This is a genomic window from Bradyrhizobium erythrophlei (genome assembly GCF_900129425.1).
Taxonomy (GTDB): domain Bacteria; phylum Pseudomonadota; class Alphaproteobacteria; order Rhizobiales; family Xanthobacteraceae; genus Bradyrhizobium; species Bradyrhizobium erythrophlei_C.
Genome location: NZ_LT670817.1, coordinates 6905239 through 6961796 on the forward strand (window position 1 = coordinate 6905239; position 56558 = coordinate 6961796).

Genomic DNA, 56558 nt, shown 5'->3' on the forward strand with positions numbered 1-56558 from the left:
TGCGTCATTGCGAGCGAAGCAATCCATGCAGCGGCAAAAAGAAAGAATCGGGATCGCCGGCCATCAGAAAGGTGATGAAGGCCGAGCGGCCTTGTTTTTTAGTTCGGCGAAGCGGCCGTCGATGCGAGTGATCATGATGCGGCGCCAGCTGCGTTGTGCTTCGCCTCGAAGCGTGTGCCCGCGGAGAGACCCCCACCCCGGCCCTCCCCCGCAAGCGGGAGAGGGAGCAGATCTTGCCTCATGGATAATCCGTTCGTAATCGATGACAGTCCATTCGCGATCGATTCTCGCGCCGCAATCCCGGTCGGTCCCCTCTCCCGCTTGCGGGGGAGGGTTAGGGTGGGGGCTCTCTCCACGGACTCAACGCCGATATTCACTTCTTCCTCCCCGCAATATATCCGCCACCTGCGGGATGTCCTTGTCGCCGCGGCCGGAGAGATTGACCACCATCAGATGATCTTTCGGCCGCTTCGGCGCGAGCACTCGAAATGCCCGCCGACTTCACCCCAGCGGAAACTCGACCATGGCTTCGCCGGTGGCGACCTTCTCGTCGTTCTGGTTCTTCACCATGACGTCGATCAGAACCCAGCGCGAATTCGCCGTGGCCTGTTTCGACTTCACGATACCGGTCGGCTGGATGGTGTCGCCGGGCCGCACCGGCTTGACCCATCTGGTTTCGAGGCGGCGGTGAATGGCCCCGGCCCGATAGGCCCAGTCGGTGATCATCCGCGAGATCAGCCCGAAATTGTTCATCCCGTGCATGATGATCCGCCGAAATTGGTCTTGCCGAAATTGCCCTTCATGTAGTCGTCGTCGAGATGCAGCGGGTTGTAGTCGAGCGAAGCGTCGCAAAACAAACGAATGGATTCGCGGCTGACCGCGAATTGCGGCCCCTCGATGGTGTCGCCGGCGCGAAGGCTTTCGAACGTCACGGTCATGATTCCGCTCCCTCGCGTGTCACTGCGGCCGGATGGTCCAGCCGCGGCCCGAACAGATCACCGCGCCATGCTGGTTGAAGAAGACATTGTCGTGCACCACGAACAGCCGTTCGCGCTTGATGAACTTGTCGAGCGCGCGGGCTTCGAGCCGGATGGTGTCGTTCGGCCGCGCCGGGATATGGTAGCTCCAGGACTGCCCGGCATTGACGGTGCCGGGGCTGCGCATCCAGTCATCGGCCGGCGTACAGGCAAACATCAAGAGGATGTGAATCGACGGCGGCGCGATCAGCCCGCCATAGCGGGTGGTTTTGGCGTAGGCTTCATCGAAATAAACAGGATGATCTTCGCCGACCGACTTGCAGTACAAGGCGATCGCCTCCTGCGTCAGCGTGTAGGGGATGGTCTTGCGCGGCTCGCCCGGGACGATGTCGTCCCAGAGCTTTCGCAGGTTGGCGTCTTTCCAGAAATCGGTCTCGAAGGCTTCCGCCTGCGCCATGATGTCCTCCCGTTTTCGTGGTCTTGTTCCGGCTATCTTGCCAATTTTGTTATATGGTATAATCAATTCGCAGCGCTGTACAATCGAGCGGCCGCCGGGAAATCGAAATGTCCAAATTGAAGCTGCCCAATCTTGAAGACGTCGTCGCGATCGACATCCACACCCATGCCGAAGAGCCCTGCGGCATGCATGGCGATGACGGCTACGATGATTTCCAGGCCCAGATGGCCGACTATTTCAAATCGCCCAACAAGCATCCGCCGACGGTGCCGGAAACCGCGGCCTATTACCGCGCCAAGAAGATCGCCGCGGTGATCTTTCCGGTCGACGCCGAGCGCGAGACCGGATTCCGCCGCTACAACAATTACGAGATGCTGGAAGTCGCCGCCGAGAATTCCGACGTGCTGATCCCGTTCGTCAGCATCGATCCGCACAAGGGCAAGCTCGGCGTTCGCGAGGCGCGCAAGCTGATCGAGGAATTCGGCGTCAAGGGCTTCAAATTCCATCCGACCATGCAGGGCTTTTATCCGAACGACCGCATGGCCTATCCGCTGTACGAAGCGATCAACGACGGCGGCGCGATCGCGCTGTTTCACACCGGCCAGACCGGCGTCGGCTCCGGCATGCCCGGCGGCATGGGGATGCGGCTGAAATATTCCAATCCGATGTACATGGACGATGTGGCGGCGGATTTTCCCGACCTCAAGATCATTCTCGCCCACCCCTCGTTCCCTTGGCAGGAAGAGGCGCTGTCGGTCGCGACCCACAAGCCCAACGTCTACATCGACCTCTCCGGCTGGTCACCGAAATATTTCCCGCCGATCCTGGTGCGCTATATCAACTCCATTTTGCAGGATAAGATGCTGTTCGGCTCGGACTGGCCGGTGATCACGCCCGACCGCTGGCTGTCGGACTTTTCGAAACTCGAGATCCGCGACGAGATCAGGCCGAAAGTGTTGAAGGCCAACGCGCGCAGGCTGTTGGGTATCTGAAACGACATTCGATCATTCTGCGGATGTAGTACCGTCATTTGAAATGGTGATCCTTGGCGAAGCTCTGCAAAGCCGCTGCGTTCGTCACCGCGCTCTTGATCGGAAATGCGGTCGAATGCTTTGCGGCTCAGCCCGAGCCGTCCGGGACCGTCGTTGAATTCGAGAACCCGCTGGCCAGCCGGTTGCCGCTGCAGGGCTACCTGAGACAGCCAAATATGGCAGGTCCCTTTCCCGCCGTGGTGCTGCTGCATGGATGCAATGGCAATTGGCGGCGGCTCGACGAGCGTTGGGGAAAGAGGATCGCAGCCTGGGGCTATGTGACGCTCACGGTCGACAGCTTTGGTCCGCGCGGCCTGAAAAACACCTGCGGCGGCGGCGCTCCTGTCGATCTGGCCTTCGATGCGTACCGGGCCTTGAACTTTCTGGTGCGCCAGCCATTCGTCGATCCCGCTCGCGTCGTGGCGCTGGGTTTTTCGCAGGGCGGATGGCTGGCTCTCACCTCGGTCGAACATGGCGCGGTCGAGCAAATATCCCAAAACAAGTTCCGTGCGGCGATCGCTTTCTATCCGCCATGCCTTGGCTTCAAGGGCAACATGACCGTTCCCACATTGATCCTGATCGGTGAACTCGATGACTGGACCCCGGCGCTGGAGTGCCGCAACATGGTGGATGGCCGGGACGATTGGGGAATATCCAGGCACAAGGGTGAAGGCGCTCCGGTGCAGCTCGTCGTCTATCCCGGCGCCTACCATGCCTTCGATGCCGTCACCCTCCAGACGCCCATTCAATATTTCGGACATCACCTCGAATTCAACCAGCCGGCAACGGATCGATCGATCGACGCGGTTCGCGAGTTTCTTGACGCGACCATCGGCGGAAAGGAGCAGGCCAGATGACCATCAAAGCCGTCGTGTTCGACGCCTATGGCACACTCTACGACGTTCAGTCGGTCGCCGCCGTCACAGAGGAGGCTTTTCCCGGCTATGGCGAGATGATCACGCAGGTCTGGCGCATCAAGCAGCTCGAATACACCTGGCTGCGTTCGCTGATGCGGCGCTATCAGGATTTTTCGGTCATCACGGCGGATTCGCTGGCCTACACGCTCAGGGTGCTCGGACTGAAACACGACGCCGGCGTATTCGAGCGCATCATGGAGAAATATCTGCATCTCGATCTTTATCCGGATGCGGCGGCGGCACTTGCGGCGATGCGAGGCCGCAAGCTGGCTATTCTTTCCAACGGCAGCCCCGGCATGCTCAATGCGCTGGTCCATAACAGCGGTCTCGACCGCGTGCTGGACGCCACCATCAGCATCGACTCCCGGAAAATCTTCAAGCCTGCGCCCGACGCCTACACCCTGATCGAATCCGTCCTCCGCGTGCCGCCCGCGGAAGTTCTGTTCGTGTCGTCGAACCCATGGGACGCCTGCGGCGCCAAGGCCTTCGGCCTCAACGTCGCCTGGATCGAACGGGTGACGCCGGAAGCGATGGCGCTGGCTTGCGTCAAAAACGATTCCGTTGCCCCGCTGACGATGTTCAAGGCGATCCGGACCCAGATGGACGAGTTGGGGCTCGAGCCCGATTATCGCATCCACGCGCTCGCAGAACTGCCCGCCCTGGTCGCGGCTCATGAGTCTTGAATATGAGTCTTGAATCGGTGCGCGCGTTCTTCGCCGCAAAGGCGCCCGACATCGCCGTGATCGAATCGCCGATGAGTTCGGCGACGGTGTCGCTGGCCGCCGAAGCCCATGGCGTCGAGCCCGGCCGGATTGCGAAAACGCTGAGCCTGCGGATCGGCGAGCGCGTGGTGCTGATCGTGGCTGCTGGAACGTCGCGGATGGACAACAAGAAAGTGAAGGCGCGCTTCGGCGGCAAGCCGAAGATGCTGGGCCTTCACGAGGTCGCCGAAATCACCGGCCATGAAGTCGGCGGCGTCTGTCCGTTCGGACTGAAAACGCCGCTGCCGATCTATTGCGACGTGTCGCTGAAGGCATTCGACGAGGTAGTGCCGGCTGCGGGATCGACCCACAGCGCGGTGCGCATTGCACCGTCGCGAATGGCCGAACTGACCGCCGCCGAATGGGTCGACATCTGCCAGGATCCGTCGTAGTGCCCGGCGGTTCTATTGGTCGTCGTAGTCGGGTCTCGGCCGACCGTTGGGCACCGGCTGAGCGTAACGCCGGCGAGGCGCGGCCTGCTCCGGCGCGCTGGCATTCGATTCGAATACCGCCCGGCACGGTCCGCTCAGCTGTGCGGTATTTTGCCGAAGGCACGCGACGATCCGGTTGGTGTCCGGTATCTGTTCGCCGCAGAGCCGGAAAACGTCGGGGGTGCAGGCCAGCTGTTGTTCCAGCGTTCCCCGGTTTTCCTGCGAAAAAGCCGCATCTTGAACGGCGATGCCGCCGGCCACGCCTATCGCAAGACTCAGAACAATTCGGTGCGCTCTCATGTCCGACCCTTCTTTCGGATTCACCGGCGGGCATGTTCGCTGTGACAAACTGCTCCACCCGAGGATTGAAAATAAACGGGGCAGGCGAAGGTTCACACCGGACAACAAAATGTGAAGGCGGACCGCTTCTTTGCGCTGCCCTATTCCACCTTGCCGATCTTCTTCACCGCCGCGATCAGGCGCGCGCTGTCTTCAGTCATAAATTTTGTAAACTCCGGCGCGTCCATGTAGGCGACCGGACTACCCGCGGTCTCGAAGGTTTTTGTCACTTCAGGACTTTTCACCGCTTGCGCCATCGCTTCGCGCAGCCGCGTCATGATCGGCGCCGGCAGCGCGCTTTGCGCGAACAGCCCGGCCCAGATATAGAATTCGACGTCCTTGTAGCCGAGTTCCCTGAAGGTCGGCAGATCGGGGAAACTCGCGATCCGCTCCGCGCCCCAGTTCGCGAGCACGCGCATCTTGCCGTCGTCGACCTGCTGCTTCAGCGTGCCCGGCGCCGACGCCAGCGCCTGTACCGTTCCGCTCATCAACGCGTTGAGCGCGGGGCCGGCACCGCGAAACGGAATGTGCAGCAATTTGATGCCGGCACTGGCCGCGAACATTTCCATCGCCACGTGCAGCGTGCCGTAGGGGCCCGACGAGCCGTACGGAATCTGGCCGGGACGCTTTTTGGCGTCGTCGACGAAATCCTGCAGGGTCTTCCACGGCGCCGAGGCCGGCACCGCAAGCAAAGTGGGATCGGCGAGCACGCGCGCGACCGGTGCGAATTGCGAGACTTCATAGAGAGGGGGACGGTCGAACAATCGGTCGGCCTCGGGCAACACCGCAAGCGACGACAGCGTCATCAGCAGGGTGTAGCCATCGGGTTCGGCGCGTGCCGCGGCCGCATTGCCGATCGATCCGCCGGCGCCGCCGGCGCGATTGTCGACGACGACCGACTTGCCGAGAATTCGCTCCAGCGACTGCGCCACCGGTCGCGCCGCCAGATCGGCCTGCCCGCCAGCCGGGAACGGCACGATCATGGTGACGGTGTGCGACGGCCAGGCGTCAGCATGCGCGGAATTCGAGAGCGCGACCTGCACCATCGGCAGCGCCGCGGCGGCTTTGAGAAGTTCACGTCGGTTCATCGGCAGTTTCTCCCCGGAAGGTTTTTGGTTGGTTGTTGGATGTAGCCTTATCGAAGAACGGTTGCGTCGGCAAAGGCGCTTTTGCGCCGTGCCCGCCTACGGAGGCTTTCGCTTCGTCTTCGCAAAATGTTTCGCCAGAAACTCCGCCAGCACCTCGACCCGCGCCGGGCGCGGGCCGCCTGGCGGCATCACCAGATGCACCGAGCCTTCGGTCTGCTTCCAGTCTTTCAGGATGACTTCCGCCTCGCCCGACGCGATGGCGTCGCCGACGATGAATTCCGGCAGATCGGCGATGCCGAGCCCGGCCAGCAGCGCCGGCATCAGCGCCTCGCCGTTATTGACGCGCAGCGGGCCCGCGGGGCGCACGCTGGCCTGTTCGCCGGCGGCGTTGGTGTAGTGCCAGACATCGGGCGTGGAGAGATAGGCATAGCCGAGACATCGATGCTGGGCGAGGTGCATCGGATGGGTCGGGCGGCCGTGGCGATCGAGATAGGCGGGCGAAGCCACGGTGTAGCGCGGCATCGCGCACAGCCGCCGTGCGATCAGCGATGAATCCGGCAGGCTCGCGATCCGCAGGCCCGCGTCGAACCCCTCCCCGACCAGGTCCACCATGGCATCGCCGAGGTGAAGGTCGATCGTGACGTCGGGATACTGCTTTAGAAATTCCGGCAGGATCGGCGCTACCGCCATCACCCCGAACGTCATGGGCACGGCGAGCCGCACCAGTCCGCGCGGCATCACCGATTGCGCCAGCGCCTCGTTCTCGGCCGCCTCGCCATCAGCCAGCAGGCGCGCGGCCCGCTCCGACAGTTTTTGCCCGGCATCGGTCAAGGCGAGCCGACGCGAGGTGCGGTTGAACAGCCGCGCGCCGAGCCGCTCCTCCAGCCGGCTGACCGCCTTGGACACTGTCGCCTTGGACAGCGCCAGCTCGGTCGCAGTAGCGGCAAACGACCGTAATTCCACGACTTTTGCAAAGATCGCGAGGCCTTCGAAATCGGGGAGTTTTGCCATTCGGCACCCATTCTATTGGAGCAAATATAGAAACAATGGATTTCAATAGTTTCTATTTATACCCTCAAGGCGAGCGCATATCCAGACTTCAACGGAAATTCAATCCAAGGAAACATCCCATGATCGAACTCAGACCTTTTGCAAAACTCGGCAGCGCCGACCACGGCTGGCTCAAAGCCAGGCATCACTTCTCATTCGGTAGCCACTATGACCCCGGCAACACGGGCCACGGCTCGCTGCGGGTGTGGAACGACGACGAGATCGCGCCCAACACCGGCTTTCCCGCGCACCCCCATGCCAACATGGAAATCATCACCTATGTCCGCGAAGGCGCGATCACCCATCAAGACAGTCTCGGCAACAAGGGCCGTACTGAAGCCGGCGACGTTCAAGTGATGAGCGCCGGGACCGGCGTGCGTCACTCCGAATACAATCTGGAGCCGACCAAGACAAAAATCTTCCAGATCTGGATCGAGCCGACCACGCAAGGCGGCCAGCCGACCTGGGGCGCCAAGCCGTTTCCGAAGTCGGATCGCTCCGGCAATTTCGTCACCATCGCCAGCGGATTTAAGTGCGATAACGACGCGCTGCCGATCCGCGCCGATGCACGCGTGCTCGCCACCACGCTGAAGGCTGGCGAGAGCGCGGAGTACGCGCCGGGCAAGACCCGCAACCTCTATCTGGTGCCGGCGGCCGGCAGCGTCGACGTCAACGGCGTGCGGGTCAAAGCCCGGGACGGCGTGGCGATCCGCGACGAGGCACGGCTCAGGATCACCGCACTGGAAGATTCCGAACTGGTGCTCGTCGACGCGGCGTGACCTCACGTTTTCGTCATGGCCGGAGCAAATCCGGCCATGACGACCGAATTAGTTTGCAACCCCTCTCCCACCCCAACCTGCTCCCTGGAGACCAACCATGACAAAAGTTCTTGTGCTGTATTATTCCGCCTACGGTCACATCGAGACGATGGCGAATGCCGTCGCCGAGGGTGCCCGCGAAGCCGGCGCTACCGTCGACGTCAAGCGGGTGCCCGAATTGGTGCCGCCGGAAGTCGCAAAGGCGTCGTACTACAAGCTCGACCAGGCGGCGCCTGTGGCCAAGGTCGAAGACCTCGCCAATTACGACGCCGTCATTGTCGGTACCGGCACCCGCTTTGGCCGCATGGCCTCGCAAATGGCGAATTTTCTCGACCAGGCCGGCGGTCTCTGGCTCAAGGGCGCGCTGCACGGCAAGGTCGGCGGCGCCTTCACCTCGACCGCGAGCCAACACGGCGGCCAGGAGACCACGCTGTTCTCCATCATCACCAATCTCCTGCATTTCGGCATGACCATCGTCGGCCTGAATTACGGTTTTTCGGGCCAGTTGGAACTCAATGACGTCACCGGCGGTTCGCCCTACGGCGCCACCACGATTGCGGGCGGCGATGGCAGCCGCAAGCCAACCGAAAACGAACTCGCCGGCGCGCGCTATCAAGGACGCGTGATCGCGGAGACGGCGAAAAAACTGCATGGCTGATGCGAAGCGGGCGGCATTCTCTTTCGCGAGTGCCGCCCCATCTAGATCATGGGATGAAGGACTTCGCCATGATCGAACTTCTCTTTATCTATGAGATGGCCCGCAACCCGGTACGGGCCGTCACGCGGCGCTGGTGGTGCCGCAGCCTGTTCCGCGCCTCGCGCGGCAAGCGCCGCTGTCCGGAAGGCCCCGGTTCATGACCCGTTGCCGCGTCCGGACCATCGCTGCCTGAAGGCGGCGGAACCAGACGGCGTTGGCGCAGTTGGGTCACGCGCATCCGCGCCTGGAGATTCGCAATGTCCAACAAAACAGCTCCCAAAGACACTGAGCAAAAATCCGCCACGCCGCATCCCGGCATGATGGGCGACGGAACCGAGGAGCAAAACCTCGATCAGCCTGGAAATCCCGCCGCCCGCATCAAGAAAGACGAAGTCGACGCCGCCTTCAGCAAGGACACGGCCAAGACAAAATAACGCAGGCATCCCCAACTGCCGTGAGTTCGCATATAAAGGCCGGGCCGGATCGCGCCCGGCCTTGTCATGTCGGGAATGCCGATGACCGAATGTTACGGTGACGGATGAGCAACGCCCCGCAAATCTCCCCGCAACTCCCTTGGCCGGAATTGCCGACCGCGGCGTGGCGCGAGACCTATGCGACACTGCAGCTATGGACCCAGATCGCCGGCAAGATTCGGCTGGTGCGTACCCCATGGCTGAATCATTCCTGGCACGTCGCGCTGTACGTCACTGCGCGCGGCCTGACCACCTCGCCGATCCCGGACAATATCAGGACATTCCAGATCGACTTCGACTTCATCGATCATGCCTTGCGGATTTCGACCAGCGATGGCGCCACGCGTGAGTTCGCTTTGGCCGGACAATCGGTCGCGAGTTTTTACGCCGCCGTCATGGCCGCGCTGGCGGATCTCGGCATTCACATCGAAATCGACGAGATACCCAACGAGTTGCCGGAGCCGATCCGCTTCTCGCAAGACACCCAGCACGCTTCCTACGATCCGGACGCGGTGCGGCGCTTTTTCCAAATCCTTGTCAACGCTGACCGCGTGTTCAAGCAATTCCGCACCGGCTTCCTCGGCAAGGCCAGCCCGGTGCATTTCTTCTGGGGCAGTTTTGATCTTGCGGTGACGCGCTTTTCGGGGCGACGAGCGCCTCGGCATCCCGGCGGGGTACCTCACCTTTCCGATGATGTCGCCTGCGAGGCCTATTCGCACGAGGTGAGCAGCGCCGGTTTCTGGCCGGGCAGTGGCGCGATCGACTATCCCGCGTTTTATTCCTATGCCTATCCCGAACCGCCGGGCTTCCGCACCACACGGGTGCGGCCGGACGCGGCGTTCTTCAGCGAAGCGCTCGGTGAATTCATCCTGCCCTACGATGCTGTGCGTACCGCCGCGGCGCCGGACCAGGCACTGCTCGAATTCCTGCAAAGCACCTATGAGGCCGCCGCCGACGCCGCGAAATGGGATCGCGACTCGCTGGAATGCCCTCTGGGCCAGCCCGGCGTAGTACGGCAGGTTTAGTACCGTTAGGCCGCAACCCCTCACCCGCCGCTGCGCGCCGACCTCTCCCACAGGGAGAGGTGAAGCGAGGTTCGCTGTACGAATTCAATGAGAAATAAATTCAATTCTCTTCGCGCGAGGGCGGCCGGCCGAGCGCGCGAACGATCAAGGCATGGAGTCGCGGATGGCGGCGAAGTTCGCGCGCGGCGCGATCGCGCAGGACATAGGGCCATCCGCGCCAGCTCAGCGCCGCCGTGAGATCGATCAGGGCAAGCGGCGCCACGCCGAACCGGCGCTTGTAGGCATAATTGCCGATGCTGAAATCGAACTGCCTGACGCCATCCCTGTGCAGGGCGGCCATGGTGCGCCCGATGATCAGCCGGCCCGGCGAACACTTCGACCACTTCTCGCCTGCATTGCTGATACGCACCATGACGTAGCGCGAACCGCCGCGGATGCCGAGCAAGGTCGCAACGACCTCGTCGCCGACGGTCAGCGCCGACAATACGGCATACCCGCCGCCGAGGTTTTCGCCGACCAGCTGGCGGTAGAACGCGGCGCAGGTCTCGTCATTGAGAATGAAATTCAGTCCCAGGTGTTGCATCCGCGCGCTCTGCTGCATCTCCATCGTCGAAAGCACGCGCAGCGCTTGATTCCGATCGGTGACGATCTGAAATGCGGCTTCGGGATCGCGCGTAAACACCCGCCAGCTCCGCTCCAGCTCCTTGCGGACGGTTCTTCCCAGCGAATAGCGGTAGGTGTCGAAATCATCGCCTGTGGCCACGACATTGCCGTTCAGCGGACAGGGATTTGCACCGGCGAGCAGCGTCAGCGGATTGGGCTTGCCGTCGAGATCATGCGGCATCTTGCGCAGGCGAATGAGATCGGCCCCGCCGGGCATCCGCCGCAGCGCCGCCTTCAGATCGCGCCACAGGCCGCTTGCCGCCGTGGCATCGCGCGGCGCGGCGGCACCCAGCAAAGGCGCGTTGTAATCGGTAAGCGCGAGGTCGGCGAATTCGACGATCCGGATGCCGCTCTGCCGTCTGCGGATCAGCGGCAACAGCACGACCTGTTTGCCGGTCGCCACATCCGAGACGATGGCGATCAACGGCTCGACCTGATCGGTGCCGGCGAAGGCGGCATACCACGCGTCCAGCCAGCGTGGGTCCTGGAACAGCGTCGAGGGGATGGCATCGTTCCAACGCGCCACGGCCTGTTTCCAGTCGTGCACAAACTCGACCCGGAATCCGGCCGCGCGCAAGATTTCCCGCGCGCCCAGATCCCCGGCCTCTGCCCCCAACACCGTCATTTCCAGGTTCAGTTCCTTCAGGCTGCCTTCGGCAGATCGACGATCTTGCCCGACACGGCGGCGTCGAGCCGGAACTCGGTCGGACGACGTGCCTGGCGCTGGCGTTTGACCCAGCCGCTATCGCGATACAGTTTTTGCAGCACCGCCTTGGCGAAGTATGACGGGCCCCGCGGATTGCGGCTCTTCGGCTGATAGCCGAAACGAAGCCGCAACAGGCCGTTGGCGAGATTGACGATCCCGGCGCGCCGTATCGGATCGTTGGTATAGGAGACGGTCATTGAAACGCTGAAGGTGTCGAGATTTTCCACGCGATGCGGCGCGTTCAGCTGCCAGTTCAGCATCTGGCCCGGTCCGATATCGAACACTTTGGCGTGGCTGTCGTACCAGGACTCATAGGGGATATCGACCTCGACGTTATAGACGGCGACGTCTTCCAGCATCTTCGGCGTGAGGAACGGCGCCGTGTTCGGGTAGACATAAACCCGCTTGCGGCCGACGATCTGCACCAGCGCCTGCCCCGGCAGGTCGAAATGATAATACACCTGCGCATCCGGCGCCGAGATCAGGATGCTCTCCTGATGGTCCCGCGCACTGAAGCCCGGAACTTTCGCCCCGACCTCCTCGAACATGCCATCCAGCATGTTGCGGTAACGGCGATCGACCGCGCCGACGTCACGCATATTGAGCCAGAGTCCGCCGCGAGAAATCGCGTCGATGACCTGGTGACCGCTGAGATTGCCGATCTCGCCCTCGCGCCAGACGCGGGCGGACCCACGGGCGCCGGTCTGCACCAGGCTGTAATGCTCGCGCGGATAGTTCTCGATCAGCCTGGCCAGTTGGTCGGGAGAAAACAGCGGTGACTTGTGCATGTCATGCGCCAGCTGGATCGGCTGGTGGCCCCACAATGCCGAATGGGTCTCGTCCCAGTCGCTAAAAACCTTGTTCGTCGTCATCGTCGCGCTCCTGCTGACTCGCGTTTTTGTTGGTGCGGCGCCGATCAGCCCGGCGCTCTTCCAGCGCCGTCCCCGAAAAGCCTGATGCCGCCGTTTCGCGGGGTCAACCGCTGTCCCGATATGAGACGGCCGGCCGATCCTCTCCTGATATCTGGCAAGAAGGGTGCCCAGGGCGGCCCTGCCGCTTACGGTAAGATAATGTCTGGGATGTATGGCTACCACGCGAATTCTTAAAAGAGGCGCCGGCGCGGCACGATGAATTCAGAACCCGCATATCAGGCGCTTTTTCTCGGCGCGGGCCCGCAGATGCAATGCGGGGTCGGACAATTTACCCGTCGGCTGTGTGAGACAATCGAGAAACTCGACCCCGGCAGTTGCACGACATTAACCCTGACGCGATCGGAGGGAACCGTCGCCGAGATCTGGCGCGCCGTGGCATCGGCGCGGAGCCTGGTCTGCAATTTCCCCATCGTGGCCTGGAAGCGCGTGATGTTCAGGCCGCTGCTGGCGCTCGCGATCGCCCGGCTGCGCGGCCGGCGTATCATCCTGATCCAGCATGAATGGGCCGGCCTGCACTGGCTGCGCCGGATCACTTACCTTCCGGCGCTGCTGCTCGCCAACACGATCGTCATGTTCTCACCCATGGTACGGCGTGAACTTGCCCGCGATCCCCTGGTCGGCTGGACCGCGCAAAAATGCCTGCTGGCCGCTCTGCCGCCGAACATCGAAGCTCCCGCGGGGATCGCCGATAGCAAATTGCGGCAACGGCTGATCGCCGCGCGGGGACAGGGCCGGCTCGTGATCGGCCATTTCGGATCGATCTATCCGGGCAAGCAGCCCAGCGCGCTGCTCAACATATGCGCGATGTTGAAGGAGCGCGGGCGGAAGCCGCTGATTGTCTATATCGGGTCGTTCATCCGCGGCGTCGACAGGGTCGAACAGGAATTCAAAGCCCGCGCCGCTGAACTCGGCGTATCAGACGATGTCATCGTCAGCGGCTACGTCGCAACTGCCCATGAGGTGTTCGGCCTGTTCAGCCTGATCGACGCCTTCTGTTATCCGCTCGAGGAAGGCCTCACCGCGCGGCGTTCCAGCGTTCTCACCTGCGTGGAGTCCGGCCGGCCCGTCATCGTCACCGGCCCGGCCGAACCGGACGAGTTCGACCATCATCCGCGCTTCAAGGAACTGATCGGTCGCGGCGCCATCGTGCTGGTGGCACGAGGATCGGATGACGGCGTTTACGCCGACCGCATCGTTTCGGCGCTCAAATGGCCGTCGGTGCAGGCGCCGTTCGATTTCGACGGCTGGTGGCAGGATGTCGCGCAGGCGGTCCGGGCACAATTTTTAGATCAATCGCGATAAGAAACGTCATTCCCCGGATGCGGCGCACCGGGCCTCACTCCCGGATGCGGAACCGCGCCATGTAATGCAGGCCGAACATCGCCACCAGAAACGTGAACCACAGGGGATCGGCGCGATCGAGAAAAAAGCTCTCCATCGACGAGAGATAGAGTCCGAACAGCCAGATCTGCAGCAGCGCCATCGTCAGCGGCCCGTTATTTCCGCCGCGGTCGGCGGCGTGAAAATTGCGCAGCGGACCGATCACCAGCGCGGCGATCAGCAGCGCCAGTCCCGGCAGGCCCATCGCCAGGGCGGTATCGAGATAGCCGTTATGGCTATGCGACGCGTACGCCGCCCATTCCTTGCCTTCCGGCAGATTCTGAATCGCGCTGCTGCCCCAAAAGGCAGAGAAGCCGTAGCCCGTCGGCAGCCGCTCCTGAAGGGCCTGCACCGCGAAGGTCCAGATGTCGGTGCGGCCGGTGAAGCTCGAATCCAGCGGCAGCATTTTTGCGACCTCGGCGAGACTGTCGCTCAACACGGTGCCGACGCCGAGCAAATTGAGCAGGATCAACGGCGTCAGCAGCATCACCGCGCGGACCCAGAACGAACGAACGACCGTCGTCAGCAGGGTCAGCGCCAGCACCGCGAAGCACAGGGCGAGCGAGCTTTTCCCAGCGGAAAACAGCAGAAACAGGGAGGAAAGGCCGATGATGGCGATACCCGACACCCATGCGCCCGATCGAACGATATAGATGCCGAGGAACAGCAGCATCGCCATAACGGCCGCCGCCTCGTTCTTGTGGCCGAACGAACCGCGCCAGTCACCCGCAAGCTGTGGTTCCTGCACGTCGGTCGCCAGATGAATCGACAGGTTCGGCGCCAGCAATATCCCGAGATAGCAGGTCGCCAGCAAGACAAGCGCAGCGATGCTGAACCAGCGCACCAGTTCGCTCTGGGTCTTCGGCAGCAGCGGCAGCGTCGAGGCCACGGCGATGACGCAGGCTGTCAACGCGAAGCGCTTTATCGATGTACCGGGGTCGAGCGAGAGCACTATGGACGCGACGATCCAGCCCGTGAACAGGACATAGGCCGGCGTCAGCAGCGTTACCAGTCCGCGCATGTTGTCGCGCATCGACAGCCCGATCGTCAGGACCGCCACGCAGCCGAACACCAGGTAGGTCCGCGTCTCGTTGCCGGTGGTGGGATCGTTGAGCTCGGGATTGCCGAGGTCGACGAACGGCCGCAGCGACACCCAGGCCAGCAGCAAAGCTCCGATGAATGTAGCGCCACGCACCACGTCCATCACCTGCTGGCGGCGCAATTCCCCGACGACAGCGCGGACTTCCGACGTGGTGGCCAATTGGCTCACAAAACGATCTTCGAGGCTTCGTAAGGTTGCGGTTCGAAGCCGACGGTTGCCAGCGCGCTGCCGACCGCGACAATCATCGGATGCATCGCAACGACCGCCTTGCGTTCGCTTAAGAATACCCGGCCGGCCCGAAACAGCGAAAACGGCAGCATCGCAAACATTTTGACGATCAGTTGAGCCCGCGACCAGACCGTAGGCGCCGCCTTGCGCTGGATATAATAATTGATCACACCGATCCGCAGGCTCCGCCGCATCAGCCAGCCGATATTGGTCCGGCTGTTCGGCACGGTCTCGACGATGATCGCCTCCGCCGCCCAGTGAAATCGGAAGCCGGCACGACGGCACCGGGTGAAGAAATCGTAGTCGCCGCCACCGAGGAAATTGAAACCGAGGTCAAAGGCCGGATCGCCTAGTTTTGTGAACACCGGCCGCTTGATCAGACAATTGCCGCCACCATAGATGACCGGCACCGGTCCGCTACTGTCATAGGCCGGACGAAACGCCGGATGCTGGCGCAGCCCGCGCTTCATGTCGTCGTCGAAGTCAGGCCACACCGGCCCGCCGACCACATCGGCGCCGGTGGTCTCGGCCGATCGCGTCATAGTCTCGAGCCAATCCTGCGAGGCGATTTCATCATCGTCGATCATCAGCAGGCTGGAAGCGGTGGGGAACGTCGTCATCGCCGTCTCGAACGCCGCGTTGATGGCGTGGCAATTGCCCTGCCGGGGCTCGACCACGCAAAGCCCCGGAACTTTGCCAGACGCAAGGAATTGGGCAGCGACCGGCACGCTTTCGTGCTGCACGGCATCGTTCTCGACGATGACGACCGCAAAGCGCCGTTCGGTGCGCTGATTGGCGAGCGACTCCAGCGTCAGCCATAAATGCTGCGGGCGGCGAAAGCTCGGGACGCAGACCACGATATCGATCGACGAATCGAGCGAGGGCGACGTTGCCGCCACCGCACGGAAAGCGTAGCGCGTGGCGCCGGAACTTCCATCTGCGCGCAAATCGGCTGAAACCCGGTTCATGTCTGAATCAAATCCCTGGAGAAGACGGTCTTGCGCGGCCCGTTGTCCCGGAACGGGATCACGCCACGATATTGGGACAGATCGGTTTCGATATGATCAATGCCCGTCGCGGCGATTGTCACACCTACGGGAATATCACGCTGGAAATACGCCTCTATCGACATGCCTGCACTTCGATCCGCTTTTTCCATGCAAACGTACCCCGGCATGATTGCAATATCCGCTCCAGCGATGCGCATGGCCACGGCGACTTTTCGCTACGGTTAATATTACCGGGTTAATTGAAATGAATTCCTGCCGTGTGGCCACAGCTCTATTTGCAATTCATTAGGGTTAAGTGCTGGCCGCGATCGTCAACGGTGCGAATTCGTTACAAGTGGCGCGCAATTTGCTCTGCTTGCTGGAACTATCGTTCGAATCGTGACGACCGGAGTTTGAATCTTGAAAGCGCTAGACCTCGTCTCCCTGGGCACCAAGCATGTCCGCAACGCCCTGTCGGAAGAACTCTATCTGCGTACCGGTCGCGACGTTACTCGTCCGGCGTCCATATTTGCTGAAGTCATCGAGCGATGCAATTACAAGTGCCGCTACTGCGACTATTGGAGACGTCCGAACTACCGGGATGAAATGTCCATTGAAGAATGGCAGCGGGCGCTTTCCAGCCTGAAGGAATTCATCGGCGCTTACCACGTCGAATTCGCGGGCGGCGAACCCTATTTGAAGAAGGGGTTCCTGGACCTCGTCCGATTTTGCCGGGACAACGACATCCACTGGGGCGTGACAACGAACGGCGGAGCCTATCACAACAAGAAAATCGTCGCGCAAACGGTGCAGGCCAATCCTTTCAACATCAATATCTCGATCGATTCCAAGGATGCTGCGATCCACAATTATTCGCGCGGCGTGGAAAACTCCCTGACCGATATCGTGCAAGGCATCCGCAACGTTTCCGAGATGCGGCGATCCGAAGGAATGGATTTTCCCATCATCATCAAGCCCGTCGTCCACAAGCTCAACTTCCGGCAACTGCCGGAGATGGTGGACTGGGTACAGGAAATCGGCGCCACCGCGCTCAGCTTCCAGCCCGTCGAAATGGGAACGTCGGAAGTCGAAGACGAATTGTGGATTGGCGAAAACGAGATGGACGATCTCATGGCGGTTCGCGATGAAATATTGCGGCTGAAGCGCAACGGGGCGCCGATCCTGAACGGCGAAGCGGTCCTCAATGCCTGGCCCAACCATTTTCGGCGGGAGAAAGCACCGCCGGAAGTCATGCCGTGCCGGGTTGGAATGCGAAACTATTTCATTCGCTCCGACGGTCGTTTGGAAGTTTGCTGGTTCTATAAGCCCATCGGCAACGTCAAAACGCAGAACGCGCGCGAGATCTGGTATGGCGAGGAAGCCCGCGTCAGGCGCAAGGAGACCGTTGCCTGCGACAAGCTGTGTTTGTTCACCTGCCTGTCGCAACGGACGCTGAACGACAAACTGAAGATGGGCCTGACATTGCTGACAGGAAACCAGGCGGGTTAATTTTCTCGATCAAACCTGCAATGGCAGGCTGACCGGGCAAGAGTTCGCACCTCTCCGGCACAATCGGTCGGCGGTGCGTTGCTTGCCCGATCATACAGACAAGTTCAATCAGCCAAATTTAGACGTCAGCGCCTGAAAAGCCTTCTGAACAGCTTCTGCGACTTGGGGAACCGGGCGGTGTCAATTTGCGTCGGCCATAATCCATCAACGTTAAAGTAGGCCGCATAGGCAATATTCTCTGCATTGCTCACGAACCAGTCGTGCATCTGCTGAACGAAGAAGGGATTGTCGCCGAAATTGCCAACGCCCCATTCGGGGTAACTCATGGGTTTCCCGTGCCGGGCAGCAAACTCCCTGTGCCACTGCAGGCCAAACGGTGCCTTCAAATAGAAATTGTCCCATCTCTCCCGGACGGAACCGTCATATTTGAAATCGTAGACATCGAGACCGATGTAATCGACGACGTCGTCGCCGGGATAGGCGAGATCCGCGGCGCTGTCCTGAGGTCCCCATCCCGGGCACCAATCGTACTTGAAGCCGCTCGAGTATCCCCGGAAGATTCCGACCACGCGGCGGAATGCCTTGATGTAGTCGGCCTCCCGGTCCTTGGCGGACCAGGCCATGGAAACAAGGTTCATCTCCCAGCCAAGACGAATGATGGCGCGTGGCTGGGCCTCGGCAATCGCCATGGCCGCCGCTTCGAACTCGGCGTCGTGCAGGCCATCGGCGACATCCGCCAGCGACGTCCCCTTAACCGTCAGCGGAACAGACCAAACCACGTTCCGCGCCGGGTTGAGCTTGCTCCAGACGCCCGGCACCCAATTCAGCCTGAAAAAATCATCCCACGTCGATTGGGCGTAGAAGTCGACGCCCACCACCGATGACGGCGCTTGGTTCAGCCACTTTTCCCAAACCTGCAAACTACGCTCGCGGCCGTCGCCCCCCCAGTTTACGAACGCGCCGGCAAACTTTGAATTCGAAGCGGTGCGCGATGCGACATTTGCCTCACCAGAGGTCGAGACAATTCCGCAGAGAGCCACAACCGCCAAGAGGATGGCCCGCCGTTGCGTCGCGCGAATTCGATCAGTTCGAAACATCGTCTGCCCTCGCCAGTTTCCCGGCAAAGAAGGCCGACAATCTTCGCCCCACTTCGACGGACCCCTTCGCCGTGAGATGGCCGGCGTCGAACTGCAGTGGAATATCGCCCTCGGCAAATTCATCGCAACGATCGTTGCGACAGACCGCGTCGTAGACTGAAAGATAAGTGGCGCCTTTGGCTGTGACGATGCGCCTCAGCGCCCGATCGCGCTCCCGAATCCCCGGCGTGCGCGAGTCGCTGGCGATGGAAGGGCTGTTGCGCAGCATTTCCTCAACCAGAAGCCGCGGCAAGGCTGCATCATATTCCACGATCGGCCCCAGCACGGTGACGTCGAATCCCCGCGACCTCAGGGTATCGAGCGTGCCCGACAGGACAGGGATATCTTCATCTTTCCACGAAGCGGAGAGAAGGATCTTGTCGACCTTGTTGTGCACGAGAAAATCGTCGAAGACGAACTTCATCAATCTGGGACAAGCCCGTGTGTCGAGCAGCGAGACCGGCTGGACCGCTGGGCGGCAGGCGCTGGCGGTAGCCTGCATGATATTCACTTGCGGCATGGCGGAAGACAGGCCGAACCAGAGATGGGCTGCGTGGCTATCGCCAACCAGCAGATAGTTCGGCCGCTTGCCGTTCAGCTTCAGGCATGTCTCGACATCGAGCTGCTGGCGGTTGGTCGCCAGATAACAGTGACCGGACCGGAACGCGGCGGAAGGATCGTAGGCGAGGTAGGCGCCGATTGCCACCACGCGCTCGGGAAAACGGAACGGCGCCCCGCCTTCGATCAGCACGAAACCACAGAGTGCCACGACCGAAGCCATCGCGGTCGAGGCGATACCGAAAACAACGGCCTTGGAGGTAGCCCTGACCTTCGATCGGAAGGGCATTTCGACAAATTTCCATGACAGACAGGCAATACCGACCGAGGCCGCGATCAGCGTCAGCTTGGTCGCGGCGCTGGACGAGTCAGGAAAAAATAGTCCGTCCGTTCGTTGAAAGACGATCAGCGGCCAATGCCATAAATAGAGCGAATAGGATATCAGGCCGATGAAGACGATCGGCCGCAACGACAGCAACCGTCCGGCCGCCGAGGTACCCTGCTCGCTGGAAGCAATGACCAGGGCGGCCCCGATGGCGGCGAGCGAGGTCATCAACAGAAGTGGAGCCGATGACGATCCAAAAACCACGACGCCGAGCAAAAGCAGCAGGCCTGTCGTGCCGCATGCATTCTTGCCGAATTCGGTCCGCGGCGCCGGAATGAACCCGATCGACAGCAGCGCGCCGAGCGTCAGTTCCCATGCACGAAACGGCGTGAGGTAAAACACAAAGGTGGCGTTTCGAAAACTGATCGCGAAGGCCGCCGCAAAGGAAAGCACGGTTGCGATTGCAAACAGCAGTCGTATGCGCTTTGACAGCACACGATAGGCACAGAGCATCAACAGTGGAGTGATGAGGTAGAACTGCTCCTCCACCGCCAGCGACCACGTATGCAGGAGAGGCTTCGTTTCGGCCGGGGCGTCGAAATACCCCGCCGTCGCCGCGAAGTAGACGTTCGAAACCGAGCCGACCGCGCTCGCGAGACTCTTCGAATAGTCTTCGAGTTCGACCGGCAAGCAGTAGAGATAAGCCAGGACGCTTGTGACCAGGAACATGACAAACAGCGCGGGCAGGATCCGCAAGACCCGGCGCTTGTAGAAATTACCGAGCGAGAACGATCCGCTGCGAATGTCCGCGTCGATCATGCCGCAGATCAGGTATCCCGAAATCACAAAGAAGATGTCGACGCCAACGAAGCCGCCGCCGAAGCCGGGAACGCCGACATGGTAGAACAACACTGGGATGACGGCGAGCGCGCGCAGGCCGTCGATGTCGGCGCGATACTTCATCATTCAGACCTCAACCAAGACAACGATGAAATGCCGGCTTGCCTCGCCTCACGGCAGCGAGGCGTAGCGCGTGACGCGCCGTGAGGCATTAACCTTGCGGCTGGTGCTGCCGCCGGCGACGGCGTTCGCGGCGTTGCAAAAGCGGACACTTCGGACAGTCCGGCTGTGCCAAAAAGACCGGGCTCCGCGGGCTTTGCGCCACTCGCACGGAAATCACGCCGGAAATGCAACAGTATTGTCATGCGTCACGCCTTGCGCCGGGGAAACCGGCGATACGCGGCAAGCTATTGCAATACCCGGTCCAGCGTGATGCCGCGCCCGCATCGCGCAGCCACGATGGTTACCGCGAGCAAATTAACCACTCTCGAAACACGACGGGAGCTCGCGGACCTGTTCGGCACCGATCTTGCTCTTTCGCTACCCAAGGACACCCGACCCTTCGAAAGCCGATGCTTTGTATGTCACCGCCAAAGAGACTCACGAGATGAAACCTGTAGCGTTGTTAACTCCAACTTACGGGCGCGACCTCGAGTTATGCACGTTGCTCTGCGAGAGTGTCGACCGGCACGTCACTTCATTTTCGAAGCATTATCTGCTGGTCCCGGATTGCGACTTGTCCTTGTTCGCTCACTTCGGGAGCGAGCGCAGGGTAGTGCTTCCCGCATCGATGTTCCTGCCCAAATGGTTGCGGCCGCTGCCCCGCGTCGTCCAGCGCAAGCGGCGGCAATATTGGTGGTCGTTTCGAACCAAGCCGGTCAGCGGCTGGCATGTGCAGCAGTATCTCAAGATCGCCGCGACCATATCGCTGCCCCACCAGCGATTTTGCATCCTCGATTCGGACGTCGTGTTCTTTCGGAATTTCGACCTGGCGCGGTTTGAGTATCCGAATTCGATTCCGCTGCTGAACATGCCTGACGAGGTCACGGCGAATCAAATCCGCCATTCGCGCTGGGTCGACACCAGCCATCGGCTGCTCGGACTTCCCACGCCCCCGCTTCCGGCGTCCGACTTCATCGGCCACATCATATTCTGGGATCAGCGCACCACGCGCGCGATGACCTCCAGGATCGAAGCGGTCACCAGTCTCGACTGGGTCGAAGCGCTGTGCCGGACCCGGGACTTTTCCGAATACATGCTGTACGGCTATTTCGTGCAGAACGACGCACGCTCCTCCGCCAAGCACACCCTCACCTCGAGCACGCCCTGCGTCAGCTATTGGGACCAGCCGAAGCTCAGCCCGGAAGAATTGAACCGGCTGCTTCGCGGCGCCGGCAACGATGATGTCGCGTTCTCGGTCGCGTCGTTCTCGGGCACCCCGGTGCAAACCATCCGCACCGCGATCGAGGAAATGCGGACGATCCGGACGCCTCGGGCCTTGCCCAGGAAAATCAGCGGGCTCAAAGCGCTATGCTGATCGGACAAGCCAGCATCAATCTGTCCGCCAATATCCTCTCCGCGGTGCTGGGGCTATTGAGCGTGTTCGTTTTCACGAGGCTGTTTTCGCCTCATGACTACGGCATCTATCTGCTCGGCGTCGGCTTCGCGTCGGTTATCAGCGTTTTTCTCGCCGGTTGGTTCCGCAACCTTATCCTGAACGGACATGCCCGCAACGACGGCACCGACGTTCGTGGCGTAGTGATCTCGGGATACCTGATCTGCTGCCTCGCCGCGCCGATCGCTTACGGACTGGGACGCCTGGTCGGCCTCGACGCCTCGGCGGCATTGGCTGCCGTCGTGCTTTCGGTCGCGATCGGCCTGTATGAGCTGACCCAGGATCTGGTTCGCGCGCGGCTCATGGCGCTCACGGTCATGAAGGCCACGCTGGTTCGCGCCGCTTCGGTGCTTGGCCTTGGCGTTGTCATCGCCTTCCTCAGTCCGGCCGGATTCCTGCTGCTGCTGTCGTCGGCGCTGGCCTATGTAATTGCCGTTTTGGTTCAGTCGCGCGCCGCCTGGCGGGGAACGGTCGTCGCATTCGATGGTGCCGGTCTTGCGGCGGTGGCGAGGCAAGGCCTGCCCCTGACGCTGTCCCTGACGCTGCTCGCCGTTTCCAGCGTCACCGATCGGTTCATGATCGCCAACCTCGTTGGCGCCGCGGATGCCGGAAGGTATGTCGCGGGGCTCGACCTGGTTCGGCAGACCCTGATGATGCCGGCGATGAGCGCGGCCGCGGCGTTCTTTCCGCTCGCCGTGCAAATTCACGCCAAACAGGGAAATGCGGCGCTCCGATCGCACCTCGCCGAATGCGTGGAACTGTTGCTGAGTATCACGCTGCCGGCCTGCCTGGGCTTTGCCGTCATTTCATCGCACGTCGCCAATGTCGTTCTCGGTGCCGACTTCCGGGAGGTCGCCGCACAGGCCATGCCGATCGTGGCCATCGCCGTGATCTTCCAGGTCCTGACCCAGCAATACCTGCATGCCAGCTTTTTGCTGTCGGGACGTAATTCGCTCTATTTGATCAATACCGCCTCGATCATCGCGGCCAATGTGATCCTGTCCTACGTTCTCGTGAGCAGCCACGGCACCGCCGGCGCCGCATGGGCCCGGCTCGGCGCCGACGTCATTGGATTTGTCTGCGCCTTGATCCTCAGCCGCTGGGCGTTTCCCGTTCCAATGCCCCTTGGCCGGCTTGCGCTGACGCTGATCGCCGGACTGGTGATGGCGCTGGCGGTCGGAACGCTCGACAGAAGCCTGCATGTTTCGGATCTCACCGCGTGTGTCATTCTCGTTTGCGTTGGATTGGCGAGCTACGTGGCGATGTGCTGGCTGCTCGACATCTCCCGGACCCGCCGGCGTCTGAAACTCGGTCTGGCGTTTTTCAGAACCAAGCTTGCCAGCATCAACATCGGATAAAAGCCCGTGAACAAAACAGTCACCATCGATCTCGCCCGCGCGGCTCTCGCCGATGTCACCACCGATGCATCTGTGCCGGCCGGCGCATCGCCGCAGACGCCCGTGCATCCGCAGTCGCTGCTCGACCTGCCGCCCGGCGAGGCGCGCCAGAGCCTGCTCACCGTTCACAGCATTCTCGGCATCAAGCTGCCGCCGACCAGGCTTGCGATCTACGAAGCCGGCGGCGGCTCGACCAGCTTCCTGCCGCTCGACGTGCTGCGTCGCGCCCATGTCACGGTGGTCGATATCGACGAGGACCAGATCCGCAACAACGACTACGCGCACGAGACGATTCTTGGGGATGTCCAGACCTACCGGTTCGCGCCCGGCAGCTTCGACCTCGTGATCTGCTACAACGTGATCGAACATCTTGCCGATGTCGAAGCGGCGCTATCGGGCTTCTGCGAATCGCTGAAACAAGGCGGCCTGATCCTGATCGGCGCGCCGAATCCAAAATCACTGTCCGGTGTCGTCACCAAGTACTCCCCACACTGGTTTCATGTCTGGTTCTACCGCTATGTGCGCGGCGACAAGAACGCCGGTCAGCCCGGCCAGGCGCCATTCCCGACCTTCTTCCACCCGCTGGTCACGCTTTCGAATCTCGAAGCCTTCGCGAGCGCCCACGGCCTGCAGGTCATCTACCGCAAAGAATATGAGAGCCCGCGCTATCCGGAGATGCGGGCGCGCAAGCCGGCGTTCGCCGCGCTGCTCGATGCCGTTGCCGTGGTCATGAACCTTCTTCTGCCGGGGAAGGCCGACGTGCGGCACGGCGATTATCACGTGATCTTGCGAAAGCGCTGAACCATGAACGCGAGGTGGTCCACAGCCAAAATGAGAGTCAGCCATCGACTGGCGATGCATGTGCCGGTCGAACGCTGCCGGCTGAACAACGCAACCCCGATGGTCAGCTTCACATTCGACGACATTCCGAAGAGCGCCGCGACGACCGGCGCCGCGATTCTCGAGGACCATGGAGCACGCGGAACGTTCTATGTTTCCGGCGGGCTGGTCGGCACCACAGAATCGCCCGACTGGGCAGCCGTCGATGCCGAGGATGTCGTCGCCCTGCACCGCAGCGGCCACGAAATCGGCTGTCACACCTATTCCCATCGGAGGACCTGCGATCTCGACAGGGTGTCGCTGGCGGGGGAGATCGAGCAAAATCGCCGATACTTCCAGTCGCTCGAACCGTCGATCGAGCTTTCGAATTTTGCCTATCCTTTCGGTTACGGCTCATTCGCGCACAAGCGCCGGCTCAAAACCGCCTTCCAGTCCTGCCGCAGCATCGTGCCGGGCGTAAACAGCGGCACCGTGGACCCGCAATTCCTTCGCGCGGTGCCCCTGATCGACCGGCACATCGACGGCGACGGGATCGAGCGCGCGTTCGACCAGGCGCAAATCACTAACGGATGGTTAATTTTCTATAGCCACGACGTCGTCGAGCAACCCAGCCGATACGGCTGTTCGCCGGCGCTCATGAACCACGCGCTCAAGGCGGCATCGCGCCGGCAAATCCCGGTTTTGACCATGGCGGAGGCGTTGCTATGCGCAGCCGCTTAAACGCTTTTTTCGTCATTTCGGTGAATAGTCCCTCACTGAGTATGGTTAATTTTCCCTGTTGCGTTTGTTCCGCGCCGGCCCCCTTGGCGCGCGGCGTAACCCGAAGAGTAACCCCTCAGCCGGTGCGTGCGGCAGTTCGAACGGAAGCTGGGGCCCATGCTTGTCTATGATCAACCGATAAACCAGGCCACGCCGGACGATCGGCCGGCACCGCCGCGAATGTCGGCGGGCTTCAGCGTGCTGCAGCTGACCGGTTTGCTGTGGCAGCGAAAGATCGCGATCGCGATGGCTGGGCTGATTTGCGCCTGCATCGCCGTCATGATCGGCAAAAGTCTCTCGCCAAAATATTCGGCGACCGCCCAGCTTTACGTCGATCCCCGCGAATTGCAGCTGGTCGATCGCGAACTCACCCCTCGCTCCCAGGATATTTCCGGTCTGGCGATGGTGGTCGAAAGCCAGGCGCGCCTGATTACTTCGAACAACGTGCTGTTGCAGGTCATCAAGGACACCAATCTCGACAAGGATCCGGAGTTCGGCGGCGAATCCAGGGGCATCTTTGCATCGCTGCTCGGACTGTTCGGGATCGAGAGCCGGTCCGCCGCCGACGTCAACCTCGGCCAGATGGCGGCGCTGGACGCCTTGAGCCGCCACATCAATGTGAAGAAGCCCGACCGCACCTTCATCGTCGACATCGACGTCTGGTCGCGCGACCCGGCCAAGGCCGCGATGCTCGCCAACGCGCTCTCCCGGGCCTATCTGGCGGAATCGAAGAAGTCGCAGGCCACCGCCGCGCGGCGGGCGACGACCGATCTCTCGGGCCGTCTCAAGGAATTGCAGGAACGGCTTCGCAACGCCGAGAACGCGCTTGCGGTCTACAAGGCGCAGAATAATTTCGTCGGCACCCAGGACACGCTGATCAGCGACCAGCAGCTTTCGGCGAGCAACCAGCGCCTCGCCGCGGCCCGGGCGCTGACGCTCGACGCCCAGGCCAAATACGACCAGATCGAAGCCAGCCGCCGTGCCTCGACCGATGCCGGCGCCATTCCCGAGGCGCTGCAGTCTCCGACCATCGCCAATCTGCGCGCGCAATATGCCGAGGCTCGCAAGCGTTATGCGGAGATGACGAGCGAATTGGGGCCGCTGCATCCGGCGCTGCGCCAGATCGAGAAACAGGTCGAAGACCTGCGCCACACCGTCAATGAAGAAGTCGAGCGCTTCGCGCAGTCGGCAAAGAACGACCTCACTCGTGCCCGCGATTATGAAGCCTCCCTCAACAAGGCACTGGAGGCGCAAAAGCGCCAGAGCGTCCAGCTCAGCCAGGCTTCGGTCAGGCTTCGCGAACTCGAACGCGACGTCGAGGCCAGCCGCGACGTCTATCAATCCTTCCTGAAGCGCTCGCGCGAAACCGAGGAGCAGGAAAGCCTCAACACCTCGAGTGCGCGCGTGATCGGCGAAGCCACCGTGCCGCAGCGGCGCATCTTCCCGCCGGCCATGAGCCTGCTGGCGATGATCGGCTTCGCACTCGGCGCGCTCGGTGCGGCGGCGTGGACTGTCGCCGCCGACCGGCTGTCCCCTGACACCAGCGAACCGCAGCCGGCAGCTGCCGAGAAAAATTCATCGGCGCCGCCGTCGAAGCCGCTGCAAGTCAATCAATCCCGGGTGCAGCCAACGATCGCCGCGATCGAAAAGCCGCTGATCGCACGCTTGCAGGAGTCCGACGTGATGCGGACGCTGAGCGGAATCCTGACAACCGGCGGAATTCCCGACCTGACGCGATTGGGCTGGCCGACGCTGCGCCCGGGCTTCCCGCTAACCACTTTCCTCAACAGCATGCGCGAGCTGCGCGCAACCGTGGCGAAGTGTTCGCCCGCCGCCGCGACACCGGTGATGGCCGTGATCGGCACCGGTGCCGACGAAGACCGCAGCATTGCTGCGCTCAATGTCGCGCTGGCGGCGGCACGCGACGGCGCCAAGGTGCTGATGATCGACGCCGATCACGTCACCCATGCTGTTTCGAACAAGATCAATGGACTCGGCAAAAGCGAGACCAGCCGCCTCGGCTGGCTCAGCATCGGCGCCACACTTTCCCGTGCGATCCGGACCGCGAACGGAATCTCGATCCTGCCTGTCGTCAAGGGATCCGACGCCACCGTGAGCGCCGCGATCCGCAAGGCGATCGCCCAGGCGCGCTCCGCCGGCGGCTACGATCTCGTGATCCTCGACGGGCCGGCGATGCCCTGGAGCGCGGCCGATCGCAAGCTGCTCGATATCGCCGACGGCCTCGTCGCGGTTCTGCCGGTGAGCCTCGACATCAACGACTGCATGGAAGACATCATCGCAGCCCTCGGCGGCGCGGAGCGCAAGCTCGCCGGTGTCATCCTCTGCGAACTGCAAAGCGTAACCGTCGGCCGTCAACGAGACAAACAATATGCTTGAGCGCCGCACAAATCCCGTAGGAAGAGCGGCCACGGCGGGCGTGCCCAGAATCTCGCTGGGCGGGATGCGGGTCGCCGTGCTCGATATCGAGCAGACCGCCAATTTCATGATCGACATGGTTTTCCCGGAACGCCGGCTCCGCCGTCCGCTGTACCTGACTTCCGCCAACGGCGAAGTGCTGGCGCGCTGTTCGACCGAACCGATGACCGGGCGGCTGTTCCGGGCGGCCGATCTGATCAATGCCGACGGACAGCCGCTCGTCACGGTGTCGCGGCTGAAATCAAAGACGCCGCTGCCGGAACGCGTCGCGACCACCGACCTGTTTCACGTCGTAGCCCGAAAAGCGCAAGCGGCGCGACTGACCTTCTATATGTTCGGCGCCGATGAAGACGAAAATGCCGCCGCCGTCGCCAATGTCGGGAAAATGTATCCCGATCTGCAGATCGTCGGGCGTTCGCACGGCTACCTGAAGGGCGACGCCCTGCGCGACAAGGTCGACGAGATCAACGCGCTGGCGCCGGACTATCTGTGGGTGGCGCTCGGCGTCCCCTACGAGCAGGCCTTTGTCGAGGAATTCACGCCCCGCCTGTCCAATGTCGGCGTCATCAAGACATCGGGCGGATTGTTCAACTTCCTGTCGGGAAGCCGCGCACGCGCGCCACAATGGATGCAGGAACTTGGGCTCGAATGGGCGTGGCGGATCTGGCTGGAGCCGCGCCGGCTGTTCTGGCGCTATCTCACCACCAATCCCCGCGCGCTCTATCTGCTGTTCAACAAGAGCCGATCCTCAAGCACCGATCGAACACCGCGAGACTAATATGAACGATCGTCCGGCGATTCTGGTTACCGGCGGCGCGGGCTATATCGGCTCACACTGCTGCAGGGCGCTGATCGCGGCCGGTTATCACCCGGTCGCTTACGATAATCTGTCGACCGGCCATCGCGGCTTCGTCACCGGTTCGCTGGTTGTCGGCGACGTCCGGGACGAGACTGCGCTCGCTGAGACCTTCGCGCAGCACAACATCGTCGCGGTCATGCACTTCGCGGCCTCGAGCCTGGTCGGCGAGTCCGTCGCCGATCCGCAGAAATATTACTGGAACAATGTCGTCGGCACGCTGTCGCTGCTCAAGGGGATGCGCGAGGCCGGGTGCAATCGCCTGGTGTTTTCCTCTACCGGCGCGGTCTATGGCAACGCCGACAGCAGCGCCCTGCCCGAGAGCTATGCTTGCGCGCCGATCAACCCTTACGGCACCTCGAAATGGATTATCGAGCGCATCCTCGCCGATTATCGCATTGCCTACGGGCTGGGATCGTTCTGCCTGCGCTATTTCAACGCCAGCGGCGCCGACGCCTCCGGCGGCATCGGCGAACTCCGCGACAACGAAACTCATCTCATTCCCCGCGCCATGATGGCGCTGCAGGGCCATGTCGGGGATTTCGCGGTGTTCGGCACCGATTACGACACCCCCGACGGCACCGCGATCCGCGATTACATCCATGTCAGCGATCTGGCGGCGGCGCACGTGCTTGCGCTGCGATTGCTGATGCAGGGGCATTCCGGCGGCGCCTTCAATCTCGGCACCGGCACCGGCTTTTCGGTGCGCGAGATCCTCGCGGCGATCGCGGCCGAGACCGGCCGCGAGGTACCCCATGTCGTCATGCCGCGGCGACCGGGCGATCCGGCCTACCTGGTCGCCGACCCGACCGCAGCGCGCGAGACCCTGAAGTTTCGCCCCGTCCATTCGGATCTTGCCACCATCATCCGGACCGCATGGGCATGGCACCGGACGGCCCATCCGCTGAAGACGGGGGAGACTCCTTGCAGCGAAGCAGGCCTTTCTCCGGCTGCAGCGGCTCGATCGCGCACCTAACACCCTTTCCATGCTGCACTAGCGTTGTGTGCGGTCTCGGCTGTCATGCACACGCACGGCTTGCACGGCGAGAATGAGACCGGCTAGCATCAGTGCAACAACCAAGGGATGAGCTCGCGGCGTTTCGGCTCACCGAATTCAAACGGAGGAAACATGAAGGCCACCAACCGGTTTTGGCGCTACCTCGCAATCCCGATCTCTCTGGCCGGCATGTTGAGCATCAGCTCCGCGGCCGAACTCAACCCCGCCGCCGTCATCTACAAGCTGCCGGACCAGATTCCGTGGGGTCCGGTCGATGCCCGCGGCGGGCAAAGCGCCGTCGTTGTCGGCGATCCGACCAAACCGGGGTTTTACGCCGTCTATACCAAATGGACCAAGGGCAACCATTTCAGCCGGCCGCACTTTCATCCCAATGACCGCTACATCGTCGTGCTGCAGGGTACCTGGTGGGTAGGCTCCGGCCCCAAATTCGATCCGGCCAACACTACCCCGATGCCTGCCGGAAGCTTTGTCACGCATTTCGGCAAACAGGTGCACTGGGACGGCGCCAAGGACGAGGACGCCGTTCTTTTGATCATGGGTGAAGGTCCGGCGACTTCAACCGCGGCGGAAGAGAAATAAAGAGATAACTACCTCATCTTGAGGAGCCGCGCGAAGCGCGGCCTCTCGAAGGATGGGACCAGCTCATGGTTCGAGACGCGCGAAGACGCTCCTCTCCATGAGGGACATCTTGCATTGGTTGCTCATCAACCCGGAGCGCCGCGGCAATGTGGGGGCAAGCGCGGTGCACAGCACCTCCACCCGCTATGCGCTGACTTAGCCGCGCTCGACCGAGGCTCACATGGTTGGTTCAATACAGGCGCCCTGCGACGCCAATATCATCCGGGCCACGCCGGCCTTTCCCGTTGCACTGACACAGAAGCGCAAGCGCCTGACCTTGGCGGCAACGATCCTCGGATCGAGCATGGCATTTATCGATGGCTCGGTGGTGAACATCGCCCTCCCCGCCATCCAGCAGGCGCTGCATGCGGACGCGGCGTCGACGCAGTGGATTGTCAACGGCTATCTGCTGCTGCTCGGCGCCCTGGTGTTGGTCGGGGGTTCGGCCGCCGATCTCTATGGACGCCGGCGGATCTTTCTTGTGGGCGTCGGGCTGTTTACGGCCGCCTCGATCGCCTGCGCGCTCTCGCCGGACATTACCGTGCTCGTCGTCAGCCGCGCGGTTCAAGGTGTCGGCGCCGCACTGCTGACGCCGGCCAGTCTGGCGATGCTGGGGGCGACTTTCGACGAACACGAGCGCAGCCACGCGATTGGGATATGGGCGGGTGCCGGCGCGCTGACGATGGCGGCCGGTCCGCTACTCGGCGGCTGGCTCGTCGATCAGGTGTCGTGGCGGGCGATCTTCCTGCTCAATGTGCCGCTGGCTGTGGCCGCGGCCGGACTTGCGGCCGGTTTTGCCTGCGAAAGCCGCGACCCCGAGGCAAAGTCGCTCGACTTGAGCGGCGCGGTCACGATCGCCATCGGACTCGCGGCCCTCACCCGGGGGCTGGGCGCCATTCCCGCGTCGGGATTTCATGACAAAACCGTGCTCGGCGCACTCGGAGTGGGAGTTGCATTCCTTGCAGCGTTCGTTGCGATCGAGGCCCGATCTGGTGAGCGGGCGATGATGCCATTGTCGTTCTACAGGTCGCGCAATTTTTCGGGAACCAACACGCTCACGCTGCTGCTGTACTTCGCGTTTGGCGGCGCACTGTATTATCTGCCATTCGGCCTGATCCGGCTCGGCGGTTATTCCGCGACCGAGGCCGGCGCGGCGCTTTTGCCTTTGGCTCTGATCCTGGGTTTCGGGGCCTCCTTCGCGGGCAGGTTTGCCGACCGTTTCGGGCCGCGGCTGCCGCTCACCATCGGGCCCATCATCCTGGCCGGCGGACTGGCGATGCTCGCCTTTGTCGATCTCAGGGAATCGTACTGGATCGGCGTGTTTCCGGCGATCTGCGTGATGGCCGTCGGCATGACCATGACGGTTCCACCGTTGACGTCGACGGTGATGGCGTCTGTCGGCGAGGCTCGCGCCGGCATCGCGTCCGGTGTCAACAACGCGATCGCCCGGGTGGCTGGCCTGCTTGCGGTCGCAGCGTTTGGCGCGGTGCTGTTCGCCAGCTTTTCACAGCATCTTGTCGGGCTGCCGCCCGCACGCGCCAATGAGGCATTGAATATGGTTCTGGCGGGACAGGCCGGCGTCGCTGAGGGCGTCAGGGTTGCATTCGACCGCGCATTGCAGACGGTAATGATGGTGGCAGCGTTCTGCGCGATGCTCGGCGGCATCGCGGGCGCGCTATCGATCCGGCCAATCAGCCCGGAATCGGCGCGCTCAAACACGTGACGCAACTTATCCGTCGATGGCGCGTTTCTTTTTCCCATCTGTTTACGGGAGTACGGACATGGCCGATACCTCGCTGATTAGGGAGCATATGGACGTCATTTCCTCGGATCGAAAAACGGTCGGAAAGGTCGACCACCTGCAGGGTCCCGACAAGATCAAGCTGACCAAACAGAGTTCGCCCGACGGCCAGCAACACCACTTCATTCCGGTGTCGTGGATTGATCATATCGATCAGCACGTGCACCTGAACAGATCGGGCGCGGACGTGACAACACACTGGGAGCACTGCCGACAGTAGGTGGCCGGCACGCATTGCTCGCGCTGCGAATACGCGTATCACCGGAGATCACGGGGAATTCGATGCCTCAGGCTGCAAACGTGCAATTCGAACGCACCGTGCGCGAATTCGCGCGATGGCGCGCAGTCCCAGAGCACGAGAGATCGTCCGCCCCGGGCTGGTGGTGGGGACCGGCGTTCGAGGCGCGGCACGTGATGCAACCGATGCCGGCCGACTGGTGCGTCCGCCTGGAATTGCCTTATGGCGCGAGTTACGCCGATGGCGCCAATGTGTTCCTCAAATCGCTCGCCGACCAGACGTCGCTGCCGTGGCCCGACGATTTTCCGCGCCGGACGTGGCAGCCGGATCCGGCTTAGGCCCGCGTGGCTATACCGCGGCTTTCTTCCGTCTCGGACGCCGGCCCGGCTTGCTGAAAAGATAGCCCTGCATTTCGTTGCGTCCATCGGGCCGGAACGGGTTCGGACCAGGGCGAAATTTCCGGCGCCAAGTCATTGCCATCGGGCCATCGCTTTGAGACCATGAGCCCAGGAAGAGAAGCAAGCGACAACAAGCAAGACCCGCTGTTCGCGCGGGCTTTGAGCAAGGAAATCCCATGCCGATGGTGCAGGCCGACCGTCTCACGCGCATTGGCGCGGCATTACTCAGGGCCGCCGGCGCGTCGGAAGAGGAAGCCAGGGCCGTTGCGGTCGGCTGCGTCAACGCCAATCTCGCCGGCCATGATTCGCACGGGATCATTGCGATCCCGACCTATATTGACCGTATCAAAGTGGGTCATATCGTTCCGGGTGCGCCGTGGACGATCGTGCAGGAATCGCCGACCACCACCGTGATCGACGGCCACTGGGGTTTTGGCTTTCATGTCAACGCCAAGGCGATGGCGCTGACAATCGAGAAGGCGAAGACCGCCAACCTCGCGGCCTGCACCGTGTTCCGGCAAAGCCACGTCGGACGGCTTGCCGCCTATCCCATGATGGCGATGCGCGAAGGCATGATCGGGCTTGCCACCGCCGATTCCGGGCGCTCTCCCAAAGCGGTGGCGCCGTTCGGGGGCCGCGAGGCGCGGCTCGGCACCAATCCAATTTCGATCGCGGTGCCGTCAGACCTCGAGGCGCCGTTCTATCTGGACATGGCGACCTCGGCGGTCGCGGCCGGAAAGATCCAGCTCGCCGCCGCGCGAGGCGAGGAAATCCCGACCGGCTGGATCGTCGACAGCGACGGACGGCAAACCACCGATCCCAAACAATTCCGCAAGGGTGGTGCGCTGCTGCCGCTCGGCGGCAGCGAAGGCTACAAGGGCTCAGGCCTGGCTGCGATGGTCGAGGTACTGTGCGGGCTGCTTACGGGCCTCGGCTTCGGGGTCGAGCCGACCGGCCGCCACAATGACGGATGCTTCATGGCGGTGTTCAACGTCGCCGCGTTCCGCCCCTTGAAGGACTTCAAGAAGGAGGTCGCCGAATTCGCGCGCTATCTCAAGGCCACGCCGCCGTCCGAAGGTTCACCCGGCGTGTTCTATCCCGGCGAGGTCGAATATATCCGGGAGCAGCAGCGCAGGGCCGCAGGCATCGAAATCGAGGACGCCACCTGGGACAAGTTGCGCGCGCTCGCCGGCGAATACAAATTGGCCGCTGAACTCGATCTCGCGTGAACTCGCGTTCGGCCGCCACAGGGAGAGCAGCATGACACGGCAGATGGTGATGGTGGGCTTCCTGCAGGCGCAGAACTGCACCAACCTGCCGAGCTCGTGGCGGCATCCGGAATCGCACGACGATTCGATGTCCGCCGATTATTACCAGGAGATCGGCCGGATTCTCGAATCCGGAAAATTCCACATGGCGTTTTTCGACGATCGCCTGGCGATGCCGGACCGCTACGGCAACGATCACGCCCATACCGTCGAATACGGAATCCGCTGCGTCAAGATGGATCCCATCGTGGTGCTGACGGCAATGGGCATGGCGACGGAAAGGCTCGGCCTCGCCTCGACCGGCTCGACCACATATTTCGAACCGTTCGACATCGCCCGCCGCTTCGCCACCCTCGACCTCATGACCGGCGGCCGCGCCGCCTGGAACGTGGTCACCTCGGTCAATGACGGCGAGGCCCACAATATGGGAAAGGACGCCCATCTCGATCACGATTTCCGTTACGACCGCGCCGACGAATTCATGGAAGTGGTGCTCGGCCACTGGGATTCCTGGGAAGACGGATCGCTGTTGATCGACAAGAAAAGCGGCCGCTTCGCCGACCCGGACAAGGTCAAACGGCTCGACCACAACGGAAAATTCTTCAAGTCGCGCGGGCCGTTCACAGTGCCGCGTTCGAGCCAGGGTCATCCCGTCATCATCCAGGCCGGCGCCAGCGGCCGCGGCCAGCGTTTTGCCGGCCGATGGGGCGAAGTGATCTTCACGGCGGCGCGCAATCTGGCCGCTGCCAAACAGGGCTACGACGCGATCAGGACCGAGGCCGCGAAAGCGGGCCGCGATCCCGATCAGATGTTCCTCTGCAATCTCGTCACCCCGGTCGCCGGCGCGACAAAATCCGAGGCCGAAGACAAGATGGCGCTGATCGAGAAGCTGCCGCTGGAAATCGACGCCTTGTCGCTGTTGTCGGAAGGACTGAACTACGACTTTGCCTCCAAGGGCATCGACGAACCGCTGACCACGGCGGAGCTGCAGGGCATGCAGGGCATCCTCGGCATTCGCGACGGCGTGCTTAAGACCTCGGGCAAGACCAACCCGAGCGCGCGGGATTTTGTGACTTTCAGCGGACGCGGCCAGACCGCGGACGCGATCGTCGGCGGGCCGAAGGAGATCGCCGACCGGCTGGAGGAGATGTTCGCCGGCCGCGGCTGCGACGGTTTTGTTATTGCCGCGACCTATGTGCCCGGCTCCTACGCCGATTTCGTCCGCCATGTCGTGCCCGAGCTGCAGCGCCGCGGATTGTTTCACAGGGATTATGCCGGTAAGACCCTGCGCGAGAATCTCGGACTGCCGCGCCCAGCCGCCGGCGCATGGAAAACATCGCCGCGGGTTGCGGCGGAATAAAAAAGGAAAATGCATGCGCTGGCTGAACTTCACTGCGAACGGACAGACATCCTGGGGCGTCGTTGAAGGCGACCGCGTGATTGCGGTCAGCGGTGACCCCTTCGGCGAATGGCAGCGCACACCGCGTTCGCATGCGCTGGCAGAGGTGAAGATCGAGCTGCCGGTGATGCCCCGCACGTTCTATTGCGTCGGCCTGAATTATCTCAAGCATCTCAAGGAGGCCGCCGACAAGCGCGGCGAGGTGCCCAACGTTCCGGATCGCCCCGAGATCGGCTACCGCGCCCAGAACGCGCTGATCGCGCACGACGAAGATGTGGTGATCCCGGCAACCGCCACCGAGAAGATCCACTATGAGGGCGAGCTGGTCGTCGTGATCGGCAAAAAGGCAAAACACCTCAGCGAGACCGACGCGATGTCCTGTGTGTTCGGCTATACCATCGGCAACGATGTCAGCGAACGCAGCTGGCAGAAAGCCGATCGCGGGCTGTGGCGGGCCAAGAATGCCGACACCTTCAAGCCGATGGGGCCGTGGATCGAGACCGATGTCGACCTCGATGCCATGGAAACCGTCGTGAAACTGAATGGCAAGGAAAGCAATCGCTTCCGCACCAACGACATGATCTTCGGCATCAAGCCGTTCATCGCCGAACTGACCAAGTACTTCACCTTATGGCCCGGCGACGTGATCTGGATGGGCACCGACGGCGCTTCGCCCGATCTGAAAGCCGGCGACGTGGTCGAGATCGAAATCACGGGTATCGGCACGCTACGCAACAAATTCGTCGCGGAGAATGCGCCGGGAAGCAAGGCATGAGCCGCCACAGTACAGCGCAGCATTTCCTCGAAGGCCTGGTCGATCTCGGGATCGATTACATCTTCGCCAATCTCGGCACCGATCACGTCTCCCTGATCGAGGAGATGGCGCGCTGGGACAAGGAGGGGCGAAAACACCCCGAAATGGTGCTGTGCCCGCACGAGGTCGTCGCCGTGCACATGGCCGGCGGCTATGCGCTCGCGACCGGACGGGCCCAGGCGGTGTTCGTGCATGTCGACGCCGGCACCGCCAACGCCTGCATGGCGATCCAGAACCTGTTTCGCTACCGCCTCCCGGTGATGCTGTTTGCTGGACGCGCGCCCTATACGCTGCACGGCGAGCTGACCGGCTCGCGCGACACCTATGTGCATTTCGTGCAGGATCCGTTCGACATCGCCAGCATCGTCCGGCCCTACGTCAAATGGGAATATTCGCTGCCTTCCGGCATCGTGGTGAAGGAGGCATTGGCGCGCGCCAGCGCATTCGCGCACAGCGATCCGCCGGGGCCGGTCTACATGATGCTGCCGCGCGAGACGCTGGCGGAGCAATGGGACGATGCGGCGATGCCGGCCTATCCGCCGGCGCGCTATGGCAGCGTGCACGCCGGCGGCATCGAACCGGCGCGGGTCGAGGCGATCGCGCAAGCCTTGATGGCGGCGGAAAACCCGATCGCGCTGACGGCCTATCTCGGCCGCAAGCCGCAAGCGGTCGCCGCCCTCGACCGGCTGGCGCGGACCTGCGGCATCCGGGTCGCGGAATTCAATTCGATCGACCTCAATATACCGCAGGATTCGCCGTGCTTCGCCGGCTTCGATCCGCTGCCTCTGCTGGAGCAGGCCGACCTTGGCCTGCTGCTCGATTCCGACGTGCCCTTCGTGCCGCAATATGCCAAACGCGCCGGTGCGATCAAATGGATCCAGGTCGACATCGATCCCTTGAAGTCGGATTTTCCGATGTGGGGATTTCCGACCGACATGCGCATCCAGGGCGACTGCGCCACCGTGCTGCAGCAGGTGCTCGATGTCGTGGAGGCGCGCGCCGACGAGGCCTATCGCCGCCGCGTGGCGGCCCGCATGGCCGGCTGGAGCGGCGCACGAGAGCAACTGGCAAGACGCCGCGCCGATGCCAGCGCCAACAAGGGCGTTGCGGGCGCGCTTACCCCGGCCTTCGTGTTCGCGACGCTGAATGGAAAACTGTCGCAGGACGACATCGTCCTCAACGAGGCGATCCGCAACGCGCCGATCCTGCAGGAGCACATCACGCGCACCAAACCTCGGAGCTACGTCGGCCTCGCCGGCGGCGGGCTTGGATTCAGCGGCGGCATGGCGCTGGGACTAAAGCTGGCGCAGCCGGATCGCCGCATCGTGCAGGTCATCGGCGACGGCGGCTTTCATTTCTCCTCGCCCGACAGCGTCTATGCGGTCGCGCAGCAATACCAGATTCCCGTGCTGACGGTGGTGCTGGACAATGGCGGCTGGCAGGCGGTGAAATCGGCGGTGCAGCGGGTGTACCCGAAGGGCACCGCGGCCGAGACCGACCAGTTTCAGTCGCGGCTGAGGTCGGACCGTCAGGGTGAGGCGCGGGATTTCTCCGCCGTGGGCCGCGCATTCGGCGCGCATGGCGAATGCGTCACCGAGCCCGATGAACTCGCCGCAGCGATCGATCGCTGCCTCGCCGCAATCGATGACGGCAAGGCCGCGGTGCTGCACGTTCACGTCACGCGGCTTTGAAAGCCGGCAACAGCAAGGGAAGTCGAACGCCATGAGAATCCCGGGTCGACATTTCCTGATGGGCACCTGTCTCGGATGGATCGCGCTTGCCGCGATCACGTCCGCGTCGGCCCAGGAAGATCCCTCGAAATACCCGACCCAGCCCATCCATATCATCGTCGGCTTCACGCCCGGCGGCGGCAACGACATCATCGCGCGGATCGTCGGGCAGAAATTGTCGGAAAGCCTCGGACAGCCGGTCGTCATCGAAAACAAGCCCGGCGGCGGCGCCATCGTCGCGACCGAATATGTCGCCAAATCGGCGCCGGACGGCTACACGCTCTTGGTCGGCGCCAGCGGCGCCATGGCGATCAATCCGGCCGTCTATGCCAAGCTGCCTTACGATCCGGTCCGCGACTTCGCCGCGGTCTCCGAGCTCGGATCGTTTCCGCTGATCCTGATCGTCAATGCGTCATCGCCGATCAAGTCGGTGGCCGAGCTTGTCGCCTACGCCAAGGCCAATCCGGACAAGACCAATTATTCGAGTTCGTCGGCCGCGTTCCAGTTGGCCACCGAATTGTTCAAGCAGAAGACCGGCGCGCCGATGCAGGAGATTCCTTACAAAGGCGCCAACGATTCGGTGATGGCGGTGATCTCGAACCAGGTCACCGCGACCATCGCGGACGCCGGCCCGGTGTCGGGCCAGGTCAAGGGCGGTCAGGTCCGCGCGCTCGCGGTCGCCGCGCCGAAACGGATGGCGGATTTTCCGGACGTTCCGACCATGAAGGAGGCCGGCGCCGACGTCGACGCGGTATTGTGGAGCGGCATCTTCGTGCCGAAGGCGACGCCGCCGGCAATCGTCAGGAAGCTCGAGGGCGAATTGATGCGGATCGCCCGGTTGCCGGATGTGATCGCCCGCCTCAAGCCGCTCGGCATCGAATCGGTCGGCAACTCCTCGGACGAATTCGCCAAAATCCTGGCGTCCGACATCGCGCGGTGGACCGACGTCGCCAGGGCTGGCAATATCAAGATGGAGCAATGACGCCCGACCGCCGCTCCGGCGACAGCCAGGAGACGATGACGGTGGCGACGGCCGCGACGGCGATATTGAGGATCAGCGCGCCGAGCCCGACATAAAACACGTAACTGGCGCCGCCGAGATCGAGGGTCGCGAGCGGCTTCAGCCCGTTGCTCCACGCCGTCCACGATCCCCAGAGGATGCCCACGGCCCAGCCGAGCAGCAGGCCTTCCGACCGGAACCAGCGCGTGAACAGGCTGAACACCAGCGCCGGAAAGGTCTGCAGAATCCACAAGCCGCCGAGCAGTTGCAGGTCGAGGGCATATTGCGTCGGCAGGAAGATAATGAACGCCAGCGCGCCGACCTTGACGACCAGCGACGCGATCTTGGCCACCGCCGCCTCGCCGGCGTGGCTGATGCCGGGATTAACGTAGGATTTCCAGATATTGCGGGTGAACAGATTAGCCGATCCGATGCTCATCACCGCCGCCGGCACCAGCGCGCCGATCGCGATCGCCGAAAACGTAAAACCCGCGAACCACGCCGGGAACAGCGCCTTGAACAGCATCGGCACCACGTCGTTGGGCGACGTCACCTTGATGTTGGCGGCCCAGGCCATGTAGCCGAGCAGCGCGATCAGGCCCAGCAACAACGTGTAGGCCGGCAGCAGGATCGCATTCTTGCGAATGGTATTGGCTGACTTCGACGCAAAAATCCCGGTCAGGGTGTGCGGATACATGAACGCGGCCAGCGCCGACCCGAGCGCGAGCGTCGCATAGGGCAGCATCTGCGACGGCTTCAAGATCAGGCCGGTGGCGCCGCCCTTTGCCGTAAACGCATCGTTGGCCGCGGAGAACACCGCAGCGTACCCGCCGAGCTTGGCCGGCACCACCACCACCGCCACCAGCACCACGATATAGATCATGATGTCCTTGACGAAGGCGATCAGCGCCGGCGCCCGCAGGCCGGAGCTGTAGGTATACAATGCCAGAATGATGAAGGCGGCGATGATCGGCAACTCGCCGGTCAGACCCATCGCCTTGATCACCACGCCCATCCCGATCAGTTGCAGCGCGATATAGGGCATGGTCGCAACCATGCCGGTGATCGCGACCGCGAGTTCGAGGCCGCGCGACTTGTAGGTGCCAAGGACCACGTCGGCCGCGGTGACATAGCCGTTGGCATGCGCCACCTTCCACAGCACCGGCATCACGGCGAACACGAAGGGATAGACGATGATGGTGTAGGGCAGCGCGAAGAAGCCGTAGGCGCCCACCGCGTAGACCAGCGCCGGCACCGCGATCACGGTGTAGGCGGTGTAGAAATCGCCGCCGACAAGGAACCAGGTGATCCAGGTGCCGAATTGCCGGCCGCCCAGTCCCCATTCGTCAAGATGCTCGTTGACAGGGCCGGCTTTCCAGCGCGCGGCGAAAAAACCCATCACGGTGACGAGCAGAAAGAAGAACACGAAAACCGCGAGAGCAACCCAGTCGATTTGGTCGGCCATGGCGATGCCTTGTCAGGAATTGCCTTGCGGTGTTTGCGGAGCTTCGTCGGGTGTCTGACTGCGATAGACCAGCCAGATCAGCACGGAGCTGATCGGCACCCATGCTAGCTGGTACCAATAGAAGAACGGAAAACCGAACAGTGCCGGCTCCATGAAATTATAGAACGGCACCCACAACAGGCCGACGAAAGGCAGCAGCAACAGGATCCACATGGGACGATCTCCAGGCCGACATCCTGAACCGGATTTTCGCTTGCCCGAAGTATTAGCAACCGAATTGCTGCATCGCCAGCGGATTTGCCGTTGCTGCAACGCGGTGATCGACACGCGCTCATGGGATCGCGCCGACGCCGCGGGCGGTCGCCCGCCGCGGCGCCGGGCAGAAAGCGTGCGCTATTTCATGACCTCGGCGCCGACCTTGCAAATGGCGGCGTCCTGATCGCCGGTGCCGCCGCTGCATCCCACCGCGCCGATCAGCTTGCCGCCCTCGACCAGGGGAAATCCGCCGGGGCTCGCGACCAGGCCGGGGTCGAGCGTCCCGGTATAGGCGTGACCGGTTTCATAGGCATTGTAGAACACGCGGGACTCGCGGCGAAAACGCGCCGCGGTGCGGGCCTTGCCGACCGAGATCGGGCCGGATGCGATCTGGGCGCCTTCCATCCGCTCGAACTGGACGAGTTCGCCGTTGGTATCGACCACGGCGATGTTCATCTTCCAGTTTCGCCGCTTGGCTTCGGCTTCGGCCGCGGCCATCACCTGCTTGGCGCGCTCGAGCCCGATCGACACGCCATAGGGAATATCGAACGGCATCGCATCGGGCGTCCCGCCCGCGGATGGCGGCGCCGGCGGCGTCGCCGGCGCTGGCGTTTGCGCAAGGGTTGGTGAACTCAGTACGGCAATGGCGCAAGCCGCCAGGGTCATCGAAACGATGGAACGCATAGTGTCCTCCCGATTGAAGTTTGTTGTGGTTTGAAGCACGGCCGATAACGCCGCATTTACATCGGCGGCGTCAAGCCATCCTTGCCATAAGTTATGCGCGGGGTTTGCAGACTGCCGTCAGGCTGTTTTTTCGCGGCCGCGACGAAAACTTTGGTTCCCGGCTTGAGGTCGTCCTTGTTACCGACGACGTAGGTGACAACCGCGGTTTCCGGAGTTACCAGCAGCTTCTTCCTGCCGTCCTTGTACTTGACCGACAGCGTCTGTCCCTCGACGCCGGCAACGGTCTGCTCGACATTGGCATTGGTCATTTTGGTATTGGGCTTGAGGTCCCAGTCGTAATGGCCCTCACCGGTGCCGCGCATCGATTCCGGAAAGATATGCACCTCAATGGCCTTTTGGCTGCCGTCAGGCTGGGTCACCCCCGTGGAGCCGACGAACATGCCCGGCTTGATGTCGGCCATCGTCGATTTCACGATTGCGACAAACAGCGGATTGTCGGTCACCGTCAGCTTCAGCTCCGCGCCGTCACGGTTCTTGACCACGTACACAGGACCTTCGACGCGTTCGATGGTGCCACGGATACGGACGGTTTCCTGCGCCGATGCCGGCAAGGCGATGCAGATCAGGACGAAACTGAAGGCAGCAAGCGTGCGCTGTACTATCCCGTACATGATGACCTCCCGGATTTTGGCGACGGTCTTCCTGCAACACCCCCGACGCCGGGTTATTCCGGCATCAAAGCGGGTAACTGGCTTTTGGGATCGTGCCGCGCTGCAACAGGGCGAAAGCGGCTATTCGACCTTGATTCCTGCATCCTGGATCAGCTTGCGCCAGCGCTCTTCCTCGCCGCGCACATATCGATCGAATTCTTGCGGAGGGCGCGCGACCATGACGAGCCCTCATTCACGGCCAGCTTCTTGAACGCGTCGGACTGAACAGCCGCCGCCGCGGACTTGTTGAGGCGGTCGATGACATCGGGTGGTGTCCTGGCCGGCGCGAACAGGCCGTACCAGCTCTCGGCGGCATAGCCTGATACGCCGGCTTCCGCGACGGTCGGCAGTTGCGGAAATGCCGGCGAACGTTCCGCCGAGGTCACGGCGAGCGCGCGCAACTGCCCAGCCTCGATCAGCGAGGCGGCGCTGGCGACCGTGGTGAACATCACCTGGATCTGGCCGCCGATCAGGTCGGTGATGGCAGGCGCCGCGCCCTTGTAGGGCACCATCGTCAGGTCGACCTTGGCCAGGTTCTTGAACAATTCACCAGCCAGATGCGCTGAGGTGCCGATGCCGAATGTCCCATAGGACAATTTGCCGGGATCGGCCTTCGCCGCCGCGATCAGGTCGGCAATCGATCGGATCGGGGATTTGGGATTGACCACGACGATATTGAAGGAGCGCGCGACCAGCGCGACGGGCGCGAAATCCCGGTGCGGGTCGTAGGGCAGCTTCGCATTCAGGCTGGGATTGACCGCATTTGCGAATGTCCCCATCAGCAGCGTGTAGCCATCCGGTTCGCTAGTGGCGACGGCCTGGGTTCCGATGATGGTCCCAGCCCCCGGCTTGTTCTCGACGACGACGCTGACGCCCAGATCACCGGCCATCTCCTGCGCCGGCGTCCGCGCGATCACGTCGGTCCCGCCACCCGGGGCAAAGGGAACGACGATCCTGACGATCCTGTCCGGATATCCGGCCGAAGCATGGTTCACCGGAAATGTTGTGAACAACAATGCTGCAAGCGCGAACAACAAAGATGCTGGTTTGGTGCTGGGTTGAAATGGCATGTGCATCCCGCCGGCAAACTGAATATCGGGAAAACGCAGTATCAGATCATGCCTTGCCGCACAGCGCCATGCGCTGGGCGCTGAACGGTCGTGAATGGGCATGCGCGCGCGAGGATGGACGCCGGGACTTGCCACGGACTAGCATTCGCTACAAACACGAAAACAAAACTGGCATTCCCCTGGGGGAGGATATCATGAAGCATTGGTGGGTCGGACTGCTGTTGGTGATCGCGCCACCGGCCTTCGCGCAGCAGACGGTGCCCATAATCGCATTCGACTCCGTCCCCAATCCGCTGAAACTGCCGCCCAACATGTATTTCGGCGAGGTGTCGGGCGTCTCGGTCAATTCCAAGGGGCATGTTTTCGCGCTGTCGCGCGGCAACACCTCCGGGCCCGCTTACGCCGCGGCGGCGACCCAGTTGCTGGAATTCGACGCGCAAGGCAAATTTATCCGCGAAATCGGCAAGAACCTTTACGCCTGGTCGTTCGCCCATACCGTCAAGATCGATCCCCAGGACAATATCTGGGTAACCGACAAGGGCTCGGACATGGTGATCAAGTTCGATCCTGAGGGCCGCGTGTTGATGGTGTTCGGCCGCAAGCAGGAAGCCTCCGATGAAGACACCGGGCCGCTGAAGCATCCAAAGCCGCCGCTTCCGGCCGAGGACGGCCGGTTTCGTCAGGTCACCGACATCGCCTGGGACAAGGCCGGCGACACCTTCATCAGCGATGGCTATATCAACTCGCGCGTCGCCAAGGTCGACAAGGACGGCAACTGGCTGAAGTCATGGGGCGATCGCGGCAAGGAGCCCGGTCAGTTCAACACCCCGCACTCGATCGCGACCGACGCCAAGGGAAATGTCTATGTCGCCGATCGCGGCAACCGGCGGATCCAGGTGTTCGACGGCGAGGGAAAATTCCTGCGCCAGATCACCATCGACGTGCCGGTGCCGCCCGGCGCCAAGCCTGCGATCGGCAAGATACCAGACGAGGCGATGGTCGCCGGCGGCACCTTTGCGCCTGGCTCGCCCTGGGCGATCTGCATCACGCCGCCGCCCAACCAGGTGCTCTACAGTTCGGATTCATGGCCGGGCCGGATCTACAAGCTCAGCCTCGAGGGCAAGGTGCTCGGCATGCTCGGCCAATCCGGCAAGCAATTGAAGCAGTTCGGCTGGATCCACGCGATGGCCTGCCCGTCCGAGAACGTGATCTACGCGGCTGAACTGCTGAACTGGCGGGTGCAGAAGCTGATCCTGAAGCCGTGACGCAAGCGGCCCCGTGCGCTTCACCTCTCCCGTGGGAGAAGTCGGATTTCACGCGAAGCGAGAAATCCGGGTGAGGGGTTACGGTCGAACGAGGGACCGTACCCCCTCACCCCACCCTCTCCCAATCGAAGTCGGATATATCCGACTTCGATAATTTGAGATGACCAACTCGGGTAAACCCGAGTTGAGTTGGAGAGGGAGCGCACTGCCGTTGCGGCAGCACTGCGCTCCGGCTTCAAATCATCCGCGCCACCAGCGGAATCTTCCGCAACATCGCGGTGACCGCCCAGCTCATCGAGAACGTGCCGGCGAATACGATCACAAACTTGACGCCCGCGGGAAGCGGATAGTCAAAGACGGCGTATTGCAGCCACATGATGAAGATGTAGTGCACGAGGTAGATGCCGTAGGCCGAAGGCTGCATCGCGTCGAGCAGGCTCCAGCGCGATTTCGCAAAGTGCAGAAAAATTCCCGTCACCGTAAAGGCCATCGCGGCGCTGTACATCGCAAAGGCGAGGCCGTACCCGACTTTCCACGGCAGCGGCGGGGAATCGAAATTCGCCACCCAATTGTGGTGGGCATAGACGAGAACAAGGATCGAGACGTAGAACACAAACGCAAAGGCGAGCCAGACCGGCCAGCGTCTTGCGGGTTCGCCGTTCTCGGCGAGCAGCCCGGTCCTGAGATCGACTGCGCCGACGCCGATGCCGATAAAGAAGTAGCTCGCATAGAGCAGGATGCGGCTGCTCTGGATCGGAAGCGGGAACCGGCCCAATTCCAGCCAGCTTACGTCGCCGAACGCCAGATGCATCGGCAGATAGGTTGCGATCGAGAAGATCAGAAACCAAAGGAAAGCTTTGACCGGCCGGTCGCGCAGGCCGAAAATGAACTGGCCGAGCGCAGGGATGAAACGGGGCGCGAACACCCAGACCGCGGCGGCGATCGCGTCGAGCGCCAGCAGCACCCAAAGGAACCAGGCCGGACCTGAAGGCCATGGGCCGACAGTGACGGTGCGCCACCAGAAGTGCGCGAAGCTGAAATCCGTCGTTCCCGGCAAGTGGTAGCGCAGGAAGGACGGATAATACGCGACCGGAATCAGCACGAAGACGGATATCAGGTACGGCACGCCGAGCCGCCACGCGCGATCGCGCAGGAAGATCGCCGGTCCCTTGCGCACCAGGCTGTCGCGGACGAACAGGCCGGACACAAGAAACATGAAGGCCATGAAGAAACTGTCGTTGAACAGCACCACCAGATCGAAACCGAGCCAGCGCTTCGGGTCGCCATGGCCGAACCAGGTGTAGTTGAGAACGGAGTGGTGCAGCAGCACGAGCAGAATGATGAAGGTCCGCGCCCGGTCGAACGCTGCGATGCGTACCGGCGTCGTCATGACCTGATTGCTTTCGTCCGGTTTTCGCAGCATCTCAACCGTTCCGCGCAAGGCCGCTTCATGCGGCCGGTCGGATCACTTCTCGAACGCGTCGTAAATGAGCTTCTTCAGCGTTACCTCAACATGCATGCGCCCGGATGGGGAGTCCTCCATCAGAACGAAGAACATATCCTGGGCGCGGTCGACCACGATGTAAACGCCGGTGGCGCCGTCCCATTTGATCTCCCCGAACGACCCCGGCGGCGGCGGCACCGCGTTGCCGGGATCGGTGCGGACGCCGAAACCGTAGCCAAATCCGAAACCGTCGCCGGGGTAGTAGAAATAATTGCGCGCGACCCCCGAGCCCGTCCCGATATGGTCCGTCGTCATCGCGGCGAATGCCGCTGACCTGAGATAGGTCTTGCCGTCCAGCGTCCCGCCATTCAGCAGCATCTGCCCGTAGCGCGCAAAATCGGCGATGGTCGAAACCATCCCGCCGCCGCCGGATTCCCACCGCGTGACGTCAAGCGAGTTTCGTTCGACGTGGCGGTCCCTGGCCAGCGGCTGGGCGTAGCGCGCCCGTTCGGCCGGATCGGTCAGGAAGAATTTCGTGGTGGTCATGCCGAGCGGATCGAGCAGATTCGTCTTTTCGAATTGATAGAGTGATTGGCCGGACACCACCTCGATCACGCGGCCGACGACGTCGGTCGAATGCCCGTAATCCCACAGCGTGCGCGGCTGCTCGGCCAGCGGCAGCTTCGACAGCCTCTCGACGAACCCGGCATTGTCGAAATCGCCGAGATAGATGCCGTCATAGGCGGCCTTGACCAGCCCTTCGCCATAGAAGCCGTAGGTGAGGCCGGAGGTCTGCAGCAGCAGATCCTCGATGTTGATGGGCCGGCGCAGCGGCACCAGGTCAAGCACCGGCCGCCCCAATTCGTCTTTTTTCTCGACGCCGACCTTCATGCCGGCGAAGGATGGAATGTACTTGCTGACGGGATCATCGAGCGAGATCCTGCCGCGATCGACCAGCATCATCGCCGCCACGCTAGTGATGGTCTTGGTGACTGAATGAATCGGGAAGATCGCGTCCGCCGTCATCGGCGTACCCTTCTCGACGTCGCGCTTGCCGAAGCATTTGAAATAGACCGGCTTGCCGTGGCGCTGGATCAGCACGATGGCGCCGGGAATTCTCCCCGCGGCGACTTCGCCATCGATGAAATCGTCGATGGCCGAGAGCTTTTCGATCGAGAGCACCGCTCCCGGCGGGGGCCCGAGTTGAACAGCGGCAGCCGGCAGGGAAACCGAGGCCGATACCGCGGCGGCAACCGCGGCGAATAGCGTGGCACAGGGCTCTGATGACGCGAAATGGCGCGGGAGCATCTGTTGGTCCAGCCGGTCAGTTGGACGACAGACGGAGCCTATAACATCATTGCAGGCCGATCCAGTCGACGCCTGCCTGCCCTCCCTGCAATCGTTATAAGGAATTGGGATCGATGGGCTTTGCTGCCCGGCACAGTGCCGGGCAGATCGATGGTCGGCCGGATAACGCTTCCTCTTTGCTTCCTATTCCGGTCTGACGGCGACGTTGAAGGTATTGCCGTTGACGGTGCGCAACTGCAACGTCGCGGCGTTATGCAGGCTGGCGGCGTTGGCTTCGCCGATGACGGGCAAGGTGATCGTCGCCACCGCTCCCATCTTCGCCCGCAGCCCGAACGGACCCGGTGCAAAGCGGTTGTAGGCGAACTCGTTGCTGATCGCCGAAGCCGGCAGGTGGCTCAACGCCGTACCGTCCCATTGCTCGAGCACGGCGCCGTCATTGGACTTGAGCACCGCGCTCATGATGTTGGAGGGCGCCGCCGGCGTGCCGCCGTCGAGATAGGCATGGAAGCGCACGGCGCCGTTCGGCAGCAGGACACCATCGGACAGACTGAGATGATGCTTGCTGGGGCTAACCGGGCCGCCGTGAAACGGCGTCACCACCGAACCCCGGAAATAGTTGTAGGTGGCGACGTTGAAGACCACGGTTGCCGCAAACACTGCGAGCGCGAAGTTCTGGAATGCGCCGCCCCGCATCGGAAGCGGAAGCGCTCCGGACATCCAGCGGAACCAGCCGCGTTCGGCGAGCGCCGGCTTGCGCGCGAGCAGCGCACTGTCGAGCGAGAAAGCGGCGCTGCCGCCAAGCATCAGCGTGGCGCCGATCGCCAGATTGCAGGCCGCCATGGTCCATTCATCGATGCAGGTCGCGCCCTGCCACCCGAACATCAGCATCAGCACGACTGACAATCCCATCGAAACCAGCGCCGCGGCCCGCGTCAGAAAGCCGGTCATCAGGAATATTCCCGCGATCACCTCGACCGCGCTGAACAGGATCATCGAGACATAGAGCAGATAGAAATGATGCAGCAGGAACGCGATGATGTGGTCGGTTCCAAGCAGCGCGCCCGGCATGGCCGACTGGAACTTGTTGGCCATCCAGCTTGCGGCGTGCGGATCGAGTTTAGCGGGCGCGTAGATGAATCGGCGCGACCCGCCGCCCCAATAGATGAATCCCTGAATGAAACGGATCGACAGCAGGCCGAGTGCCGCGAGGCGCAGGGCGTCCGCCTTGCTGCGTTGGGCGGCTGAATGGGTGGCTGCCGCGGTGCCATCGAGCATAAGGGTCGACATATGATTTGATTCTCCTGTCGTGACGAATTCAGTGAGCGATGTAAGGTTTGAAGCCGTAGCGCGCGAAGATCTGCAGCGCCTCGGGCGCATGGATGAAGTCGAGCCAGGCCTTGGCCGCGTCCGGATGGGGAGCGCCCTTCACGGCCGCGCCGGCATAGACCGCCGTCGCATTGTCGGCGGCGGGAATCGCGACATGGCTGATCGGATGACCGGCCTGTTCCTGAAACTCGGCTTCGGACTGCCAGGTGACGCCGGCATCGGCGCGGCCCTGCATGATCCACAACGGGGTCTGCCGGTGATGGATCTGGGTTAGTTTTGCGGTGCCGTCCTTGACCTTGGTCTCATAGACCATCTTCTCCAGGGCATCGCCGCCGGCTTTGGTCAGCGCGATCTTGATCTGCCGGGCGACGCCTTCGAATTCGGGATTCGGCATCGCCAGGCGTATGCCGGGCTTGCCGAGATCGGCGAGGTCTTTGACGTGCGCCGGATTGTCCTTGGGCACCATGATGGTGAGATCATTGGTCGCGTAGGGCACGGCGGGTCCGACCAGCACGCCCTGCTCGATCAACCCCTTCACCTTCATGAGGCCGGCAAAATAGGCATCCGGCTTCGCGGTCCAGGTCATGTTTCCGACCGTGATACGGCCGCCCGCCTCGATCTGCCGGGCGAGCAGCCCCGGCGGCAACGTTTCCCAGTAGATGTGCCCCTTGTATTCGGGGTGATCGGCCTCGAACGCCTGCACCAGCCGCGCCATCGCGAAGAAATAATTTCCGCCGACATAAAGCACGAGCCTGGGGGAATCGAGATCGCCGTGGAAATCGGCGAGGTTATCGACCTCCGGAATCGTAAAGCCGAGCCCGCGATCGATCGCGTCGTTGTTGGCGCCGTGCTGCCAGGGCGGAAAAACGCTTTCCTGCTTCCCGCTCGACGTGACGGTTTGGGCCAGCGCCGGCGTCGCGAGCAGCGCAAGCGCTGACAACCCGAACAGCATGCCGCGAGGAAAGCGTGTCATGACAGAACTCACCGCTACGTCGCGTAGTGAAAGCCGGCCTGCTGCAACTCGGGCAGCGTGCCGACGGCACCCGGGATCAGGACCACGCCGTCGATCAGATGGTTGGTCAATTCCGCCGCGAGCGCGCCCTGCGAGAGCTTGTCGGGATTGACGTCGGCCTTGATGAGGGCCCCGGCCTGTTCCCAGATCGCGTTGTGGCACGACATGAAAACGACGCCGCGCCGCATCAGCGCAGGGATCGAATTGTCCTCGCCGGAGAAGGGCCCCGCCGGGTCCTCATAATCAGCGGGATCGCCGGTTGCCGCTTTCCGCTCGAGGATCAGCGTATTGGTCTTGAACTTCTCCCCGGCCAGTCTCGTGAGCTGATATTTGTCCCACGTCGCCTGATCGTAGAGCGCCAGATGGGCCGTACCATGCGTGACCGATACCGCGAGAAAATCCGGATGCTTGAACGACCAGATCTGCGAATTAAGCGAGTTGCGCATCAGGTTCAGCCAGGGACTTCCGATCCCGGTATTGTCCCAGACCTGCTTGGGTGCCGACTTGTAGGAGAGCACCTCGGTCAAGGCTTCGTGATCCCATTGCTCGGGATTGGTCAGGATCATCGGCACGGTCTTGAAATCACGACGGCGGGGCGCCCGCGCCAGGCGCTGCTTCAAGGCGTCAAGATCCGTGGCGCCGGGCGGCGTCAGCGCGGATTCGACGGCCGCTGACGCGGGCCTGGCCCGCGCCGATGCAAGGCCGATCGCGCCGGCGGCCGTGCTCAAGGCGAATGCTCTCAATACGCCCCTTCTTCCCGTGACGATCTTCATGGTCACCATCTCCTGTTGGCTATTTTCCGGAGATAGGGACGGCGGACTATCGCGACCAACAAATCTTTTGAATAAAATCAATCGGGCGGCGCGATTTGAAGAAGCCTGGAACCGCGCGGTCGCTGCGCTCAGGGCGGCCCTGCTGCCCGGAAGGCCCTCATTTTGAAGGCGCTGAGGAAATCCTCCAACCGCCATTGGAAGGAGGACGGCCTGACGCCGCGATTGAAGGCTTGTCAGGCTGCGCCCGACGCCATCAAAAGCGCGCGGGATTTACTGCGCGGTGTTGCGGGCGAAATCGATGTAGATCTCGCGCAGGCGGTCAGTCATCGGACCCGGTTTGCCGTTGGCGATGGTCTTGCCGTCGATCGACACCACCGCCTGCACGAACACGGTGGCGCTGGTGATGAAGGCTTCCTTCGCCGCCAGCGCTTCCGCGACCGTGAACGGCCGCTCCTCGACGCGCAACTGCCGCTCTTCGGCCAGCGCAACCACCGCCTTGCGGGTGCAGCCCGGCAGGATCGCCGATGAATTCTGCCGCGTCACCAGCACATCGTCGTGGGTCAGGATGAAGGCCGAGGACGAGCCGCCTTCGGTCACCATGCCGTCCTCGATCATCCAGGCTTCGCCGGCGCCGGCTTCCGCGGCGGCCTGTTTGGCCAGGACCTGCGCCAACAGCGCCACGCTCTTGATGTCGCGTCGTTCCCAGCGGATGTCGGGGACGGTGATCACCGCGATGCCCGTTTTCGCCGATGGCGCGTTGACGATGTCCTTGACCGAAGTGAACATCACCAGCGTCGGCTTCACGCCTTTTGGAAACGCGAAATCGCGCCCGGTGTCGGCGCCGCGCGTCACCTCCAGATAGACCATGCCATTGACCAGATGATTGCGCGCGATCAACTCCCGCTGGATCTCCTGAATTCGCTCAGTCGTTTCCGGCAAGGCCAAAGAGATCTCGCCGACCGAACGTTCCAGCCGCGCCAGATGCGAGGCATTGTCGATCAATTTGCCGTCCAGCACTGCCGCGACCTCGTAAATGCCGTCGGCGAATAAAAAGCCGCGGTCGAGCACCGAGACCTTGGCATCGGCAAGTGGCACGAACGAACCGTTGACGTAGGCGATCTGATCCAAAGCGGGTTCTCCTGCAGGACTTTGAGGCGATTTGCTCGCACAGTATAGGCGAATTGTTAAGGGTTGATCGACGAATTGGGAGCGTCGTTCGCGTGGCTCCCCTGGTTCGTCATTCCGGGGCGCATCGAAGATGCGAACCCGGAATCTCGAGATTCCGGGTCTGGTCCTTCGGACCATCCCGGAATGACATTGTGCTTCAATGCGACAGAATCTTCGACAAAAACTTCTGCGCGCGGTCGCTGCGGGGGCTGCCGAAGAAATCGGTCTTGAGCGCGTCCTCGACGATTTCGCCCTGGTCCATGAAAATCACCCGGTGCGCCACCTTGCTGGCAAAGCCCATCTCGTGGGTCACGACCATCATGGTCATGCCCTCGCGGGCGAGGTCGACCATGACGTCGAGCACTTCGCTGATCATTTCGGGGTCGAGCGCCGAGGTCGGCTCGTCGAACAGCATGGCGATCGGATCCATCGCCAGCGCACGCGCAATCGCGACGCGCTGCTGCTGGCCGCCGGACAATTCGGCGGGATATTTGCGGGCGTGATCCTTGAGCCCGACGCGGTCGAGCAGTTTTGAGGCCTTCGCCATCGCGGCCTCATGCGACCGTCCCAGCACCTTCTCCTGCGCCAGGCAAAGATTCTCGATGATTTTCAGGTGCGGGAACAGTTCAAAATGCTGGAACACCATGCCGACTCGGGCGCGCAGCTTCGGCAGATCGGTTTTCGGGTCGTTGAGCCTGATGCCGTCGAGAATGATCTCGCCCTTCTGGAACGGCTCAAGCGCATTGACGCATTTGATCAGCGTCGACTTTCCCGAGCCCGATGGACCGCACACCACCACCACCTCGCCCTTGGCGACGCTGGTGGTGCAATCCTTCAGCGCCTGAAATCCGGCGTACCATTTATCAACGTGGCTGATCTCGATCATCAAGGTCTCGCTAATGGACGAAGGCGATGCGGGTCTGCAGGCGCCTGACGCCGAATGACGCTGCGAAGGAAATTGCGAAATAGACCACGGCGGCGAACAGGTACATTTCGACCAGCCGGCCGTCGCGCTGCGCGACCTTGCTCGCCGCGCCCAGAAAATCGGTGATCGACAGCACGTAGACCAATGAGGTGTCCTGGAACAGCACGATGGTCTGGGTCAGCAGCACCGGCAGCATGTTGCGGAACGCCTGCGGCAGCACGACGTAGCGCATGGTCTGGCCATAGGTCAGGCCGAGCGCCTGGGCTGCCGCGGGTTGTCCTTTGGAGATCGACTGGATGCCGGCGCGCATGATTTCGGAAAAATACGCCGCCTCGAACATGACGAAGGTGACGAGCGAGGAGGTGAACGCGCCGACGTGAACCGGCCGCGACGATCCCGTCAGCCACTGCCCGATATAGGGCACCAGGAAATAGAACCAGAAGATCACCAGCACCAGCGGCAGCGACCGCATCAGGTCGACATAGAGGCCGGCGATGCGGCCGAGCACCCTGAAGCCCGACAACCGCATCAGCGCGATCAGCGTGCCGAAGACCAGGCCGCCCAGTGCGGCCAGCCCCGTCAGCGTCAGCGTGAACGTCATGCCGTCAAAAAACAGATAACCGAGCGAGCGGCGGATGACGTCGAAGTCGAAATTGGCGAACATCGGCGCGGCTCACTTCCCCGAGATGTAGCCGGGGACCGCCAGCCCGCGCTCGAGAAACCGCATGGCGATGACGACGACGATGTTGACCAGCAGGTACAGAACCGTCGCGGCGGTGAAGGCTTCGAACACCTGAAAGGAAAACTCCTGCATGGCGCGCGCCTCGCCGGTCAACTCGATCAGGCCGATAGTGATCGCCACCGAGGTGTTCTTGATGGTGTTGAGGAACTCGGAAGTGAGCGGCGGCAGGATGATGCGAAACGCCATCGGCAGCAGCACATAGCGGTAGGTCTGCGCGGTGGTCAGCCCGAGCGCGGTCGCGGCCAGCTTTTGTCCGCGCGGCAGCGATCCGATGCCGGCGCGCAACTGTTCGGCGACGCGCGCCGACATGAACAGCCCGATGCCGACCGCCGCGGTATAGAACGGCGCGTTGGGCATCTGCTTCAGCCACAGTCCCCACGCCTGCGGGAGGATTTCCGGCAGCACGAAGAACCACAGAAACAGCTGGACCAAAAGCGGCATGTTGCGGAAGAATTCGACATAGGCGAAGCCGGCCCACGATGCCGCCTTCGACGGCAGCGTGCGCAGCACGCCGACAATCGACCCGAACACCAGCGCAATGATCCAGGCGCAAAGCGCGGTTTCGATCGTCAGCACCAGCCCCGACAGCAGCATGTCGAGATAGGTGCCGGTCCCGTTAGGGGCCGGCTCCCAGAAAATGCGCCAGTTCCAGTGATAGTTCACAGGGCCTTCCGTGCGCTAGCGCGATGAGACGAATGCGCGGTGCCGATCGAGTACTTCCCCCTCTCCCCGTTCTTCACGGGGTCGAGACGAGCGGAGCTCGCTCTGAGAGGGTCGGGGCTTGCCCCGGCGAAGCCACTCGGCGAAGTCGGGTGAGGGGCTCTCTCCACGAGCATGACTCGCGGAGAGTCCCCCTCACCCGAAATTCGAGCGTCGCTCGAATTTCGACCTCTCCCCGCAAGCGGGGCGAGGTGATCAGAACTCGCTCGCGTGGTCCTCCTACTCGAAGGCATCATGCTCTCATCCCACGAACCGAGCCGCCTCACTTCGCCGTATACGACGCCGGATCCGGCGAATCCGACGGCTTTGCGAACTCGTGCTTCAGCTCCGCTCCGATCGGCGTATTGAGGTTCAATCCCTTCGGCGGGATTTTCTGCATGAACCATTTGTCATACAGCTTCTGGCCCTCGCCGCTCTGGTACAGCGCCGCGGTGGCGCCGTCGACCACCTTCTTGAACGCGGGATCGTCCTTGCGCAGCATGATGCCGTAGGGCTCCGGTTTCGAAAACGCGTCGGTCGAGATCACGTAGGCGTCCGGCTCTTTCGATCCGGCGACGAGGCTCGCGAGCAGGATATCGTCCATCACAAACGCCACCGCGCGGTCGGTCTCCACCATCAGGAACGCCTCGGCGTGATCCTTGGCCGGGATGATGTTGACGCCGAGGTTGCGGGCGGCGTTGGCTTCGGTGAGCTGCTTGATGTTGGTGGTGCCGGAGGTCGAGACCACGGACTTGCCCTTGAGGTCGTCGATCGAGTTGATCTTGTTCGACTTCTTCGAGACGAAACGGCTCGCGGTCAGGAAGTGCGTGTTGGTGAAGGCAATCTGCTTCTGGCGGTCGGCATTGTTGGTGGTCGATCCGCATTCGAGGTCGATGGTGCCGTTGGCCAGCAGGGGAATGCGGGTCGACGACGTCACCGGATTGAGCTTGACCTCGAGCTTGTCGAGCTTGAGCTCCTTCTTCACGGCGTCGACGATCTTGTAGCAAATGTCCATCGCAAAGCCGATCGGCTTCTGGCTGTCGTCCAGATAGGAAAACGGGATCGACGAGTCGCGAAAGCCCAGCGTAATGGCGCCGGTTTCCTTGATGTTCTTCAATGTCCCCGTCAGTTCCTCGGCATGGGCCTGCCCCGCGCACAGCGCAGCGGCGAGTCCAAGGCCCATCATACGCAAATGTTTCATTTGTGCTCTCCCCGTTTGGACGACTGCGGCAATGCTTGCATAAACCGGGCCGGAATAGAATGTGACTTTCGGCGGCCATACGACCCTCAAAACGGCCTGGCATGACAGGGGATGCGCCGCCGATTTTCGGCGGACTCAAGCCGGCTGCGCCACTCGGTCACGCCCCCTGCGAGTCCGCGGAAGTCCTTCGGATGGTAATCAGCGCGGACAGGCTCACCATGCCGACAAGGGTCAGGTAGTAGCCGGGCGCAAGATCACCGATCAGGGCGATGGTGCCGAGCCAGGTCATGATCACCGGCCCCATGCCGCCAAACAGCGTGACGCCGATGTTATAGCCGAGGCCGAGGCCGGTGGCCCGTGTCGCGGCCGGAAGCAGTTCCGACATCAATGCCGCGAGCGGTCCGTAGTACAGCGATTTCAGGGTCGACAGCCAGAACACCGCGGCAACGATCACCGTCGGTGTCGGATGCCTGGTAATCAGGAGGAACGCCGGATAGATCGAGACCAGCAGCAGCAGGTTGACCGCAATCATGTGGGTGGTGCGCCCGATCTTGTCGGAGATCATGCCGGCGACCGGGGTAAGGAACGTGACCACGAATCCTCCCACGAACGTCGCCGTAAATCCGACGATCGGCGGCAGGCTCAGTGTCTTGACCACGTAGGTCGGCATGTAGACGATCAGGTAGTTGATCGCGGTCGATATCGCGAGCGCGCCGATCCCGAGCACCACGCGAAGCTTCTGGTGCAGCAAGACCTGCCTGACCGGAGAGGCCTGTTTCGCGGCGGGCGGCGCGGTGGCGTCCTCGAGATGGTTACGGATGTAGATGCCGACCGGTCCGACCAGGATCCCGAACAGGAATGGAATGCGCCAGGCCCACGATTGCATCTCGGCCGGCGTCATCCATGAGGTGAGGCCGACGCCGAACGCGGACGCCAGCAGATTGGACAGCCCCTGGCTGGCAAATTGCCAGCTCGCGACGAACCCGCGGCGGTCCGGCCGATGCTCCACCAGAAACGCGGTCGAACTTCCGAACTCACCGCCGGCCGAAAAACCCTGCACCAGGCGGGCGGTCAGAACGGCGATCGGCGCCAGAATGCCGACGGTCTCATAGGCCGGCATGAAAGCGATGACCGACGTTCCGACCGTCATCATGACGATGGAAACCATCAGCGAAGCCTTGCGGCCATGACGGTCGGCATAGGCGCCGAGGACCACGCCGCCGATCGGGCGAACCAGGAACGACAGTCCGAAGGTGCCGTAGGTCAGAAGCAGCGACGTCGTCGGATCGTTGTTCGGGAAAAATGCCTTCGAAACATAGACCGCGAAATAGCCGTAGATGGCGATGTCATACCATTCCAGCGCGTTGCCGATCGAAACCGCGGCGATGAGCCCGCTGATATTCTTCCGTTGAGTCGCCTGCGACACTCCCGACAATTCGACCGGCGCCGATACCGTCATTCCAGGCCCCATTCATGTTGGACGCTACAAGGCGCGCGGCATCTCGCCCAAATCCCAGAACAACCCCGCCATGATGCCCAACGCTTCCTCGGTCACCCCGAGCAGAATGTGTTCGTCGGGCGCGTGCTGGGAGCAGCCCGGATAGGAGTGCGGCACCCAGATCGTCGGCAACCCCAGTGCATCGGAAAACACGTCGTTGGGCAGCGACCCGCCGAAATTCGGCAGCACCGCGGGCGCTTTTCCGGTGGTCTGCCGGATCGACTGCGCCGTCCAGTTGACCCAGGGGCTGTCGAAATCGGTTCGCGAGGCGGCAAAACTTTGCGTCGCGCGCACCTCGACCATCGGAAAGCCGCCGGCATCCAGACGCGCGCGGATCACATCGACGGCTTTGTCGACCCTGGTGCCGACGACGAAGCGAAGCTGCAGCACCGCTT

At 62.4% G+C, this 56558-nt stretch carries 58 protein-coding genes and 1 pseudogene (1 of these 59 running past the window's edge); 28 read left to right on the top strand and 31 right to left on the bottom strand.

The features are described from left to right. Positions 1–46 precede the first annotated feature (46 nt). The 4 genes and pseudogenes from trpA to B5527_RS32905 all read right to left on the bottom strand — a co-directional run. Positions 47–135, bottom strand: a pseudogene (trpA, locus tag B5527_RS44770) (tryptophan synthase subunit alpha); the annotation flags it as partial. Positions 136–501: 366 nt separating this feature from the next. After that, entirely contained in the window at positions 502–762 is a 261-nt protein-coding gene (locus B5527_RS47205) for a MaoC family dehydratase (RefSeq protein WP_276329288.1), read from the bottom strand. Beyond that, positions 750–938, bottom strand: coding sequence for a MaoC family dehydratase (locus B5527_RS47210; protein ID WP_276329289.1), 189 nt, complete (start codon positions 936–938; stop codon positions 750–752). The genes B5527_RS47205 and B5527_RS47210 overlap by 13 nt, the downstream gene beginning before the upstream one ends. Positions 939–957: 19 nt before the next feature. Next, positions 958–1434, bottom strand: coding sequence for a MaoC family dehydratase (locus B5527_RS32905; protein ID WP_079605207.1), 477 nt, complete (start codon positions 1432–1434; stop codon positions 958–960). A 107-nt stretch (positions 1435–1541) separates the two neighbouring features. Between B5527_RS32905 and B5527_RS32910 the strand changes: the two genes are divergently transcribed. From B5527_RS32910 to B5527_RS32925, 4 genes are read left to right on the top strand one after another with little or no spacing between them, the layout of a single operon-like run. Next, on the top strand, positions 1542–2426 hold the full coding sequence (locus tag B5527_RS32910) for an amidohydrolase family protein (protein WP_079605208.1): 885 nt from the start codon (positions 1542–1544) through the stop codon (positions 2424–2426). A gap of 53 nt (positions 2427–2479) precedes the next feature. Further along, positions 2480–3322 (top strand): dienelactone hydrolase family protein, encoded by an 843-nt coding sequence (locus B5527_RS32915; RefSeq protein ID WP_079605209.1) that lies wholly within the window; start codon positions 2480–2482, stop codon positions 3320–3322. Continuing rightward, on the top strand, positions 3319–4065 hold the full coding sequence (locus B5527_RS32920; protein ID WP_079605210.1) for a haloacid dehalogenase type II: 747 nt from the start codon (positions 3319–3321) through the stop codon (positions 4063–4065). Before B5527_RS32915 ends, B5527_RS32920 begins: the two co-directional genes overlap by 4 nt. A 2-nt stretch (positions 4066–4067) precedes the next feature. Continuing rightward, positions 4068–4535 (top strand): YbaK/EbsC family protein, encoded by a 468-nt coding sequence (locus B5527_RS32925; protein WP_079605211.1) that lies wholly within the window; start codon positions 4068–4070, stop codon positions 4533–4535. A 12-nt stretch (positions 4536–4547) separates the two neighbouring features. Here the strand turns inward: B5527_RS32925 and B5527_RS32930 are convergent, their stop codons facing one another. From B5527_RS32930 to B5527_RS32940, 3 genes are all read right to left on the bottom strand, one after another. Next, positions 4548–4835 (bottom strand): hypothetical protein, encoded by a 288-nt coding sequence (locus B5527_RS32930; protein ID WP_338065054.1) that lies wholly within the window; start codon positions 4833–4835, stop codon positions 4548–4550. Between the two features lie 179 nt (positions 4836–5014). Beyond that, a complete protein-coding gene (locus B5527_RS32935) occupies positions 5015–6001 on the bottom strand; it encodes a Bug family tripartite tricarboxylate transporter substrate binding protein (RefSeq protein WP_079605213.1) in 987 nt (328 codons plus the stop codon). A 96-nt stretch (positions 6002–6097) separates the two neighbouring features. Continuing rightward, positions 6098–7012: a LysR family transcriptional regulator gene (locus B5527_RS32940; RefSeq protein ID WP_079605214.1), complete on the bottom strand. Its 915-nt coding sequence runs from the start codon at positions 7010–7012 to the stop codon at positions 6098–6100. Between the two features lie 119 nt (positions 7013–7131). Between B5527_RS32940 and B5527_RS32945 the strand changes: the two genes are divergently transcribed. From B5527_RS32945 to B5527_RS32955, 5 genes are all read left to right on the top strand, one after another. Further along, the gene (locus B5527_RS32945; RefSeq protein WP_079605215.1) at positions 7132–7830 is read left to right on the top strand and encodes a pirin family protein; all 699 of its coding nucleotides are present in this window, start codon (positions 7132–7134) and stop codon (positions 7828–7830) included. Positions 7831–7927: 97 nt separating this feature from the next. Beyond that, positions 7928–8527, top strand: coding sequence for an NAD(P)H:quinone oxidoreductase (wrbA, locus tag B5527_RS32950; protein WP_079605216.1), 600 nt, complete (start codon positions 7928–7930; stop codon positions 8525–8527). Between the two features lie 53 nt (positions 8528–8580). Beyond that, positions 8581–8727, top strand: coding sequence for a hypothetical protein (locus tag B5527_RS45535; RefSeq protein WP_172842733.1), 147 nt, complete (start codon positions 8581–8583; stop codon positions 8725–8727). A gap of 96 nt (positions 8728–8823) precedes the next feature. Next, positions 8824–9000 carry a hypothetical protein gene (locus B5527_RS45540; RefSeq protein ID WP_172842734.1) on the top strand — a complete coding sequence of 59 codons (177 nt, stop codon included), beginning with the start codon at positions 8824–8826 and terminating at the stop codon, positions 8998–9000. Between the two features lie 104 nt (positions 9001–9104). After that, positions 9105–10064 carry a DUF5996 family protein gene (locus B5527_RS32955; RefSeq protein ID WP_079605217.1) on the top strand — a complete coding sequence of 320 codons (960 nt, stop codon included), beginning with the start codon at positions 9105–9107 and terminating at the stop codon, positions 10062–10064. A gap of 100 nt (positions 10065–10164) precedes the next feature. Here the strand turns inward: B5527_RS32955 and B5527_RS32960 are convergent, their stop codons facing one another. Continuing rightward, positions 10165–11352, bottom strand: coding sequence for a GNAT family N-acetyltransferase (locus B5527_RS32960; RefSeq protein WP_079605218.1), 1188 nt, complete (start codon positions 11350–11352; stop codon positions 10165–10167). A gap of 17 nt (positions 11353–11369) precedes the next feature. Next, positions 11370–12305 carry a hypothetical protein gene (locus tag B5527_RS32965; RefSeq protein ID WP_079605219.1) on the bottom strand — a complete coding sequence of 312 codons (936 nt, stop codon included), beginning with the start codon at positions 12303–12305 and terminating at the stop codon, positions 11370–11372. A gap of 255 nt (positions 12306–12560) precedes the next feature. On the opposite strand from B5527_RS32965, the gene B5527_RS32970 reads away from it, so the two are divergent. After that, entirely contained in the window at positions 12561–13667 is a 1107-nt protein-coding gene (locus B5527_RS32970; protein ID WP_154072646.1) for a glycosyltransferase, read from the top strand. Positions 13668–13701: 34 nt separating this feature from the next. Here the strand turns inward: B5527_RS32970 and B5527_RS32975 are convergent, their stop codons facing one another. From B5527_RS32975 to B5527_RS32985, 3 genes are read right to left on the bottom strand one after another with little or no spacing between them, the layout of a single operon-like run. Beyond that, positions 13702–15015 (bottom strand): O-antigen ligase family protein, encoded by a 1314-nt coding sequence (locus B5527_RS32975; RefSeq protein ID WP_079605220.1) that lies wholly within the window; start codon positions 15013–15015, stop codon positions 13702–13704. Then, a complete protein-coding gene (locus B5527_RS32980; protein ID WP_079605221.1) occupies positions 15012–16043 on the bottom strand; it encodes a glycosyltransferase family 2 protein in 1032 nt (343 codons plus the stop codon). Before B5527_RS32980 ends, B5527_RS32975 begins: the two co-directional genes overlap by 4 nt. Next, positions 16040–16288: a hypothetical protein gene (locus B5527_RS32985; protein WP_154072647.1), complete on the bottom strand. Its 249-nt coding sequence runs from the start codon at positions 16286–16288 to the stop codon at positions 16040–16042. Before B5527_RS32985 ends, B5527_RS32980 begins: the two co-directional genes overlap by 4 nt. 196 nt (positions 16289–16484) lie before the next feature. On the opposite strand from B5527_RS32985, the gene B5527_RS32990 reads away from it, so the two are divergent. Beyond that, positions 16485–17573, top strand: a complete 1089-nt coding sequence (locus B5527_RS32990) for a radical SAM protein (protein WP_079605223.1) — start codon at positions 16485–16487, stop codon at positions 17571–17573. Between the two features lie 125 nt (positions 17574–17698). Here the strand turns inward: B5527_RS32990 and B5527_RS32995 are convergent, their stop codons facing one another. Further along, complete coding sequence (locus B5527_RS32995; protein WP_079605224.1) at positions 17699–18622, bottom strand: glycoside hydrolase family 26 protein; 924 nt, start codon at positions 18620–18622, stop codon at positions 17699–17701. A gap of 34 nt (positions 18623–18656) precedes the next feature. Further along, entirely contained in the window at positions 18657–20558 is a 1902-nt protein-coding gene (locus tag B5527_RS33000) for an acyltransferase family protein (protein WP_079605225.1), read from the bottom strand. A gap of 481 nt (positions 20559–21039) precedes the next feature. On the opposite strand from B5527_RS33000, the gene B5527_RS33005 reads away from it, so the two are divergent. The 16 genes from B5527_RS33005 (at position 21040) to B5527_RS33080 (ending at position 38601) form a co-directional block, all read left to right on the top strand. After that, positions 21040–21969, top strand: coding sequence for a DUF6492 family protein (locus B5527_RS33005; protein WP_154072648.1), 930 nt, complete (start codon positions 21040–21042; stop codon positions 21967–21969). Then, entirely contained in the window at positions 21963–23405 is a 1443-nt protein-coding gene (locus B5527_RS33010; RefSeq protein ID WP_079605227.1) for a lipopolysaccharide biosynthesis protein, read from the top strand. The genes B5527_RS33005 and B5527_RS33010 overlap by 7 nt, the downstream gene beginning before the upstream one ends. Before the next feature lie 6 nt (positions 23406–23411). Beyond that, positions 23412–24245: a class I SAM-dependent methyltransferase gene (locus B5527_RS33015; RefSeq protein WP_079605228.1), complete on the top strand. Its 834-nt coding sequence runs from the start codon at positions 23412–23414 to the stop codon at positions 24243–24245. A gap of 30 nt (positions 24246–24275) precedes the next feature. After that, the gene (locus B5527_RS33020) at positions 24276–25004 is read left to right on the top strand and encodes a polysaccharide deacetylase family protein (protein ID WP_245332357.1); all 729 of its coding nucleotides are present in this window, start codon (positions 24276–24278) and stop codon (positions 25002–25004) included. A gap of 156 nt (positions 25005–25160) precedes the next feature. After that, entirely contained in the window at positions 25161–27440 is a 2280-nt protein-coding gene (locus tag B5527_RS33025; protein ID WP_079605230.1) for a GumC family protein, read from the top strand. Next, positions 27433–28257, top strand: coding sequence for a WecB/TagA/CpsF family glycosyltransferase (locus tag B5527_RS33030; RefSeq protein WP_079605231.1), 825 nt, complete (start codon positions 27433–27435; stop codon positions 28255–28257). Before B5527_RS33025 ends, B5527_RS33030 begins: the two co-directional genes overlap by 8 nt. Position 28258: 1 nt before the next feature. Further along, complete coding sequence (gene galE, locus B5527_RS33035) at positions 28259–29311, top strand: UDP-glucose 4-epimerase GalE (protein WP_079605232.1); 1053 nt, start codon at positions 28259–28261, stop codon at positions 29309–29311. A 153-nt stretch (positions 29312–29464) separates the two neighbouring features. Further along, positions 29465–29932, top strand: a complete 468-nt coding sequence (locus tag B5527_RS33040; RefSeq protein ID WP_079607694.1) for a cupin domain-containing protein — start codon at positions 29465–29467, stop codon at positions 29930–29932. 220 nt (positions 29933–30152) lie between these two features. Further along, complete coding sequence (locus B5527_RS33045; RefSeq protein ID WP_079605233.1) at positions 30153–31694, top strand: MFS transporter; 1542 nt, start codon at positions 30153–30155, stop codon at positions 31692–31694. Positions 31695–31752: 58 nt separating this feature from the next. After that, entirely contained in the window at positions 31753–31992 is a 240-nt protein-coding gene (locus B5527_RS33050) for a DUF2171 domain-containing protein (protein ID WP_079605234.1), read from the top strand. 62 nt (positions 31993–32054) lie between these two features. Then, on the top strand, positions 32055–32348 hold the full coding sequence (locus B5527_RS33055; RefSeq protein WP_079605235.1) for a hypothetical protein: 294 nt from the start codon (positions 32055–32057) through the stop codon (positions 32346–32348). Positions 32349–32584: 236 nt separating this feature from the next. Beyond that, a complete protein-coding gene (locus tag B5527_RS33060) occupies positions 32585–33637 on the top strand; it encodes an Ldh family oxidoreductase (RefSeq protein WP_079605236.1) in 1053 nt (350 codons plus the stop codon). A gap of 31 nt (positions 33638–33668) precedes the next feature. Next, positions 33669–35036, top strand: a complete 1368-nt coding sequence (locus B5527_RS33065; protein ID WP_079605237.1) for an LLM class flavin-dependent oxidoreductase — start codon at positions 33669–33671, stop codon at positions 35034–35036. A 13-nt stretch (positions 35037–35049) separates the two neighbouring features. Further along, a complete protein-coding gene (locus B5527_RS33070; RefSeq protein ID WP_079605238.1) occupies positions 35050–35850 on the top strand; it encodes a fumarylacetoacetate hydrolase family protein in 801 nt (266 codons plus the stop codon). Next, a complete protein-coding gene (locus B5527_RS33075; RefSeq protein WP_079605239.1) occupies positions 35847–37580 on the top strand; it encodes a thiamine pyrophosphate-requiring protein in 1734 nt (577 codons plus the stop codon). The genes B5527_RS33070 and B5527_RS33075 overlap by 4 nt, the downstream gene beginning before the upstream one ends. Positions 37581–37611: 31 nt before the next feature. Next, positions 37612–38601: a Bug family tripartite tricarboxylate transporter substrate binding protein gene (locus B5527_RS33080; protein ID WP_172842735.1), complete on the top strand. Its 990-nt coding sequence runs from the start codon at positions 37612–37614 to the stop codon at positions 38599–38601. On the opposite strand, the gene mctP is transcribed toward B5527_RS33080, so the two are convergent. From mctP to B5527_RS33105, 5 genes are all read right to left on the bottom strand, one after another. Next, the gene (gene mctP / locus B5527_RS33085) at positions 38585–40084 is read right to left on the bottom strand and encodes a monocarboxylate uptake permease MctP (protein ID WP_079605241.1); all 1500 of its coding nucleotides are present in this window, start codon (positions 40082–40084) and stop codon (positions 38585–38587) included. The two genes, B5527_RS33080 and mctP, sit on opposite strands and share 17 nt — an antisense overlap. 12 nt (positions 40085–40096) lie before the next feature. After that, entirely contained in the window at positions 40097–40297 is a 201-nt protein-coding gene (locus tag B5527_RS33090; protein WP_079605242.1) for a DUF3311 domain-containing protein, read from the bottom strand. A gap of 180 nt (positions 40298–40477) precedes the next feature. Beyond that, positions 40478–41023 carry a GlcG/HbpS family heme-binding protein gene (locus tag B5527_RS33095; protein ID WP_079605243.1) on the bottom strand — a complete coding sequence of 182 codons (546 nt, stop codon included), beginning with the start codon at positions 41021–41023 and terminating at the stop codon, positions 40478–40480. 56 nt (positions 41024–41079) lie between these two features. Next, a complete protein-coding gene (locus B5527_RS33100) occupies positions 41080–41694 on the bottom strand; it encodes a hypothetical protein (RefSeq protein ID WP_079605244.1) in 615 nt (204 codons plus the stop codon). Between the two features lie 149 nt (positions 41695–41843). Continuing rightward, the gene (locus tag B5527_RS33105; protein WP_245332358.1) at positions 41844–42803 is read right to left on the bottom strand and encodes a tripartite tricarboxylate transporter substrate binding protein; all 960 of its coding nucleotides are present in this window, start codon (positions 42801–42803) and stop codon (positions 41844–41846) included. A 194-nt stretch (positions 42804–42997) separates the two neighbouring features. On the opposite strand from B5527_RS33105, the gene B5527_RS33110 reads away from it, so the two are divergent. Beyond that, the gene (locus tag B5527_RS33110; protein WP_079605245.1) at positions 42998–44068 is read left to right on the top strand and encodes a peptidyl-alpha-hydroxyglycine alpha-amidating lyase family protein; all 1071 of its coding nucleotides are present in this window, start codon (positions 42998–43000) and stop codon (positions 44066–44068) included. A gap of 235 nt (positions 44069–44303) precedes the next feature. Here the strand turns inward: B5527_RS33110 and B5527_RS33115 are convergent, their stop codons facing one another. The 12 genes from B5527_RS33115 to B5527_RS33170 form a co-directional block, all read right to left on the bottom strand. Next, the gene (locus B5527_RS33115) at positions 44304–45491 is read right to left on the bottom strand and encodes an acyltransferase family protein (RefSeq protein ID WP_079607695.1); all 1188 of its coding nucleotides are present in this window, start codon (positions 45489–45491) and stop codon (positions 44304–44306) included. 42 nt (positions 45492–45533) lie between these two features. Next, positions 45534–46820: a serine hydrolase domain-containing protein gene (locus B5527_RS33120; RefSeq protein ID WP_079605246.1), complete on the bottom strand. Its 1287-nt coding sequence runs from the start codon at positions 46818–46820 to the stop codon at positions 45534–45536. A 183-nt stretch (positions 46821–47003) separates the two neighbouring features. Then, positions 47004–48107 (bottom strand): TQO small subunit DoxD, encoded by a 1104-nt coding sequence (locus B5527_RS33125; RefSeq protein WP_079605247.1) that lies wholly within the window; start codon positions 48105–48107, stop codon positions 47004–47006. A 28-nt stretch (positions 48108–48135) separates the two neighbouring features. After that, on the bottom strand, positions 48136–49119 hold the full coding sequence (locus tag B5527_RS33130) for a molybdate ABC transporter substrate-binding protein (protein WP_079605248.1): 984 nt from the start codon (positions 49117–49119) through the stop codon (positions 48136–48138). A 14-nt stretch (positions 49120–49133) separates the two neighbouring features. Further along, the gene (locus B5527_RS33135; protein ID WP_079607696.1) at positions 49134–49931 is read right to left on the bottom strand and encodes a transcriptional initiation protein Tat; all 798 of its coding nucleotides are present in this window, start codon (positions 49929–49931) and stop codon (positions 49134–49136) included. A gap of 270 nt (positions 49932–50201) precedes the next feature. Beyond that, positions 50202–51059, bottom strand: coding sequence for a D-amino-acid transaminase (locus tag B5527_RS33140; protein ID WP_079605249.1), 858 nt, complete (start codon positions 51057–51059; stop codon positions 50202–50204). A gap of 196 nt (positions 51060–51255) precedes the next feature. Beyond that, positions 51256–51984 carry an amino acid ABC transporter ATP-binding protein gene (locus B5527_RS33145; protein WP_079605250.1) on the bottom strand — a complete coding sequence of 243 codons (729 nt, stop codon included), beginning with the start codon at positions 51982–51984 and terminating at the stop codon, positions 51256–51258. A 10-nt stretch (positions 51985–51994) separates the two neighbouring features. Next, positions 51995–52687, bottom strand: a complete 693-nt coding sequence (locus B5527_RS33150; RefSeq protein WP_079605251.1) for an amino acid ABC transporter permease — start codon at positions 52685–52687, stop codon at positions 51995–51997. A gap of 9 nt (positions 52688–52696) precedes the next feature. Beyond that, on the bottom strand, positions 52697–53428 hold the full coding sequence (locus B5527_RS33155) for an amino acid ABC transporter permease (protein ID WP_079605252.1): 732 nt from the start codon (positions 53426–53428) through the stop codon (positions 52697–52699). A gap of 319 nt (positions 53429–53747) precedes the next feature. Continuing rightward, positions 53748–54665 (bottom strand): amino acid ABC transporter substrate-binding protein, encoded by a 918-nt coding sequence (locus B5527_RS33160; protein ID WP_079605253.1) that lies wholly within the window; start codon positions 54663–54665, stop codon positions 53748–53750. 157 nt (positions 54666–54822) lie between these two features. Further along, a complete protein-coding gene (locus tag B5527_RS33165; protein ID WP_079605254.1) occupies positions 54823–56124 on the bottom strand; it encodes an MFS transporter in 1302 nt (433 codons plus the stop codon). Positions 56125–56148: 24 nt separating this feature from the next. Next, positions 56149–56558, bottom strand: the 3' portion of a protein-coding gene (locus tag B5527_RS33170) for a M20 family metallopeptidase (RefSeq protein WP_079605255.1). Its footprint extends 973 nt past the window's final position; 410 of the gene's 1383 nt are visible here — the last part of the coding sequence; its start codon lies beyond the right edge, outside the window; its stop codon occupies positions 56149–56151.

Bases quoted from the DNA above. Each gene is read 5' to 3' on its own strand.
- B5527_RS33120 (WP_079605246.1), bottom strand. From the start codon at position 46,820: ATGCTCCCGCGCCATTTCGCGTCATCAGAGCCCTGTGCCACGCTATTC.
- B5527_RS32965 (WP_079605219.1), bottom strand. From the start codon at position 12,305: ATGACGACGAACAAGGTTTTTAGCGACTGGGACGAGACCCATTCGGCA.
- galE (WP_079605232.1), top strand. From the start codon at position 28,259: ATGAACGATCGTCCGGCGATTCTGGTTACCGGCGGCGCGGGCTATATC.
- B5527_RS33080 (WP_172842735.1), top strand. From the start codon at position 37,612: ATGAGAATCCCGGGTCGACATTTCCTGATGGGCACCTGTCTCGGATGG.
- B5527_RS32955 (WP_079605217.1), top strand. From the start codon at position 9,105: ATGAGCAACGCCCCGCAAATCTCCCCGCAACTCCCTTGGCCGGAATTG.
- B5527_RS33145 (WP_079605250.1), bottom strand. From the start codon at position 51,984: ATGATCGAGATCAGCCACGTTGATAAATGGTACGCCGGATTTCAGGCG.
- B5527_RS33100 (WP_079605244.1), bottom strand. From the start codon at position 41,694: ATGTACGGGATAGTACAGCGCACGCTTGCTGCCTTCAGTTTCGTCCTG.
- B5527_RS47205 (WP_276329288.1), bottom strand. From the start codon at position 762: ATGCACGGGATGAACAATTTCGGGCTGATCTCGCGGATGATCACCGAC.
- B5527_RS33025 (WP_079605230.1), top strand. From the start codon at position 25,161: ATGCTTGTCTATGATCAACCGATAAACCAGGCCACGCCGGACGATCGG.
- wrbA (WP_079605216.1), top strand. From the start codon at position 7,928: ATGACAAAAGTTCTTGTGCTGTATTATTCCGCCTACGGTCACATCGAG.
- B5527_RS32925 (WP_079605211.1), top strand. From the start codon at position 4,068: ATGAGTCTTGAATCGGTGCGCGCGTTCTTCGCCGCAAAGGCGCCCGAC.
- B5527_RS32920 (WP_079605210.1), top strand. From the start codon at position 3,319: ATGACCATCAAAGCCGTCGTGTTCGACGCCTATGGCACACTCTACGAC.
- B5527_RS32935 (WP_079605213.1), bottom strand. From the start codon at position 6,001: ATGAACCGACGTGAACTTCTCAAAGCCGCCGCGGCGCTGCCGATGGTG.
- B5527_RS33075 (WP_079605239.1), top strand. From the start codon at position 35,847: ATGAGCCGCCACAGTACAGCGCAGCATTTCCTCGAAGGCCTGGTCGAT.
- B5527_RS33045 (WP_079605233.1), top strand. From the start codon at position 30,153: ATGGTTGGTTCAATACAGGCGCCCTGCGACGCCAATATCATCCGGGCC.
- B5527_RS32970 (WP_154072646.1), top strand. From the start codon at position 12,561: ATGAATTCAGAACCCGCATATCAGGCGCTTTTTCTCGGCGCGGGCCCG.
- B5527_RS33060 (WP_079605236.1), top strand. From the start codon at position 32,585: ATGCCGATGGTGCAGGCCGACCGTCTCACGCGCATTGGCGCGGCATTA.
- B5527_RS33110 (WP_079605245.1), top strand. From the start codon at position 42,998: ATGAAGCATTGGTGGGTCGGACTGCTGTTGGTGATCGCGCCACCGGCC.
- B5527_RS33030 (WP_079605231.1), top strand. From the start codon at position 27,433: ATGCTTGAGCGCCGCACAAATCCCGTAGGAAGAGCGGCCACGGCGGGC.
- B5527_RS45540 (WP_172842734.1), top strand. From the start codon at position 8,824: ATGTCCAACAAAACAGCTCCCAAAGACACTGAGCAAAAATCCGCCACG.
- B5527_RS45535 (WP_172842733.1), top strand. From the start codon at position 8,581: ATGAAGGACTTCGCCATGATCGAACTTCTCTTTATCTATGAGATGGCC.
- B5527_RS33005 (WP_154072648.1), top strand. From the start codon at position 21,040: ATGAAACCTGTAGCGTTGTTAACTCCAACTTACGGGCGCGACCTCGAG.
- B5527_RS33165 (WP_079605254.1), bottom strand. From the start codon at position 56,124: ATGACGGTATCGGCGCCGGTCGAATTGTCGGGAGTGTCGCAGGCGACT.
- B5527_RS33000 (WP_079605225.1), bottom strand. From the start codon at position 20,558: ATGATGAAGTATCGCGCCGACATCGACGGCCTGCGCGCGCTCGCCGTC.
- B5527_RS33055 (WP_079605235.1), top strand. From the start codon at position 32,055: ATGCCTCAGGCTGCAAACGTGCAATTCGAACGCACCGTGCGCGAATTC.
- B5527_RS32905 (WP_079605207.1), bottom strand. From the start codon at position 1,434: ATGGCGCAGGCGGAAGCCTTCGAGACCGATTTCTGGAAAGACGCCAAC.
- B5527_RS33070 (WP_079605238.1), top strand. From the start codon at position 35,050: ATGCGCTGGCTGAACTTCACTGCGAACGGACAGACATCCTGGGGCGTC.
- B5527_RS33090 (WP_079605242.1), bottom strand. From the start codon at position 40,297: ATGTGGATCCTGTTGCTGCTGCCTTTCGTCGGCCTGTTGTGGGTGCCG.
- B5527_RS33160 (WP_079605253.1), bottom strand. From the start codon at position 54,665: ATGAAACATTTGCGTATGATGGGCCTTGGACTCGCCGCTGCGCTGTGC.
- B5527_RS32910 (WP_079605208.1), top strand. From the start codon at position 1,542: ATGTCCAAATTGAAGCTGCCCAATCTTGAAGACGTCGTCGCGATCGAC.
- mctP (WP_079605241.1), bottom strand. From the start codon at position 40,084: ATGGCCGACCAAATCGACTGGGTTGCTCTCGCGGTTTTCGTGTTCTTC.
- B5527_RS33065 (WP_079605237.1), top strand. From the start codon at position 33,669: ATGACACGGCAGATGGTGATGGTGGGCTTCCTGCAGGCGCAGAACTGC.
- B5527_RS47210 (WP_276329289.1), bottom strand. From the start codon at position 938: ATGACCGTGACGTTCGAAAGCCTTCGCGCCGGCGACACCATCGAGGGG.
- B5527_RS33115 (WP_079607695.1), bottom strand. From the start codon at position 45,491: ATGCTGCGAAAACCGGACGAAAGCAATCAGGTCATGACGACGCCGGTA.
- B5527_RS32940 (WP_079605214.1), bottom strand. From the start codon at position 7,012: ATGGCAAAACTCCCCGATTTCGAAGGCCTCGCGATCTTTGCAAAAGTC.
- B5527_RS32945 (WP_079605215.1), top strand. From the start codon at position 7,132: ATGATCGAACTCAGACCTTTTGCAAAACTCGGCAGCGCCGACCACGGC.
- B5527_RS33040 (WP_079607694.1), top strand. From the start codon at position 29,465: ATGAAGGCCACCAACCGGTTTTGGCGCTACCTCGCAATCCCGATCTCT.
- B5527_RS33130 (WP_079605248.1), bottom strand. From the start codon at position 49,119: ATGACACGCTTTCCTCGCGGCATGCTGTTCGGGTTGTCAGCGCTTGCG.
- B5527_RS33125 (WP_079605247.1), bottom strand. From the start codon at position 48,107: ATGTCGACCCTTATGCTCGATGGCACCGCGGCAGCCACCCATTCAGCC.
- B5527_RS33020 (WP_245332357.1), top strand. From the start codon at position 24,276: ATGAGAGTCAGCCATCGACTGGCGATGCATGTGCCGGTCGAACGCTGC.
- B5527_RS33105 (WP_245332358.1), bottom strand. From the start codon at position 42,803: ATGCCATTTCAACCCAGCACCAAACCAGCATCTTTGTTGTTCGCGCTT.
- B5527_RS33150 (WP_079605251.1), bottom strand. From the start codon at position 52,687: ATGTTCGCCAATTTCGACTTCGACGTCATCCGCCGCTCGCTCGGTTAT.
- B5527_RS33135 (WP_079607696.1), bottom strand. From the start codon at position 49,931: ATGAAGATCGTCACGGGAAGAAGGGGCGTATTGAGAGCATTCGCCTTG.
- B5527_RS32980 (WP_079605221.1), bottom strand. From the start codon at position 16,043: ATGAACCGGGTTTCAGCCGATTTGCGCGCAGATGGAAGTTCCGGCGCC.
- B5527_RS33050 (WP_079605234.1), top strand. From the start codon at position 31,753: ATGGCCGATACCTCGCTGATTAGGGAGCATATGGACGTCATTTCCTCG.
- B5527_RS33095 (WP_079605243.1), bottom strand. From the start codon at position 41,023: ATGCGTTCCATCGTTTCGATGACCCTGGCGGCTTGCGCCATTGCCGTA.
- B5527_RS32960 (WP_079605218.1), bottom strand. From the start codon at position 11,352: ATGACGGTGTTGGGGGCAGAGGCCGGGGATCTGGGCGCGCGGGAAATC.
- B5527_RS33010 (WP_079605227.1), top strand. From the start codon at position 21,963: ATGCTGATCGGACAAGCCAGCATCAATCTGTCCGCCAATATCCTCTCC.